This window comes from Streptomyces sp. NPDC048142 (genome assembly GCF_043202835.1).
Lineage (GTDB): Bacteria > Actinomycetota > Actinomycetes > Streptomycetales > Streptomycetaceae > Streptomyces.
In genome coordinates this window covers 271805-327607 of record NZ_JBIDBC010000004.1, presented here as the reverse complement: position 1 = coordinate 327607, position 55803 = coordinate 271805, and the positions used below count along the sequence as shown (strand labels likewise).

Sequence of the window (55803 nt, the reverse complement as noted above, 5' to 3'; positions counted from 1 at the left end):
AGACGTCGTCCTGGTCGACATCGGCGGGTACTTCGCGCCCAGCCTCGACACCCTCGTGAACAAGTTCTCCGGCCGCATCCTCGGCGTCGTTGAGGACACCGAGAACGGGTACCAGCGGTACGCGGCCCTCGGCTCGCTCCCGTGCCCGGTCGTGTCCGTGGCCCGCTCACCGCTCAAGGACTGCGAGGACCACCTCGTCGGCCGATCCATCGTGTTCTCTACCGACGCCCTCGTCCGCGCCCGCGGGGACATCCTCACGAGCCGCAGCGCCTGCGTAATCGGCTTCGGCAAGATCGGTCGCTCGATTGCGCAGACCTTGCGTGCCCAGGACCTGCGCGTCACCGTGTACGACAACGACGCGGTCAAGCGGGTACAGGCGCACGCCCTTGGCTTCCACACCAGCGCGTCCACCACCGAGGCCGTCCACAACGCGGATCTCGTCCTGTGCGCCACCGGCAATCTCGCCCTCCGGCACGACGATTTCGCCGCCCTGCGCAACGGCGCGTACCTCGGATCGGTGACCTCCTCCGAGGACGAACTCGAACTGGGCAGCCTCGACGACCTATACGAACGTCAGCCCGTCGGACCCCAGTTGACCCGGTACGAGGTCACCGGCCACTACTTCTACGTTCTCGCCGACGGCGGTGCCGTCAACTTCGTGCACGGCGCCGCCGTCGGCACCTACATCCACCTCGTCCAGGCCGAGATACTCGCCGCCACCGCCGCACTCAGCCACGCGCGGCTCCAGCCCGGACTGCACGAGATGCCGGCGGCCGACCGCGACAACATCGCCAGAACCTGGCTCCGCCACTTCGAAAGGTGACCTCGTTGCCACCCTCCACCGGACACGTCCGTGCCGTCACCGAGGCGTACCTCGCCCGCCACCCGGAAGAGCGCGCCTCCCTGGCGATGCTGTTCGACGTACTCGCTGGCGCGGACGATCCCACCAGCCGCAAGACCTTCCCCGCCCACGTGACCTGCAGCGCCATCGTCATCAACGGTGAACGGCACGTGCTCCACATCCTGCACAAGGCGTCCGGGAAACTCCTGGCGCCCGGCGGGCACAACGAACCGTCCGACCAGCGCCTGCGCGACGCCGCCCTGCGCGAACTGCACGAGGAGGCCGGCATCCCGCCGAGCGCCGTGGTTCCCCTCGTCGGCCACGAGGAGATTCCCCTCGACATCGACGTGCACGCGATCGACGCGAACCCGTCGAAGAACGAGCCGGCCCACCATCACGTGGACTTCCGCTGGGCCTTCCAACTCGCGACCGATCACGCGGTGACGCTGCAGGAGGAGGAGGTCGACGGCTACCAGTGGCGGTCGTTCGCGACCACTTCCTCACCCACCGTCCGCGCCAAGCTCACCCAGCTCACCTGAAGCCTGTCCGAACCCAACCACCAGGAGGACGCCGTGGCCGCCACCACAGCCCGCCAGACCGACGCCCAACGGCGCCGGCACATCGCCGTCATACCGTGCCGCTGGGGTGCCTCCCGCTTCCCCGGCAAACCACTCGCCCTCCTCGGCGACAAGCCGCTGCTCTGGCACGTCCACCAGCGCTGCCTGGAAGCCAAACGCCTTGACGGGGCCATCGTCGCCACGGACGACGAGCGCATCGAAGCGGCGTGCCGCGAACTCGGCATCGACTGCATCCGCACCGGGGAACACCTAACCGGCACCGACCGCGTCGCAGAGGTCGCCGAACGCCTCCCGGCCGACGGATACATCAACGTCCAGGGCGACGAGCCATTCATCTCGCCGACCGCCATCAACGACGTCTCCGAGGCCCTGGAATTCACTCCGCCCGGCACCTTCGCCGTGAACGCCTACACCGAGCTGGTCGACGTCGGCGCCGTCCTGGACCACAACGTCGTCAAGGTCGTCGTCACGGCCCGCAGTGAGGCCCTCATGTTCTCGCGCCAGCCCATCCCGTACCCCAGGGGCGACCGGCCGAAGTACCTGCGCCAACTGGGCCTCTACGGCTTCACCGGCGAGGCTCTCCAGCACTTCCGGCGGCTCCAGCAGGGGCCCCTGGAGCGTGCCGAGGGAGTGGAGATGCTGCGCTTCGTCGAACACGGCCACGCCGTGCGGATGGTGCCCGTCCTGGACGACGGAGTGGCAGTAGACACCCCCGAGGATCTAGCGCGAGCCGAGCGCCTCCTCGACCAGCACCACTGAGACATCCGCACGAACGCAACCCTTCCTGTTGGACGACTCGTTGCATTTCTCGGCCGTCAACTAGGTTATTTGGGCGACGGGTTAGCGAAGGTCCTCGGGTCTTCTGGAAAACGGCGCTCGGCGAGAAACAGAGTGCATCCCGAGAGTGCGCCCAAAGCCATTTCAAGATCAATAGGAAAGATCGCCGACCGTTTTTGATCTTGCTTTGCTTCAGCGATCCTCCACACCCGGGTGACCTTTGCAACACGTTCTTCTCTCATGATCGCTTAATCCCCCTTGTACGCTTAGGCGCGGACAGTGCGTGCCGGTCTAGCACCGTGCGCATCGAATACGGGCTCCAGCCTGCCAGCGCCTCGCGTACGCGCGTTGAGGTATGGGGTCTGCAGTGAGAATGGAGCGACTATGCGTTGGCGTAGGGATCCTTCACGTCGCGCTCTTGTGAGGGAATGCGAGAGGAAGCTCGCCGATCTCCCTATACCAACCCCCTTCAGCGTCGAGACGCTGGTGAGCAATATGGAAAGCGCGCTGGGGCGTCAGATCCAACTGGTCCCATTGGACGACCCAGACGGGGGCATCGGGACAGCGTGCGGTCTTCGGGTTAAAACTCCCGACGTAACCATCATTCTCTACCGTCGCCGCTCAAGCAGAAATCAAACAGAACACATCATCCTCCATGAGATCGCGCATGAGTGGATGGATCACGGCACCTCTCTGACGGCCGTTGAAATCGAGCGCTACGTCCCTGAGCGCATCCGGCAAGAAGTGCTTCGGCGCTACCCATCAGCCCTTATCCAAGCGCGCGTCGATTTCGACAGCCACGAGGAGAAGCAGGCTGAGCTTTCGGCGTCATTGATCAAGCGCCTGGCACGTCGCCAGTCTGCTACCGGAGACGATGTGATCAGCCTGTTGGAATATTCATTGGCGCATCCGGTTGCCCCGCCGCGGCGTCGGCGGTAGCTCCACACGATCCGTAATCTCGCACTGACCAAGTCTGCACTCTGCAGGGCCCGTGAGTGGCGACAGGTGTGGCACCTATAGATCGACTGATTCCGTGTTCGACTTCTTCAAATACTTCACTGCGGCGGTCATGACGCTGATCTCCATCTGGCGTTTCCCGGCTGTCAGGTATGGCGATGCGCATCGTAGGGCGCTCTGGGGTGGCTACGCCGGGTTTGCAGTGGCCCTGTGTCTGTACACCCCAGCAGCAATGGACGCGGTCGATCGTATTCCGGTGGTCGATCTCAGCGCCCTGCTCCGGCACTTCGCCAGCACGGCGGCGATCATGGCGGCTCTGACCTATGTCGCCACCAGCTACGGCAAGACCGCTGAGGCGGTCGTGCCCAGGCACGTGGAGTTCTCACGGTGGATCGCCCGAGCGTCGTACAAGGCGGGAGCCGTCGGCGTGGTGCTGCTCGCGATCCTCTTCTTTACCGTTGTCCAACGCGATCGGCCGAGCGAGGACTTCCTCGTTGACCACGCGGGAGAATGGGGCGTGGCGGTCTACATGACCGTGTTCTATTTCTTTCCGCTAGTCACCACCGCCGTATGCGGCTATCAGTGGACGAGGGCGGCACGCCGAGCTGAGAGCACAAGCATGCGCATCGGGCTCGGTTTGATGGGTTTCGCGATGTGGATGGGGCTCGTTCACACGATAGCTAGAATTGCCATCTTGTGGAGTGCCGTAATATTTCCTCTCAGTCAATCGACGGTACGATTCCTGGTCGATTCCACTGCGATCTGGATGAATCTCCTTTTCGTTATCGTCGCAGTCGGGGCGAGCATCCCAACGACCCGCGCGGCTGCTGCGCGATGGAAGACGTTCCGAACCCTGAACCTGATCTATCCTCTCTGGTTCGATCTAGTCGAGGCTTTTCCCGGAACAAGCCTGTACCCTCCCGGCCGACGGATCACGGAACTTTTGCAGTTTCGCGTCCCCATTGATGTTCGCTTGGACCGATGGACGCAGGATATCTCCGACGCCTGCGAGAAACTGCGCTACTACGTGCCGAGCGACTTGATTTTTGCTGCGGAGGACAAGGCGTCCCCACACTCCGATCCCGAGCCTGCTGCGGAGGCTTACTGGATAAAGGCTGGCCTGCTTGCCGCTAACGCGGAATCCGTCAGGCCGTCTTCGGCCACCCTGATGAGAGACAAGCCGTTCGTGGACACCGAAAGTGAAGCTGCGTGGTACGTGCGAGTCAGCACGGCCTACACGCAGATCACCGGCGACCAAGCGCGAGAAGTTCTTCATGACTCCGAGAAGTTGAAATCGGAATCTCGGCGGTAGTTCTGGAGCACGGTGTGTTCCGGGTTGCCGTATCCGTGTTTTCGGCGTGTGCGCCCTGTCACTCAGAGATGCGATCTTGTAAGGCTTGCGTGAGATTCGGCACCACCGAGCGTGCGGTCGCGACTGGTACCGTGGGCAAGGCGGACAAAGAGGTTCTGCGCCGCCCTGTAAGTGCACTTCCTGGCCTGCGATGCGCAGCTTCTGCGACCGCCATGTACGCCGGGTCCGTGACGCTGTCCGGTCTGGATAGGCGTCCGAAATTCAGCAATGGAGTTCCCCGCATGTCCAACCGCCGTACCGGCCTCATTCTTGATTTCGGAGGCGTTCTCACTACCCCCCTGCTGCCCGCTGTGTTGGCGTTCGAGCAGCGTGAAGGGCTTCCCCAGGGAGCCTGCCTCACTGCCCTGTACAAGGACCCGGAGGGCGTCCGGATCACCAGCGATCTGGAACGCGGAGTGGTGTCCCAGCGCGAGTGGAACGAGTTCGCCGGCAGGATGCTGAATGTACCTGCGGACGGGTTGATGGGGAGGATCTTCGGCGACCTCCGCCCTGAGCCGCTGCTGATCCACGCTGCCGCCGCAGCCCGCCGGGCCGGGATCAAGGTCGGCATCCTGTCGAATTCCGTGGGCCTGGAGCCGTGGGACCTGTATGCCGGCTACGAGCTGGAGAAGCTGTACGACGTCGTCGTCATCAGCGAGCACCACATGATGCGCAAGCCCGACGCCCAGCTCTTCGAGGCCACGCTGAAGCTGATGGGCCTGCCTGCCGAAGAGTGCGTCTTCGTCGATGACACCGAGGCGTACGTCCAGGCAGCGGAGCAGCTCGGCCTCGCGGGAGTGCACAACCAGGATCCGAAGCAGACGGTCGCAGCCCTGTCCGAGCTGTTCGACGTCGACCTGACCGCTTCGTAGATCGGCGTCGATTCCGTCCGTATGAAGGGACTACGGCTCGGCCTCCAGGGAGGCCGAGCCGTAGTCCCTTCGTGCATCCGGTCCGAGAAGTGGGCTGGCCCGGTCAGAGCCGAGGGGCGATAGGCGGTCAGGGGTCCTCGGTCGCGCCCGCAAGGCGGCGGTACCGCAACTGATTTCCACCCGCCCGCTACTAGCTAGCGGGGTTACTCTTTGTCCTGAACCTCGGACAGAGCGTGCCGTAGCTCTCCTACGAGCCTGTTGATGTCGGCCATCGATCTCCGGGAGAGGATCTCGCTGCCACGTGCGGCCAGGCCGAGGATGTGTCCCTGGTGAATCGAGCCGATGAAGCGAACAGCCTCTAGGAACTCCTGGACCATGGGGCTTAGTTCGGCGTCATCGCCGAACAGCCAGGCCGGGACCTGGAAGGCGTATGCCAGGCCGGCGCGCACTTCATCCGATGCCGCGGTCTCGGTTCCGTCGCGCAGCTCGCCGATGCCCTCGGCGGTGACGGCTGCGGTCGGCGCATGCTCGTTGACGAGTCGCGCGATCTCCGCGTCGGAAAGCGCCTCTTCGCCGGTGGAACCGTACTGCAGGAGAAAGTTGATCTTTTCTCCGATTGTGCGAGGCGCGGCCTCTTGATCGCCATGTGGGGCGGTGGTGCGAATGCCGAACGAGCGATCCTGCGCCGCGAGCAGCTCCTCCTCGGTCACCCTGTACGCCGCCGCCAGCGGCTTCACATAGCTGTCGTTGAGCCTGCGCCGCCCGGACTCGGCGTTACTCACCGGCCCCCGGCTTGCCCCGATGATTTCGGTGGCCTCCGCCACGCTGAGACCGGCGTCACAGCGTAGGAGCTGTAGGTCCGGCGGCCCGTCGTGGGGGAACAGTTCGTCGAGCGGTTCGTTGAGCGCCTTGGCGATCGCCGGCAGCTTCTCACCCTTGGGAAAATCCTTCCCGGATTCCCACCGTGCGACGGTGGCACCGCTGACGCCCACCAGTTCGCCCAGCTGCCTCTGGTGCATGTCCCTGCGTCGGCGGACAGCACGCACGCGGCTGCCGTCGAACTGACGAGGGGGCACGGGGACTCCTGGTGCGAGGTGGCGATGGGCTCGGTGTCGGGGTCAACTGTAAGCCAGGGTTGATGCATTTTCGAAACTGACGTACGTTTCCGTATCGTACCTGTTGATCAGGCCCGATTCTACGGTGCCGAGCCCTGGGGGACCTCTGTGCATATTCGTATGCCATAACCGCTCACGCGACAAGCGCTTGCAGTGCTTGCCGGGCGGCACGGATCCACGTCGGCATCGCCCTCCTGAGAGCGGCCGATACGGAGTAAGACGACCGCAAACGATCTTCCGGACAACGGGATGGACTTGTCCGCGGGGTCTACGTATGTTCGTCGTCCCACGCCGGGCAGCGCCCCGGAAAGGGGCCGATGACCAGCGAAAAGGAGGCGGGACGGATGCAGGCATACGACCCGTGATCTGACCCCGAAACTGAAACCGGCGCCGAGGAGCTACCAACTCCCAAGCGCCGGGCTGGCACCCCGAGGGCGCCAATTACACATCACGCGGGCGGCAGGGCTTCTTGCACGAGACCGCCGCACCGCGCTCCTTCGAACAACGGAGTATCGCATGCTCGCCACGCCGAGCGGAAGCCCGGCCTGCGCGGACGACGGCCGTCCGCGCCGCCTCGCCGCACAGCTCGCCGACATGATCCCGGGGGCGGCCACGATCCGGGTCAGCCTCACAGACCCGACACAGACGTGGCCTCACCTGCACGCCGTCGTCAAGGACGAGGCCGGAAGGACCCTGGAGCTGGGCCGCCCGACCGCTAGGGTCGCGGCACGCTGGATCCTGCGGGTCTGGCCGGAGGCGGACTGGATGCGCCCGCACACCTTCTGCCTCGCCGACGCCACCCTGACCCGCAGCGACCTGGTCGCCGCTGAGCGGGGCCGCTGAGATGGCCCGGATCCGAACCGTCAAGCCGGAGGCGTTCACGTCCGAGTCGCTCGCCGAAGTGACCGTGGCGGCCGAGCGGACCTTCTTCGGCCTGCTCACCCAGGCCGACGACCATGGCCGCCACCGGGACAACGCCGCGATCATCGCGGGGCTTCTCTGGCCCCTGCGCGCCGAGCACACCTCGGTCCACGTCGAAGACGACCTCCACCAGCTCGCGAATGCCGGACTGATCTGCCGATACACCGGATGCGACGGCCGCCTCTACCTCCACATCGTGACCTGGTCCGAGCATCAGAAGATCGACAAGCCGAGCCAGTCGCGCCTGCCCTCGTGCCCGCAGCACCAGGCTGCCGACCGGTGCGCCCCCTGCAAGGGCTCCTGCTCCCGGCGGGGGAACGGCTCGCCCACCACTTCGCGAGGACTCGCTGAGACCTCGGCGAGGGCACCCCGAGCCCTCGATCTGCCCGCCGCACCCTCCTCGACGGTGTCGGAACAGGCAGACGGGCCAAGCGCCGACCGGCAGGACGCCGCCGATGGAGCCAGCAGCGCACCCGGGCGGACCGGAGTTAAAAGTGCAGGTCAGAGGGTTGCATCTGGCGGCTCCCCGAACCTTCCCCGAAGCCTCCCCGAAGGCTCGGCGCCTGGATCTAGGATCTTGGATCCTGGATCTCTTGTCCCTACGGGGCGCACAGCGCCCGCAGCCGGCATCTCCGCCAAGGACCTCGTCGGGGAGTACGTCGCCGGGTGCGACCAGCGCCCCCCGAGCGACGTGATCGGGCACCTCGGCCGGATCATCAAGAAGCTCCTGGACGAGGGCATCGCACCGGCGCACATCCGAGCCGGGCTGGCGAACTTCACGGCCAACCCCAAGCACCCGAGCGTGCTGACCAGCATGGTCAACGAGGCGATGAACGCTCGCCCCGGCGGTTTGGCGCGGCCGGGAATCCGGCCTAACGTGCCCGCCCACCAGGCGTGGACCAACCCGGCCAACGCTTCTGCCGCCTACGCCGAGGAGCTGTGATGCACACCCGTCACCGCGAACCCCAGCTCCTCGGCAACGAAGCCACGCTGGAGCGCATGGCCCGGATCCTGGCCGCCCGCAACATTGACCCGGTGGACGCCGCGCTGCCGGACGACGCCGAGCCCTTCTCACCGCTGGACGCTCTGCTCGCCGGGATGCCCCCGCGCTATCAAGCGGCTGTCGCCGACCACCCCACGGTCCTGGAGTGGGTCCGGAAGGTCACCGACGCGGCCGTCGCCCCCAGCCGAGGAGCCCGACGACAGGTCACCACCGGCCCTAGCTTGCTGATGGCCGGGGTCGTCGGCGCGGGCAAGACGCACCAGGCGTACGGCGCGGTCCGCGCGTTGGTGCAGAGCGGGGTCGGCGCGCGCTGGCGGGCGACCACCGCCGCCGACCTCTACGCCGATCTCCGCCCCCGGCCCGGGGTGGACAGTGAGCGGGAGCTGGCGGCCGTCAGCCGGTGCCCGCTGCTGATCATCGACGACCTCGGCGCGGCCAAGGCCAGCGAGTGGGTCGAGGAGATCACGTACCGGCTGATCAACCGGCGGTACAACTACGAACTCCCCACGCTGATCACGACCAACCTGGCGATCAAGGACCTGCGTTCCTACCTCGGGGACCGAGTCGCCAGCAGGCTCGCTCAGATGACCACCCGAGTCGAGTTCGAGGCCGTCGACCGCAGACGCCACAGCGCCGCCGCCTGACCCTCCACAGGCCACCCCGCCGGACCGCGCCCTCGCACCGCCGTCCCCCCCGGGCACCTACCGCCAGCGCACCTCTTCGCCGACGCCCCTGCGCGCGGAGAGCGATCGGAGCACCCCGCATGACCAGCACGATGAACGGCCCCGCCCAGCACCGTCAGCTCGGCGACCAGACCTGGCAGGCCGACGCCGTCTGCCAGAGCACCGAGTACAACCCGGTGGACCCCGAAGTCTTCTTCCCCGAACCCGACGAGACCGCCAAGATCGCCACGGCCAAGGCCCTGTGCGGCCAGTGCCCGGTCCGGCGCACCTGCCTGGACGCCGCTCTCGAAGGGGGTGACACCGACGGGATCCGCGGCGGCCTGACGGAAGAGGAGCGCGGGCCGCTGCACGACAAGCTCGCCAGCCGCCTCGACTACAGCCGCGTCAATGCCACCATCGCCGGACGTGACGTGCACCTCACCCACACGGAGCGCCGCGCGGTCGAGTACGCGGCCTACCGCCACGGGGTGAGCGAGCAGCGCCTGGCCTGGCTTCTGAAGGTCACCGAGGAGCACGCCAAGAAGCGGTACCGCGAGATCCGCCGGGCCGAGCGCAACCGAACCCTGAACCAGCCCACCACGAACACCACACCCCCCGAGACCAGCGGCGAGCGCCTGATCCGCGACGACTTCGGGACGGCGGCATGAACATCGCAAGCGCGTCGAAGACGGCGCACATATCCGGGTGGGACCGCGCGGCTGTCGTGGCGCTCGGGGGCGCGGGGTGCGCGCTGTCGTACGACGCCCTGCAGCAAATGGCCGTGGCCATCCACATCCGAGGCTTCCTTACCTACCTGTTCCCCCTGGTGATCGACGGGTTCATCGCCTACGGCATCCGAGCCCTCCTGGTCCTGCGCAACGCACCCCTGCGCGCCCGGCTCTACGTCTGGACGCTCTTCGGCACGGCCACCGCCGCCAGCATCTGGGCCAACGCACTCCACGCGGTGCGCATCAACCAGGACACGGTCGCCGGCACCGGCCTCCAACTCGGTGACGCGGTGGTCGCGGTGCTCTCCACCATCGCCCCGCTCGCACTGGCCGGAGCGGTCCACCTCTACATCCTCATTGCCCGGGGCCCGGTCGAGGACTCTGGCCGGCAGAACCTCGGTCAGCCCGGTCACCTCGGTGAGACCGACCGCAGTGACGCTATCGAGGTCACCCGGACCGACCGAGCCGGTCAGCAGCGGTCAGCGGCCGGTCAGGTCAAGTCCGGTCAGTCGGTCACCGCTCTGACCGACCGGCTGCCGCTGTCCCCGACCGACGAGGGCACCGCCGCCCGGTCAGTGACCGGAGACTCGATCCCGGCGACCAGCGGCCAGTCGGTCACCGATCACCACAACCGCAGCCACGGTGCCCCTGACCTGCCGGGACAGGCGGACAAGGGCAGGACGGTCACTGACCGCCCCAGCAGTGCGGCCCCGGTCGGTGATGACCAGGACAGTCCGGCGGCGGTCAGTGCCGCGCCGGTCACCTCGCCGCCGGTCACTGACCGGGCCGCTCGGCCGACTGGTGACCGGCGTCCTGACCCGGACACCGAGGAGCTGCTGGCGATCGCCCGGTCGGCGGTCAGGGCCGAGGACAAACTGACCCGCAAGGTGGTCGCCCAGGCGATCCGAGGTCAGCAGATCCCGCTGTCGAGCGACACCCTGACCGCGCTGATGGCGCAGCTGCGTGAGCAGCACCGCCAGCCGGTCACTTCCTCCCGGCCCTGACCGAACCTCCACGGAGTGGGTGACCGAACCGGTCACCCCGGCCGGTCACCCACTCCGCATGTCACCGACACACCCCGCCACAGCAGAAGCGGAGAGCACCCGATGCGCACTCACCCGGCCACGCCCGCCGAAGTCGACTCCTGGCTGACCGTCCTGCACCAGCACGGACACCTCCACCGCGCCCAGTCCGGCCCCGACACCACCTGGATCGTGCAACGCGAGCAGCACGACCGGCCCTGGACCCTGCACCACCCCGTCCTGGCCATGGACTGGATCGAGGAACTCGTCCGCGAAATCCAGCAGCAGAACCCGGAGACGAGCCGGTGAACACCAACGACCCGGCGGCCACCTCCGCTGGACATCAGCGTGACCCCACCACGGCTCCTGGCGGAGCAAGCTATCGCGTACGACGGTCCTACGGCCCGACGTACGCACTTGCCCCCGCCCAGGAGGGCGGGGGAAGCCCGGCTGGTCCCCGAGCGAGGGCGCACGGGGACCAGCCGGGCAACCGGCACCAGGGGGCGCCGGTCACCGGGGGAGAAGCCGACCGCGACGACCACCGCGAGCAGCCGAGCCCGAGCACGCCCGCCTACCCCGACCGCAAACCGCGCCGCCGCACCCGCAACCCCAGCGAGCGCACCCGCAAGACGACCACCCGCCTCTCCGACACCGAGAAGACCGAGATCGCCGAGGCCGCCACCAAGCGCGGCGTCACCGTCGCCCGGTTCCTCGCCGCCTCCGGCCTGAGCGCCGCCCGCGGATGCGCCGCCGTGCACAGCAACGACCAGCTCGACACCGCCATCGACGAACTCGCCGCTCTGCGCACCGCGCTGGCCCGCATCGGCAACAACATCAACCAGATCGCCTTCGTCCTCAACAGCGGTGGCCAGCCGCGCGCCGGTGAACTCGAACACGCGCTGAGCGCACTGACCGGACTTCTCGCCCGCGTCGATGACGCGGCGAACGACCTGGTGACCCGGCGGCTGTGATGGTTCCCGACATCGGACGCGGCTCCCGCACCCACGGCCTGCTCGTCTACCTGTACGGCCCCGGGCGGCGCGAGGAGCACACCGACGCACACCTCGTCGGCTCCTGGGACGGCTTCGCCCCCGACCCCGGCCGCGACACCGGCCTCGACCCCGACCCGAAGGTCACCCTCGCCCGGCTCACCGCCGCCCTGGATTTGCGGGTCAAGCAGGCCGGCGACCGCGCACCCGCCAAGCACGTCTGGCACTGCTCGGTCCGCACCGCCCCCGGGGACCGGCGGCTGGACGACGAGGAGTGGAACGCCGTCGCCCAGCGCATCGTCCACGCCACCGGCATCGCCCCGGCTGGAGACCCCGACGGCTGCCGGTGGATCGCCGTCCGCCACGCGGAAGACCACATCCACATCGTCGCCACCCTCGTACGCGGTGACCTGCGCAACCCGCGCCTGAACTACGACTTCAACAAGGCCCAGGCCGAATGCCGTCGCATCGAGAAGGAGATGGGCCTGCGGCGCCTGAACGCGGGCGACGGAACCGCAGCGAAGAACCCCAGCAGCGCCGAGAAGTTCAAGGCCGAGCGCACCGGCCGCCCGGAGACCTCGCGCGAGACGCTCCGCGAGGCCGTTCGTCGAGCCGTGGCGGGAGCGGATTCGGAAGAGGAGTTCTTCACGCGGCTCCGAGAAGCGGGGGTACGGGTGAAGCTGCGATACGCACCGTCCGGTGACGCGCTCGGCTACAACGTGGCCCTGCCCGGCGACCGCAACCGCGACGGAGCCCCGGTCTGGTACCCCGGCTCCAAACTGGCCCCCGACCTCTCCCTTCCGAAGATCCGCCTTCGCCTCACCGACGGGGCCGTCGAGCCGAGCGCTCCCGCGGTCGGCGCTGACCGGACTAACTGGTCACCGCCCGCCCGTCAACGACGCAACGCCACCGTCATCGCAGAGCGCTCAGCCACGCTCCTGGAACGCGACGAGGACGGCGAGGCCGCCCCCAAGCTCGTCGGCGTCGGAGAACTCCTTGACGCAGTGGCCCAGACCTCACCGGCCACCACCCGCACCGAGCTGGCCGCCGCAGCTCGCGCCTTCGAACGGGCGACCCGCAGTCATGTCCGCGCCGAACGCGCCGACACCCGAGCCCTCCGCTCAGCCGCCCGAGGCATTGTCCAGGCCGGCGGAGCGCTTGGCCGAGGCGAGGACGGCGGCACCACCGCCATGCTCGTCTCCACCCTCGTCCTCGTCACCCTCGCCGCCGCCCGCTGGCACTCCGCCCGCGGACACGCCCAGCAGGCCCACGCCTCCCGACAAGCCGCCGCGCACCTACGCACCGCCTACCGCCAGGCCGCCGCCACCCCGATGCGCATGCTGCACGACCAAGGCCGCGCCCTTCCTGACGCCCAGCGCCTCATGCACGAGGCCACCCTTCGCGCCGTCCTGCCCGAGAAGGTCGTACGGGCAGGAGGCACGGAAGCGAAGACCGACGCCTTGGTCGCCACCCTCGCCCAGGCCGAGCGGGCAGGCCATGACTCCGAAGCCCTCCTGCGCCAGGCCATCGACATGCGCGAACTCGACAGCGCCGACGACGTGAACGACGTCCTGGTCTGGCGTCTGCGGCGCATCGCCCAGCTCCCGGCACACCCGGGTGACAGTGCCCGTCGTCCGCAGGCCGCCACCCGCCAGGCCACTACGCCGAGCAGCCGCACCAGTGAACGAAACGCGACGGCAGCCGTACCGCTCGGAACTGCTCAAGACCCCAACCGCCGCTCGCCACGTCGCTGACCACGTCGAACCGGACGGAGACGACCGGCCGAGCGGACGCCGCGAAATGTATGGACAGCCGGTTCCACCGGCTGTTACGGATGAAGACAGGACCGACAACCGGGAGATGACGCTCGTGCTCAGAACCACCACCCGCACCACGGAGCCGGCACCCGTCCTGCCCACTGGTACCGACCCCCTGCTGCAGCTCCAGGCCGAGACGCGGTCGGCCGACGGCCCCGGGGCAATTCGCTGCGTCGGCCACTCACGCGAACTCGCTCTCGGCGGCATGCCCGTGATGTGCTCCGCCTGCCGTGCCCGACGCGACTGGCTGCTCATCAACCACGGGCGCAACGTCTGGGTCCGCTGCCGGTGCGGCAACCAGTGGCTCGAGCCCGAGATCAGTCGCGCCGACTTCGATGCCCTGGTCGGCGGCCCGCACGGGACGACCTACCCGAGTGTCGAGGCGGGCTTGACTGCGCTCGGGTTCGACGGCGTATTCGCCGGCATCTACCTGGAGTAGGCGAGCATCAGACGGAACGCCGAAGGGCGCCACCGGCATGTCGGTGGCGCCCTTCGGCGTGCAGGTGAGGTTCAGCCGCGTGCGCTGTCCTTCGCCAGCCCTCCCCGGAAGTCGCACCCCGGGCATTCGTCTTCACCCTGGACGTGTCCCTCATACCAGCCGTGGACCGCCGCATGCAGGATGGCCTCCTCCACAGTGGCCTCGCCGCTACGGACTGACTCGATGGCTCCGCCGACGATCAACCCGAGTACGGCGTTGTCGGTCGAGGGGAACGGGGGCGAGGGCATCTGCGAGTCGGGCGTCATGCCCGCAGCCTACGGGTGAGCACCCGCTCGGTCAGTCGGTCGGGGTGGTCTCCTGTCGGGGGGAGCTGTGCAGGTCGCTGCGAAATCCCCGGCCGACCGGTCTCCAGTTCTGGAACGTGGACGGCTTCCAGCGGGGACGGTCCGGAACGCTGTCGTCGTCGGGCGAGGGCAGGCTGCCCCGGCTCTTGCGGCTGCGGGTCGCGCCGACGCTGATACCCAGGTGGGCGGCGACCTCCGGGTATCCCCAGAGCCTCTGGTCGTCGGCCATGGTGTTCTCCTTCGTCAGGTCGAGCGTACGCAACGAACGGGTAGACGCACGACGAGGCCGCCCCTGCCTGAGCGGCATGGGGCGGCCTTCGGCTGTCCTCGGTCAGACTCCGGAGAGCCGGTTGGAGAGGTCGAGTGCGTCGGTCGCGAATGAGAGGGCGGCGCACAGGCCGGTCACCTCGTACAGGGTCGGACGGATCAGGCGCGGCCAGTCATCCGGGGCGGCGGGCCAGGAACCGAGGAGCACCTCGGCCGTGGTCAGCCCCAGGTACGCCATGACGTCCCAGCCGCTGCGCGAGGCGGGCTCCCAGCGCAGCCGGATGCGCCCGAGGGGAAGTTGAGGGGTTTCGGCAGCGAGCCAGGTGATGTCGAGGGGGCCGTCGGGGCGGGCGGAGATGCGCTGGAGAAGCGCGCTGTGCACGCCGAACGGCATGGGGCGCACGGCGACATCGTGCAGCGCGAGACGAGGCGCGGGTCGCGAGAGGGACGAGATGGAAGCCTCCGTGGTGGTAGGGAAGCGATCAAGCCCAGGTGAGGGCATCGCGCGCCCCCACCGGGAGGTAGTCCTCCTGACCGTCATCGGCGATGTACGCCTTGCCGTCGCGGACGACGACCTCGGCCCCCACGAAGTGGGCGAAGGGGAAGTCCGGGTTGACGGCGAGACGGACCGGCAGGTTGGGGTCGAGTTCCAGGAGCTGGCGAAGCAGGTGGCCGACGGTCAGATACTGGGGCACGGAAACCTCCGAGAGCGGTATGGGCGGACGGGGCAGGACTGGCGGGGACATCGTCAGGGCGTCGAGGCGGAGCAGGTCGCGAAGGGCCTTCGGGCCCTTGGTGTGGTCTGCGAGATGCTGCCGACGGTGGAGCCACTAGGTCAGCCGGTAGCGACGTGGGAGGGGAACCGCGCCTTCCTCCGAGACGACCAGGCCGTCGGCGTGCAGGCGCTGCAGCGAGCTGGCGACCCGTTCCTGGCTCAGCCCCGTGGCGGCGCTGATCCTGGAGAGGGGCGCGTCGGGGTTGCCGGACAGGTAGGCGACGACACGGGTGTCGCGGCGGCGGAGGTGGTCCTGGAAGATCCCGGCGGTGTACAGCAGCAGCACCCCGCAGCAGACCTGGGGGATGCCGCGCGAGGCCATGCCGGAATCCGTGAAGGCGTCGTAGGCCGCGAACACGGCGGTGCCGGAGCCGACGACGTGGTTCGCGATTCTCACGAGGTCATCGGAGTAGACGGTCATTTCAATGCCTTTCGGTCAGGAAGAAGAGGAGCGGCCGGTCCGCCGGGACGGGCGCGGTGAACGGGGCGGGCCGTCGTCGGCCCGCCCCGTGGTTCGGCGGTCAGTGCGAGGAGTGAGTGACGAGGGCGGCGAGGAATCCGGCGACGGCCTCGGAGGGGGTGTGGATGCCGAACTCCTGGACCCACACCTCGCCGTCGGCGGGCAGCACCTGGACGCGCCAGACGATCTCGCGCGCCCAGGCGGAGGGGTCTTCGGGGAGCCAGCCGACGTAGACGCCGCCGTCCGGGCTGGTCGCGTGGACATTGGCCTCCGGGGTCTCGGCGATCGTCCAGCCGAGAGCGTCCAGGAGGTCGAGCACCGGAGCGGCGCAGTGGTCGGAGGAGAGCCAGTGGCGGTCTTCCACGGCGGGGTGGACGACGGCGGGCAGGAGGGTGGCAGAGGCGTTCACGGTTGGACGATCCCTTCGTTGACCTGCGGTTTTCCCGACACCCGTACGTTGGCATGCAGCATGCCGAAGTGCGTAGTCGTTTCCCGGGGATGCCGTCTGCCGTGGGCGAACTGGAAACCACCAGCGAGCGGTCGGCGGGACGGGAATGGATCGGCGACCGCGGTTGTCGTACCTGGGTTGCGGTGAGGGACCGCACGTCGGTGGAGGGGAGCAGGGGATGGCCGAGGCGAGCAGACACTGGGACGGCGCCGGACTGGAACGCAAGATCCGCGCCGCCGGACGGCCGTGGACCGTGGGCGACATCGCGATGGTCGCCGATGGCCAGTGGGGAGTCGGCGCACAGCCCGACCAGTGGCCGGACGAGGAGACGGTCGAGCGCCGGGTCGCCGAAGGGCGGCGCGTGGAGCTGACGGTGGAGGAGCTGGCCCGCGCGGTGGGCCCCCGGGCCGAAGAGGGCCCCCGCGACGAGAATCGGAGCTAAGCGTTCAACGTCGGGGCCCCGTTGTGGGCGCTGACGGCCCTACGACCGCCGCCGGAGAGGACGGTTCGGGCACGGCCCCCGGGGCGTGCCGCGTCTTCCCGGAGCGGGCGACAGCGGCCTGAGCCAGCCGAACCGCCGGAGCCTCAACCTCGGGTGCGGCGGCCTCCCGAGCCTCCACCACGCGCCGGATCGCCTGGAGGTACGCACGGCTCTCCGCGTGGGCGACGCGGAGCTTGACCGCCGTTTCGGTGATCCGGTCGAGTTCGTAGGAGTCAGGCACGTACCCATGCCGCGACAGGGCGTGAAGGCGGTCCTGGTGAACAGTTACCGCGCTATCCGTGATGGCCAGGGCCGCGCGGGTGTGCATGGCACAGCGCAGGAGCGGGTCCTCGCTGGGGCGGCGGACCCCTAGGACCTCAAGAGCTTCGATGGGCTGGCCCCAGGCGTTCTCGATCATGGCCGTGGCCTGGTCGAGCATGGTGGTGGTGGGCATGGTGGAACTCCTGTTGGGCGGGGACGGTCGCGAGTGGAGTGCGGCCTGGGGTGGGAGTCAGCGTCCGCGCCGGGGCGTCGGCGAGCTGGCCGGCAGCCGGGCAGAGGTCGCGGGCGGGGGGTGTCCCGTCCGTTTCTGCGCCGCCCCCGTGGAGCGGCTCTGCGCGGCCATCACCCGGAGGTCGGCTGCTGTGCGTGGTGCCCGCGCGGCACGGTGTACGGCCTGGGTGACCGCGGTGCGGCGTACGTCCAGCGGAGTCGGAGCGCGCGAAACCTGAGCCTCGGCGATCGGCGTGGCCGAAGCGACAGGGGTCATCGTGACAAGGTGTTGCATCCGCCGGTCGACTTGGTGGCGTTCACGGACCACCGGGGTCGACTTCGCCATCACAGCGGCGGTTGCGGCGATCAAGTGGGACGGGGTGCGGGCCGTGAACGTCGCTTCGGCACGAGTGCCCCAGCCCGGCGGGCCAGCCCACAGCTCGACGGTCGTGCGGTCGGAGCCGTAGCCGCGCCGATCGATGAGGATGCCCGCTTGGTCGTCAGGAGCGATGATCTCGACGGTGCCGAGTTCAGCAGCTCCGTCAAGGTTCCAGCCGGCATCGGTCAGCGGCCGGACGGTGTCCCTCCAGGGGACGGTTGGTCCTGTCAAGAAGCGGCCGGGGGTGTCGGAGGCGATGGCTTCGTCGTAGTCCTGGACCAGTGCGGCGGTGAGGCCGGCGGCCATCTCGGCCGGGGTGACGTGGTTGAACGTCGCCGTCCAGCGAGGCGCCGAGAAGGCGTCCTCAGCTGCGCTGATCTTCCACAGTTCGAAGTCGTCGCCGAACCAGCCGATCCGAATCCGTTGGTCGGGAGAGGTCACGAGGAGCTGGCAGGGGCCCTCATCGAGGTACTGATGGGGCCAGTGGGCGACGGGCGCGAAGCCAGCCTCGCCGGTCCCGTTGGAACCAGCCAGATACATGGGGCTGACCAGTACCTCTTGGTACCGGGTCGGGTCATCAGGGGCGTACATGGTCGAGTCTCCGGAAGCGAAGGAGGAGAACGGATCCGCGTATGCAGCGGCGGGAGCCGCCGGAGCGCACGCGGATGCCGTAGTGGCGGCGAGTGGCCTCTCGTTCTCACCCCCGTCACCGGCCCCGGCCCCGGCCCGGTGCCGACTGGGCGGTCACGGCCGACGGCACCCGCGGTTCCGGCTGAGGCGCGTGGCTGAACATGACGTTCGACGCGGCGGCGCTCCGTCGTAGGGCCGCCGCGGTCCGGGCGCTGTCGGCTCCCGCCCCCAGCGGAATGCCGACGTGGGTGCGCGTGGCTGCCGCTGTCGGACGCGGTGCCGCTGTTCCACCTCGCAGCGCGAAGGGCTGGCTCCAGTGCTCGACACTCGCGTAGACGGCCCCCAACGCCTGGCCGGCATCGGTGAGCACGTACGGGTCTCCGTGCCGGGAGCCCGTCCGCGTGACCAGGCCATCGGCCTGAAGCCGGACAAGTCGCTGCCGTGCGAGGCCGTTGTCCAGACCGGCCGCCTCGGCGATGTGAACGAACCGCATCTGGCCGTCAGCCGAATCGAGGGCCTGAATCACGGCAGTTGAGTGCCGAAGATGCAGGCGGCGCAGCGCGTCCTCGACACGCTCGGCTTCGGCCATCGGTTCTTGTGTCAGGTGGGTGCGGGACCAGTCCGAGACCGTGCGGAGGACGGGGGCCAGAGACGTGCCGAGCGCGCTGAGCCGGTACGGCGCACCCCGCCGGTCGTCCTCGCGGATCACCAATCCGTCAGCGTGCAGCGTGGCCAGCCGTTTGCCGACGAACTGCTCACTGACGAAGGGGAGCTGCGCAGCAACGTCGCGGACGCGCACGGGGCCGTTCACCTGGGCCAGAGTCATCGCGGTCCAGGTGGTCCACTTGGGCCCGATCCGGGCGAGAGCCTGCTCGACGCGCTGGGCGTCGATGGAAGCGATGGAGAAGGTGGGAGGCAGGCCGGGGGTAGCCATGGTGGGGTCCTTATCGGGATGAGGTCAGCGTGAGCGGGGGGTCGCGAGGGAGGTCCTGGCGACGGGCACGGCGGCCGGGTCGGAGAGCGCGCCTGACGTGGTCCGCGTGGTGGTGCGGCCGAGGGCGGCGGACACCCGGGAGGTCGTCGCGCGACCATCCCGCAGGGCGGCTTCCCCCTGCGCAGTGAGCGAGAGGAGCTGGCCGGGCCGGTACACGTTCTCGGTGATGTCCTGATGCAGTAGCCCGTCGGCGACCAGCCGCTGCACGGTCTGCGGGAAGATCGCCGGGTCCTGCCACTGGGCCTTCCCCCGCGAGATGTACGGGTCCTCGCCGATCGCGTTGCGACGAAAGCGAACACCTCCGGCCGCAACCGCTTCGAGGGCTACCAGCCCGCGCCCCCCGGCAACGGCCCAGTCGTCGTCCCGGTGGGGCCGCGTCTTCTGGCCCTGCCCGTGGCTCCTGTTGGTCGCGCGTTGAGCAGGCTCGGGCGAGGAAAGAAGCCGGCGGTAGGCGGACAGGGACTCGACGAGCTGGCTGTACGCCCGGTCTTGCTGCGCCAGAACGTCTCCGAGTTCGGGGAGTGCTGTCCGCAGCAGCGCGTACGACACCTGGGCTCGGCCGCCTTCACCCCGACCAGTGCCTTCGAGCAGCCGCTGAGCGCGCTGGACCGCGTTGAGCACGCTCTCGTGTCGCTCGTCCAACGCCGCTGCGGCTTCGATGACGCGTGTAGCGGCCTGGTGCAGCGGCTCCTCCGGACCATGTGCGAGGGCGTGCACGCTGACATCCCCGACACCGAGCACTTCGACGACGAGATAAGGCCCAGGGTGTGTGTCTGCGTCGTACGGGTTCACTCCGTTGCCTCCATCCGGGCGAGCAGGGAGCGGACCAGAGCGGGCAGGCTCCCGGGATCGTTGTCGAGCCGAGGGCGGTCGCTCACTTCGCTGAGGAGATCGGCGTCATCGAGCAAGCCGCTGGAGATCTCCATGCAGGCGTCGGTGATCCGGGCGGCGGCGAGCAGCGACTGGGAGAGAACCTCGACGTAGTCGTCCGGCGCGAGACCGGCCACCTCGGCTGCGTTGCGGACCGCCTCCAACTCAAGTGCGTTGAAGGCGAAGTCGAACTCGTCGTCCCGCTCAGTACCACCGGGCGCGGCGACGATCGGAGCGCAAGGCTCCGTAGGGATGCCCACGCGGGTACAGATCTCATCGACCGAGGAGGTCAGCTCGGCGAACGACTCGGTGAGCCACCCCAGCGCGGAGGCGTAGGAGGCCAGAGCGAACAGGCCCGCCGAACCAGCAGGGCGGGGCTCGGTGGCCACGAAGCCCTCGAACCGGTCGTTCAGCTCGGTGATCACGCGGGGCCCAGCGGCCAGCGGACCCAAGACGGGATGCAGGTAGGAGCGGGCGGCAGCCGTCGGGTACTCGGCGGCAGGGATGCCGCCGACGTTCTGAGCGGCCTCGGTGAGGAGGTCCGCCAGCTCTGAACGAGTCAGCGCAGTACGGTCGTTGGTCATCGCTGGGCGACCTTTCGAGAAGCAGCGGCCGAGGGCGGCGCTGGTGACGGGGCAGCCGCGCGGCCCGTTGTCGGCCGTTCGGTGGTGAGCGTCGAGCGAGACCGGGCGGCCTGCACACGGGCCTCCGTGGCGGAGTCCGGGCCGACCCCTTGCTGGGGGCCAGTCCGCAGGTGGGCCGCGCGGTAGACCGCGTAGTCCTTCCGGCTGCCAGCCGCCACGAGGTAGATCTCGCGCTTGTGGGTCGAGGTCGGTGGCGCTTGACGGAACTGGATGACCAGCCGGTAAGAGACCTCCGGGTCGACGTACACCTTGTGGAAGCCGGCGAGACGGCCCTTCAACGGCAAGCAGTCGTCGCTTCCGTGGACCAGGTTCTGCAGCTCCAACAAGGCCAAATCGCGCATCTCGGGCGGGAGTTCCCGCAGGTCGGCGATGGCGTCAGGGTGCGCGGCGAAGGCGAAGCGGGCGTGGCTCACAGCAGCCTCCCCTGAACCGCGCGCTGGACCGGTGCCTCCGCTGTCGCGCGGGGCGCGTCGAGCCCGGTCTGTGGTGTCGGAGAGGTTCCGGCGGACCGGGAAAGGGCGATGCGGGCGATGCGGGCCCGGACGACAGCACCGTTGTGGTCGCTGTACTCCGGAGGCTCGGGCAGCGGTTCGCTGCGCTCGTCCAGCCAGGTCTGGGCGACGCCGACGTCGGGGAAGGCGCCTTCGCGCATCGTGTACGTGCCGGCATCGTGGTTCCACTCCTCGTAGAAGAGGCGAACCGGTGCCTGGGTGGCCTGGGAGTCGTTGACGAGTGTCCACGCCTCGCTGGGGTTGTCGTCGGAGGTGTAGGTGTCGAGGACCTCGTAGCGGGTGCCCGACTTCTGGATCTGCTGTTTCACCTGGAGGGTGAGGTCGTCGGCGGGCTCGATGTAGTCGCCACCGCGCAGTGCGATCCGTTCGAGCGGGCAGCCGCGTTCTGCCAGCCAGTTCTGTGCGAAGGACGCCGTGGCGTGGTGACTCGTCTCGAACGTGAACGCGGACTGCCGCAGATCCCGAGCGACTGCGATCGCAACGAGCTGTGGCTCGCCGGGTATCCCCCAGGCGACCGATCGGTCGTGGGCGAGGACGAAGCTGTGCGAACCGTTGGGCGTGGTGTGGTGCTGGGACAGCACCGTCAAGTCGCCAGTCCAGAGGGCCTCCATCGCTTCCTCGGAGTCGTCGTCGACTGGCGAGAGAGCGTCGAGGCCGAAGTCGAGAATGTCGTTCATGCCGCCGCCCCCGCCTGCTCGGGCGCCGGGGTGGCCAGCACCCGGTGATTGGGGCGGGTTGCGTTGGTCGTGCAGGCCGCGAACGGTCCGTCGGGCGCACGCAGGTGCGCCAGGGTTTGGTCCAGGTGGTCGCGGTGCCAGGTCGAGGGGCCGGACAGGCCGGCCTCCGTGTCGGTGAACTGCTGCCAGGCGAGCCAGAGTGCGTGGAGCCGGGCGACGGCCTCGGGGTGTTCGTGCCAGTGCGCGCACCAGGGACGGCTCGTGCTGATCTCCCGGCCGTACACCGGCAGGAAGAGGTAGTTCACCCAGTCGCTGAGGGCAGCGAGTTCGACGGCATATTCCTTGCCGCCCAGGGCGAGGATGAACACCGAGGTGGGGCCGTCGCGCTTCTTCCCGTCAGCCGCCTCGGCTTCCGAAGCGCCGTCCGGCGGCTGGATGGCGCCGGATTCGGGCTCGGAGCCGAGGCGGTCGAGGATGACGCCGTGCTGCCTGACCTCGGCCATGGTCTTGGCGAGGGTGCTGGCGAGGTCGTCGAGGTCTGCGTCGGGGACGCGGTACGGCTCGGGGCCGGGGGAGGTCTGGCTGGTGTCGGCCATGGGGGTGTGCTCCATCTGTGAGACGGCGACATGCCCGAGAGGATCCGGAGAATCAGCGGTTTGGTCCGGCCGGAGAATCGCGGTAGTGGAGCGCTATCGGTCGGCGCAGCGGGGACAGCGGGGGAAGGGTGGTGCCAGCAACTGCAAGGCGCGCGAAGCCTGTTGTGGGACGACGCCGTTGCCGAGCGCGGTGAGCTGCGCTGGACGTCCGAGCCCCGGAGTCGCGGTGACCCAGCCGGCGTCGAGGCCCTGCATCCACTCCACGAAGTCCGCGCGGAGCCGACCGGCGCCGTCCGTGGGGGCCGGGGCCGGGCGGGTGAGGCTCTCCCATCGGGTGATGGCGGATCCGTACGCTCCCCATCGCCGGTCCGCGCCCCCGCCTCCGGCGTCTCCTCCGCCCAGAGGGGCAGGACCACCGCCGACAAGGGAGGCCGCCATCCCTTCCCGGGGCGGTGGCCCGGGGTGCCCGTGTTGCTGGCCCTCGGCGTCGGCAACAGAGACGCAGCCGCGCTGGGCAGGGTCATGTCGCCATTGCCGTGCCGCTGGTTCGGCGAACCCTTGATTCCGTCCGACGCCTTCGGGGTCGGCAGCAGCAGCCACTCGACCTCGTCGGCCAGGTTCGGACCGTGCCCCCCGCTCTTCCGCTTCGATGGATGCTGGCTGCCGCCGTTCTTCCCGATGTTGCTGGTCGGCGTCTTCAGCAGAGTGCCCGGCGGGCCATGCGGCGAGGAAGGTCCGCTCGCGGCGGTGCGGGGCCCCGACGTCGGAGGCGCGAAGCACGAGCCACTTCGCGTCGTACCCGAGGTCGGCCAGGGATCCGAGTACGGCACCGAGTGCCCGCAGAGCAGGCTGACCTGCGGTGTCTCCCAGACACCACGGGCAGGGTTCCACGTCGCCAGGGGAACCGGCGGGGGAGGTGAGGAGGCCGCGCACATTCTCGATCACAACCAGGCAGGGTCGGAGGGCTGCGACCGCACGGGCGACGTGCAGCCAGAGCCCGGAGCGGGTCTGGGCGTTGAGTCCGGCCCGGCGGCCGGCGACCGAGACGTCTTTGACAGGGGAAGCCGGCCGTCAGGACGCACACCCGGGGGACGGTGGACCAGTCGACGGCGGTGATATCGCCCAGGTTCGGGACGCCGGGCCAGTGGCGGGCCAGGATGCGTGAGGCGTTCGGGTCGACCTCGGCATGCCAGGCGAGCGTGCCGCCGAGCGCGGACTGCACACCCAGGTCGAGGCCGCCGTACCCCGAGCAGAGAGACCCGATCAACGGGGCGGCGAGCCACGGGGCCGTGGTGCGTAGGTCCGGCGCGGCTGCGGAGATGGGGTAGATCAAGGCGATTTCCAGGGGCAGAAGAGGCTGGTGGGGAGGGGGCCTCACGGGTGGCCGCGCGAGGGTGGTCGGGCTGCTGACAGCGTGGGGAGACGGCTGGCCGGGGCTGGGGGTGACGCGCCTGGGCGGGGTGTGCTGCGGGCGCGGGCGGCCTTCACTCGGTCGGACGGCGGCTCGGCCGCCGACGGAGCGGATGCCGTGGCCTTCGGAGCCGGACTGCTGTTCGCGGTGGACCAGCGGGCACGTACCTCGTCGAGCGGACCGAGTTCGTGCATGGCGTGGTTGATCAGCCGGCCGGGCCCCAGAACCTCGTCCTGGGCCAGGGTCCGGATGGCTCGCGCGGAGGCGGCGGCGGTGCGGGTGACGGAGGAGCGCATCACCCGCTGTCCGAACCAGTCAGCGCTTCCGGGGACCATGCCTTCGCAGACGGCGGTCAGCTGCTCGCTCGACACAGTGCCGTCGGCCAGCAGACCGCGTCGCTGGGCCTCCCAGAGCAGGGTGATCCGGTCGATGGGTTCGCCCCGGTGGTGCAGCGCGCCCAGGCACCGGTAGAGCTGCCCGTGGGTCGCGTCGGCAAAGTCTCCCGGCCGCAGCCAGGCCACCACCTCGCCCATGGCCCCCGGCTGTTCGGCGAGGACGGCCAGGAGGAAGCGCTCGTCCTCGGCGACCTGGCCGCTCTGCGCCGGAGGCGGGATGTCCGTGGCGGCAGAGGGCCCAGCGGTGGGTGGGACCGGTCGAGGATCGGTTCCCCAGCGTCGTGCAAGGTCGGTGAGTACGCCGGTCAGGACGTCCGCCGTGCGCAAGGCTCCCTCGACCTCGCCCTGGACGGCGTCGGCCCGAGCCGCCTGGTGGAGACGGATCGCGTGCTGGGCGACGGTGCGGTGAATCGCCCCCTCCAGCACCATGCGTCCGTACACCGGGGCGTGCTCGGTTCGGGGACACGCCTGGATCAGGGTGTGAGCGTACGCCGCGGTCAGCCCGCGCACGTGCTGTCCGGCCTCCTCGACCGCGTCGGTCACCCACGACAGCGGCAACGGACCAGCGGCCGAGAGCGCGGGATGCCCGTCGTTGCGCAGCTTGCGGAGCGCGGCGAACAGCGCCTGGTGGACGGGCCGATAGAAGTGGTCCGCAGCGAGCCACTCCAGGTGCGTGAGCTGCTCGGGGTCGAGTAGTGCGGCACCGAGGACCGCCTGCTCGGCGCTCATCAGCGGGTTCACCGCCGGCCTCCGGGATCAACGCAGGGCGCCTCGTCCTGCCGGATGAGGAGGTTGGCGACTGCCTGGTCGGCAGCGGCCATCGACAGCGCGAAGTCGTCCAGGACGGCGGTGAAGGCGGGATCGGAGGCGGGAACCGAGCCTGCCCCGCCGTCAAGCCACCACCGGCCACCGCGCAGGACGACCGGAGCGTGGGCCAACCGCCCTTGCTGTGGTGTGGGCGCGCTCATGCCGACAGTCCAAGATCGTCCTGGCCGATGCTCTTCGCGAGGGCACGCTCGGTGATGGCCTTCGTGGCGCGAGCGGAAGCCGGGCCGACCACCTTGGCGGAGGGCTCCTTGTACCAGGGCTTGAGGTTGAGCATGGCGACCCGGATGCCGGTGGCCAGCAGCAGCACCTTGCCCTTGGGCAGGGCGCGGATGGCGTCCGGCGGAAGGATCCGTTCCGTGCGCATGCTCACCGAGGTGGACTTGCCGCCCTCGCTGGTCGACACCGAGGTGGTCTGGACTTCGTGATCGCCGACCTGACGGCTGAGCCGGTCGGCGAAGTCCGCGTCGTCGATGCCAGATCCGATGATCTTGATGGTGGCGGCGGAGTACAGGGCGTCCATACCGGCCTCGCCCCAGCACCGCTGGCCCTGACGGTAGGACTGCAGGATCGTCATCGGGATGACGCCTCGGCTGCCCAGGTGGCTGTAGAGATCAGGGAGGTCCGAGATGCGGCAGACATTCGCCGCCTCGTCGAGGACGCAAAGGGCGGGCGGGTCGAGTCGCCCGCCGGAGCGCTCGGCCACGATCACGGCCGCGCGCATCACGGCGTCGGCCGCCGCCGCGATGATCGCGGACGCACTGCCGCCGCCGTCCTTGCTCAGCAGGTACAAGGTGTCGCGGGACGTGGCGAAGGCGAACGGCTGGAACTCGGGAAGGTCGTCGTTGGGGGTGACCCAGGCGGCGACGTCCGGGTCGAGCAGGCAGCTCGCGTACTGCCTCGCCGTCTCATAGATGCCGTCGCGCGTTTCGGTCGCGCCGGAGACGGTGCCCTGGAGCTGGGCGGCGACCGCATGGTGGCCGGCGTCGGTGAGCAGGTCCACCGGGGTGCGGTCGGCCGGCATCGCGAGCCAGGCCAGGACGTCGGTGATCGGCCGCCGGTGGGACGCGGCGGCGAGGAAGAGGGCACCGAGGGTGTTGCTCGCGGCGGTGGACCAGAAGTCGGAACCGCTGGACTCGTCCACGCTCGCGGTCACGAAGTGCCCCGCCAACCTCTTCGCCCCGGCGAGATCGCGGGCGTCAGCGAGGATGTCCCACCACATCTCGCGCGGGTGGTGGGCGATCTGCTGCGGATCGAGGGTCCAGATCGTGCCGACCTCGGCACGGGCGTCCACCGTGGTGGTGAAGGCGTCGTTCGCGGCTTTGTTACTGGTGAGCAGGACCGGGCCCGGTGCCGAGAGGATCGCGGGGATCGCCAGCCCGGACGTCTTGCCGGAACGCGGGGCCATGATCGCGACGATCACGTCCTCCCAGGACGCGCGGACCTCCGCACGACCGGGATCGAGGGTGCCGAGCAGGATGCCGCGGTCAGCGGGCAGGACCTCTTTTACTCTCCCGGCCGCCCAGGCTCGGGCGCAGGCTCTTCGCCTTGGCGACGATCTCCTTGTCCAGCAGCGGCGCCAGGTCCGCCTTCCGGGCGAGGCCGGACTTGGACCCGGCACGCCACCGCATCCACAGCACGGCAGCGGTGACGACCAGGGCAACGGTGAACAGGGCGGGGACGACGCGGGCGCCGACCATCAGCATGCTGGTGCTCAGGGCCGGCCACAGCACCTCCGGGTGCAGCAGCGCGTCCGTTATGCGGAAGGGGGCCCATGTCCCGCTCCCGACGAAGGTGTTGGTGAGATTTCCGGTCAGCCAGGCCAGGGAGCCGAAGGCCATGGCGGCGCCGAGGATGCCGAACAGGAGGTAGAGGAGCGCGTCCGACCCAGTGGTGGTCGAGGGCGCGCTGGTGCGCGGGGAAGGCACGGCGGTTCCTTGGGTGTGCGAGCGGGCAGGGGCGGGGCGCGCTCGGCTCTCGTGCAGAACATGGGGGTACTCCTGGACGTCTGAGGCGGAACGTTTCAGCGGGGTCGGCCGGCAGAACGAGGCGCGGGCGGAGGTGCTGCGGTGGCCGGCGGACTGCCGGTCGACGGCGATGTTCCGGCGCGCGGCGAGGAGGCGCGGGCCGCCCGCTGCCGGTCTGAATCGACGTTCTGGGCAGCGGACGGCACAGGAGCAGCCTCGGCACCGAGGACGTCGTCGAGCAACTCCCGGCTGCGCAAGACGTTGACCATCTGGTGGTGCCGGGGGTCCGTGCGCTCTGCGGGATAGGCAGCGAGACCGTCCTCGGCGACTTCCAACTGCTCACGGACGTCCTGGAGCATCCCGTACGCGGCTGCCAGTCGTGTCCACGTCTCGAAAGTCGGATGGTGATGCGGGTCGTCGAAGTCGAGACGGGCGCGAGTCCAGTCGGCGGCAGAGGCGACGAGGTCGGTCAGCTCGGGCAGAGCCCCGACCAGTGCGCCGTTGACCTCCTCGATGATGCCCGCCACCTCATCGGGCGAGGCGTCCTCGTGGAGGCGAGAGATCATTCCGCGGACCGAGTACGGATCGGCGGAAGCGCTGGGCAGGTCCCTGACCTGCAGCGGCTTGTTGGAGCCCGGTGCCGCGCTGCGGTGGGCGAGCCGGATGTTGTGCTGCATGGCCGCACCGACGGCCTCGCCGATGCTGGAGTAGTACTCGGGCACGTTTGCCTCTTCGGGTGAGTGGTCTTTGACAGGTGGGTCAAGCGGGGACGCGCGACGTTCTGGTGGCCGACGGCGAAGAGAGCCGCCGGGGTCACCGTCGGGGCGTTGCGGCGCGCGGCGGGTGACCCGTTGTAGTGAGCGGCGCCGTCTGGGAACTGGACGCCGAGGAGACCTTGGCCTGGTTCGCAGCAGGAGAAGTGGCCAGAGCGGCATCACGGTGATCACGGACGGTCCGTGCTGCCGAGTTACTCGTCGAAGCGGCGCCGACGCGGCGTAGCTCGGCCTCGGAGTCGCCGAGTTCGGACTGGGCCGAGCTGACGAACTCCGAGGCGAAGCCGAACCGGTCGGCGAGCGCATACGCGTCGTCGTCCAGGTCGTTGACCTGTTCTCCCGCTGCTTCCAGCGCCTCCCGGACACGCTCCAGCGCACCGTGCTCGGGGTGAAGCAGGTGGTCGACTGCCCGCTGAAGGCTGGCTCCGTCTTCGGCCGCACGGATCTGGTCCGTGATGCTGAGGAGTTCGGCTCCGGCGGCGTAGGGCCCCAGCGCATGCACCGGAGGGCTCATCCGGGCCGTGTCGAGGGACGGCGGAAGGGTGACGTCATAGCGAGCGGCTCGAAGCATCTCGGCCGCATGGCTGGCGATGGCGACCTGGTCGGCGAGCGGAGTGGTGGTGGGCAGGCGATGGCGTCGGCCGTGCCAGTCGTCGATCTGCTTGAAACCGGCGTGACGGAGGAGCTGCGCGGAGAGGTCATCAGTAGCGCCCTTGGCAACGACGCTGCCGCTGAACTCGGACGTGATGGTGATCGAGGTAGGCACGGAAGTCTCCGGGGCAGAGGGAGCGAAGGACCCGTTGGAGGTGGGCCAGTGGGCAGAGCGTCCGGCAAATCCGGGGTTTGGTCCGGCCGAGAAGCGCTGGTAGAGGCCGCACGGCGGCGGTCAGCCGGGCGCCCCGCCGCAGCAGGGCACCCGGTCGTTCAGACGAAGGGATTCTCTGTCGGCCGGTCGGCCCCGGTGGCGGCCATGAGCAGTTCGGCGAGGTCCTCGGGCTCGGACGACCTCTGGTCTATCCACCACCCGGCGCGGGTCACCGTACGAGCGTTCTCCTCGATCTCCGCCCACTCCGCTTCGCTGGTCGTGCCTTCGGTGACCAGTGCGGTGTAGGCGTTGGTCAGGATCTGGTGACGACAGCGCACGCCCCAGGGAACGGCCCGCTCGGTCCCCTCCAGGGGAGGCATCCGGTACTGCTCGGACCAAGCTTCGGACGCCGTCTGCTCCTCGGCGCGCTTCGCCTTGAGCCAGGCGGCCTTGTCCTGCTCGTTGCCCTCGTTCGATGCGCGCCAGCAGTCCGTGCACTCCTGCCTGGCGAGCCACTCGGCGAATCCGGCGCGGCGGTCGGCCGGTCGGTCGGACAAGTCGCGGTCGGCATGGTGACCGCAGGTGTGGTCGATGGGCCAGATCGTCTTCACGGCCATGGAAGGGCCTCCTTGAGGAGTTGGATCAGCGGTCGCGGGAGTACGCGACGCGGGGGTCAACCGGCCGGACCGCCGGTGTGGTGACGGCGGCGGCGGGGACCGGCGCCCTGCCCGGGATACCGGCACGGGCCGGGCTGGCGGCGAGCGCGGCGGCGCTCAACGGAGACGCGCGAGCGGGACCACGGCCGCGCTCACGGCCAGCGGTCGGCGCGGCAGCAGGGCGGTGCCGAGCCGTCACCTCTTGAGCGAGGCGTGGCTGCACTGCGACCTGGAGCCCCGAACGGTGCAGGGCCACCGTGGCGTCGGCGACTTTCCCCAGCGCCTCGACGCGATCGGTGGTCGCGGGGAGCGTGTAGATGTCCAGGCTCGAGTTGTGCCGCCAGCCGTCCTCCACCAGCGCGAGCCCGCTGAGGCCGGAGACACGGTCGTCGAGGGCTGCGACGATGCCGAGCTGCGGGTGATCGGCGAAGGCGACGTCTGGTTCACCGAGCGGACCGTGGTCGCGTACCTGTGCCGTTTCGGGCGCCAGCGCAGGGTCAAGGGCGACGTCCACATCGACCTGGTAGCCGGCCTTGCGCAGCAGCTCGATGGCCCGGCTCGTACGGCCGTGTCCGTCACGGTTCTGGTCGGCTAGCGCGTACAACGTCGGCTGGTCGGGGACGGGATGGAAGTCGAATCCCCTGAGCATCCAGGTGCTGGCCGCGAGGTTCTTCGGGTTCGCGGCGACGATGCCGTGGACGGGGTGGTGGCCGAAGGCCAGGTCGGGCAGCACGTCGTAGTGGCTGGGCATGGCAGATCCATCCGAGGCGGGTGCGGTTACAGGTGCGGGCGACGGGCGGATCAGTTCTGAGGGTGCGGTGCACGGAGGACTCCTGGATCGCGGTCGGTCAGAGCCGGGGAGCGGATGAGGAACTGGCCGGCGGCGGCGCGGCCCGCGCGGAAGACTCCGGCGGCGGACCGGTCGGGAGCACGCGCTGGCCGACCGACGGCGAAGAGGCGAGAGCGACCCTCGCCCGGGATGGAGCGGAGTCGGGCGGGAGCACGGTGGCGGCGCGCGCCTCGCCGGAACGTTCCTGCTCCTGGCGTGTCGGTACGCCAAGCTGGTCCAGGCGGGCGTCGACAGCGGAGAGGAGATCCGGCACGCTGCCGCCGTGACGCGCATGCGGACCGTCCGGCTCGGAGTCGTAGATCACCTCGTAGACGGCGGGCTCGGCGGACCGGTGGCGGGTGACCATCCAGCTTTCCGGGGTCTCGGGGTGCTCGGAGGGTGGCTCCTGCGGGGGCGAGATGATCAGCGAACTGCCGTCGGGAAGCTCGGCGTGGACGATGTAGTCGCTGAGGCCATACTCGACGGTGCCCTCCAGGCCGCGCTGCCCGAGTGCGGAGCAGAGGGCGGCTTGAAGGCGACGCGGATCGGACACGGCGGTCGGGGGCGGGGTTTCGTGGTGCGTGGAGTTCTCCGTTGCGAACGTCCCGCCGCACGGCGGGAGCCGACGGGGCGTGGAGCTTGAAGGAGTGCGGTGGTCCATGAGGATCTGGTGATCGGGCAGTTTGGCGCTGCCGTGACTGCGTGCTAGGGATCACCGCGAGCGACCGAGAGCTGGCGGTTGCGATGCCGGTGGGAGCTGGGGCGAAGCAGGTGATCCGGCAGGGGCGTTGTGCGTCGAGCGGGTCAGGGCGACGCGAGCCCGCTCGGTCTGCGCCGGCCGTTCGGTGTCCGCTCGGTGAGCGAGGTATTCGCCGACGCGCACCAACGCCGGTCCCTTGGAGCCGAGTTCGTGTGAGTAGTGCCAGCCTTCGGTGTTGCGGTGCTCCTCGGCACGCTCCTTGTAGAGGTGGAGCACGCTCGGCTGCGAACCGTCCATAAGCGCCATGACGTCGGCCCATTCGTGCCGCAGTTCCTCCGCCCGGAGCAGGATGGTGTCGATCCCGCGTATCCGACGGAGGTCGTCACTGATCGGCCCCTCGACGTAGTCGGGGCCGGCGGCGGCGCGGACCCCGGCCAGCACCTCGGGTCCGTGGTCGAGGAACACTTCGGCGTGCTTCCACGCTTCGGCGTCCCGCTTGACCTTCCCGTCCCCGTAGACCTTGTCGTCCAGCGGCCAGCCGTCCGCGTCGCAGAGGGAGTCCGAAACCGCGTCCCAGGCGTCGCACGCCTCGTTGATCCCGGCGGCGGCCGAGGCCAGTGCCGGGAGGTGCCGTCGCCACGCCAAAGGGTCGGTGGCCTGCGACGGCTGGTTGTCACCGGAGGAAGGAGTGGAAGAAGCAGACATGATCGATTCCCGTTGCTGTGCTGGTCGTTGGGCTAGGCGGCCATGCGGGCGTCTGTGTCGAACAGCTCCCGCTCGGCCGGGTGGAGGATGTGCTGGGTGATGAACGAGCGGCCTGCGACCTTCCACAGACCTCGGCCCTTGGTCAGGGCGGACACCGCCTGGGTCTCGACGCCGGTCAGGCCGAGCAGAGAGGCAGCGGCGGCGAGCTGGTCGGGCTCCTGGCGGTAGATGATGCGCGTGCTGCAGTCCGCGAGGAGCCCCTCGGCCAGGACTCGGCCGCGTGAACCGGCGTCGCCCGCCGAGAGCAAGTCGCTGAGCCGGTGGATCACCATGAGGTTCGCGATGCCCAGCCCTCGGGAGAGCTTCCACTGGCTCTGCATCCGCTCCAGCAGCCCGACGTGCCGCATCAGTCGCCACGCCTCGTCGTAGATCACCCAGCGCCGACCACCATCGGGATCACTGAGGGCTGACTCCATCCACGCGCTCGCGCACGTCATCGCGAGCACCAGTGCCGTGTCGTCACCGGAGCCGCCGAGACGGGAGAGATCGATGGACAGCATCGGTGTGGTCGGGTCGAACGACACGGTGCTCGGCGCGTCGAACATGCCGCTCAAGTCGCCGTGCACGAGCCGTCGCAAGGCATGGGCGAGGTCCTGGGCGGCTGAACCTAGGTGCCCCGCCTGGTGGCCGAGGGCCTGGTCGAGGCGTTCGGGGGAGCCGAGTACGTGCGCGATCTCGCCGAGCAGCGGCACCGTGCCCCGGGCGGCGGCGTCGGCGACGACCAGATCCAGGGCCAGGTCGAGGGCGGTGTGCTCCATCGGCAGCAGGTCGCGCTTCAGCACGGTGCGGGCGAGGCTGGCCAGCAGCAGCAGACGGCGCTTGCGAACCTCCGTGAACCAGTCCTCCTCGCTCACGGAGGCGGGACGGGCCGGGGCGTCCAGCGGGTTCAACCGGCCGGGGAGCCCCGGGCCCAGGGCGATGCTGTAGCCGCCGAGGGCCTGCGAGACGCCGGTCCACTCCCCCTTGGGATCGCAGGGGATGTAGATCCGGTAGCCGTGGGCGATCGACCGGGTGGCGATCGACTTCGCCAGCGCCGACTTGCCCATGCCGATGATCCCGGCCAGGACCGCGTTGGGGTTGGTGAAGCCCTCCACCCTGCCGCTGTTGTAGAGCGAGAACGGGTCGAAGCAGAAGGCCGCCTCCGCGTGCACATCGCGGCCGATGAACACCCCTTCGGCGCCCAGGCCGCCCTCGGCCACGAACGGGTACGCGCCACTGGCTGTGGCGGTGGTCATCCGGTGGGCGGGCAGGGCGAGCTTGCCGCCGCGGGCGGAGGCCGGACCGGGGCGACCGGCGGGCGGGTAGGTGGGCCGCAGATCCGGGTCGAGGGTCTGCTCGGCGCGGTGCTTGGGCGGGTTTCCGGCGAGGCGTGCCTGGCGGCGGGCTTCGGTGAAACCGGCTCGGGCGGCTCGCTGTTCGGCGCGTGTCGTCTTACGGGGCACGAACAGGGGGGAGGCGCTGGCGCGGGTACGGGGCATGAGCGTTTCTCCAGATGAGGGGTGGGTCAGCGGCGGACGAGGCCGGTGAACGGTGCGTGCAGGTCGGCCGGGGTGGTGCGCCGCCGGACGAGATGAGCGGTGCGCTGGTGGCGCTGGCAGATGGTCAGTTCCGGTGCTCCCTCCGGAAGGCCGGCCTGGCACGCCTCCGGTGCGGGGATCTCGCTGGAGTCCGGCCGGGGCGCCGCGTGGTAGGCGGCGTGGAGGTGCTCGGCGGCCTGCCAGATGCGGGTGCGGGCGGTACGGAGCTGGTCGCCCTCGACCGCGACGAGCTGCCCGGTGCGACCGGTGTGGGCGTCGAGCAGCCCGTACAGCGAAACGAGGTGCGCGTGCAGGGCGTCCAGCTCGGCCCGGGTGGTGACCAGCGGGCCGCCCGGGATGTTGAGCGCCCGGTGGAAGTCGAGCGCGGCGGTGGCGAAGGGCACGAAGTCCTGCGCGGTCGGGCTGGCGGTGCGGGACATGAGGGTGCTCTTTCGAAGGGAAGGGTCAGGCAGCGAGCGCGAGCGGCAGGGCGGCGGCGGTGAACGCCTCGGCCTGCTGCCAGGTCAGCGGCCGGAGATCGAGCTGGGCGCCGACAGCGGCGGTCTCCACGACGGCGCAGGCGGTGCGCAGCTCGTCCTCGGTGTCGGCCGAGACGGTCAGCAGACCGGTCAGGGCGACGTCGGCGTGCCCGGCGATGAGCTGGCGTTCGCGGGACTTGATGTCCTGGTACTCGATCGAGTCCGCCTCGGAGTCGACCTGGCCGCGCCGGGCCCGTTCGGCGGCGTCGGCGATCACGCTGGACTTCTTGCGCTGCACGTCGCGCAGGGCGGCGTCGAGGTTCTTCGGCTCGTAGGAGAGCGACAGCGTGCGCCGCACCCCGCCGGTGAACAGGAGCTGGTGCAGGAAGCCGGCGCTGGTCTCGGTGCGCGGCCAGTTCTCCACCCAGTAGGTGGCGTGCACGGCGGAGTCGGTGGCGATGTGGTCCGCCTTCTCGACGACCACGACGGGTCCGGCGGCGGCGGGCTCGGCCTCAGGGCGACCGGCCGTGGACCAGCGGTCGAGTGTCGCCAGCGCCTTCGGGTCATAGGAAGTGCGCACCACGGCGGCGATCTCGCGGGCGGTGAGCCAGCCCGTCGGGGTGAGACCGGCGGTCCGCGCCGCCTGGTCGAACATGGAGGTGAGCTGGGCGAGGACGCTGAAGGCACCGGTGAGACCGCCGCCAGCCTGGTTGATCAGCCGACGGGCCGCCTTGGTGTCCAGGGACACCGCGACGTACGCCTCGTGCGGGGCGGCTGCGGGACCGGCGCTTTGGATCAGCTCGTTGTAGATCGCGCCGGCCATCGGGGTGTTGGGGCGGCCGTGCTCTTCCCAGTAGCGGCGCAGCGCGTCGCCGGAGTCGGGGATGGTGCGCTCGATCACCTGGATGCGGGCGATCTGCCCGGTACGGGCGAGAGCTGCCAGCGCGCGTCCCCAGCCGCCGACGTTGGCCTGCTGGGTGCCGGGGTCGAGCAGGGCGTAGGCGCGGGAGGAGACCTTGACCACCGCGGTCAGCGTCCCGGTGTGCGGGTTGTGGACGGCGCCGTACTTGCCGTCGGGAGCAGTGGTCACGCGCAGGCTGGCAGCGGTGCCGGGAAGGTGGAGCAGTCCCTCGCGGGTCGGCCGGCGAGAGGGCCGGGTGAGCCAGACGAGCTGGCCTCGCATCCGGCGCAGCGCGTACCGGACGACGATCGGGGCCCAGTCCGCCAGAGCACGGCCTCGGTGGCGGACGAAGACGAGCAGAGCGATCACGGCCCACAGCGGGATGAGCTGGAGGGCGCCGACCACACCGCGGGCGAGGATCACGGCGAGAAGGAGAAGGCCGGTGAGCCCGGCGACGACCAACTGCGGGACGGACAGGCCGAGCAGGACGCCGCGCCTGCTGCGGTGTGGGAACTTCACGGTGGGCGTGGAGGACTGGTGCTTGCCGGACATGGTGGTTCCAGACGGTGAGAGCGGGCGGAGGACGGGGCGCGCGGCGCTCTTCTGGACGTCATGGCGAAACCTTCCTGCTGGTGGGAGGCGGGGGCGGGCCGTGGAGTGCGGCCCGCCCCCGGGGATGTGGGTCAGGAACCCGACGGCGGCTGGGTGGGATACACCCAGTTCGTCGGCGTCGCGGAGCCGGTGGCCGACGGTCCGGACCCGGACGCCGGAGTGCCCGAGGCCGAAGGTCCGGGGTCGGCCGGCGGCATGGAGGTCATGTCGCCGCCCGGAGCCGATGCGGCTGCGAGGTGACCGGAGCCGCCCGCAACGCCTTGGGCAGCCGATGCGGACCCTTCCGGTTCGTCCTCACCAGGACGTGTGATCAGCGTCGGGATCCCGGGGCGCTGGATCAGAGCCCGGCCCTTGTCGCCGCTCGCGTCCGGGTCTTCGCCGTACCGGAAGCGGGTCTGCTGCTTGGGCGGCCCGGCGTCGATGCCCTCCTTGCTGAGGTTGCCGCCGGAGGGGTTGATGCCGGAGGCGACGCCATCGGTGCCCGCGCCGGGGACCTGGTTCGGACCCTGCGGAGCGGGGGCGCCGGTACCGGCCCGCAGCGCGAGGCTGCCTGCGGTCTTCGCGGCTCCTGCGGCGACCGCCATGCCGGCGACACCGGTGCGGTGCATGTCGTCGTGGCCGCCGCCGTCGCTGGCCCAGTGGACGAACTTGTACGTCGCGTAGGGGCAGAGCAACACCAGGACCATCACGACGATGCCGGCCATCGCGTCGGACAGAGCCGCCATTCCGTCGCTGGCGTCGGTCTTGCCCATGGCGGAGACGCCGATCAGGAAGACCACGGTCATCAACAGCTTGGAGACGATCAGGGTGCCGGTGGCCTCGATCCAGCCGCGCCGCCACCGTTTGGCGACTTCCCAGCCGCCGCCCGCCCCGGCGAACACCGCGAGCGCGACCATGATCAGGACGCCGACCTTGCGGGCCACCATCACGCCCCAGTAGAGGAAGGCGCCGATCGCGCACCCGAAGGCCACCAGCGCGGGCACACCCCAGCCGAGGCCGTACATGGCCCCCATCTGATCAACCTTGATCACACGACGGATCGCGTCGTCGATCGAGGTGTTGGCGGCTTTGAAGAGGCCGTCGGACAGCGCGTCCACCACGGTGATGGCGACGGTCGTGAAAGCGATGGCGGAGAAGCTGAACAGGACTCCGGTCATGGTGCCGAACGCCGCCTTGGCGAGGGCACGTTCGTCTCGACGCCAGGCAGCGGTCATGAGCTGGATGCAGAAGATGCCGACGGTCAGGGCGAGGCCGATGGGCAGCAGCAGCTCGTAGTTGTCGCGGAACCACCCGGCGTTGAGGTCGATGGCCGTCGTCTTGTTGACGGCCTTGGCGGCCAGGTCGGCCGCGCTGGACGCCAGCTCGCCCGCCGACTTCGCGATCCACGCGCCGAGACCGTCGGTGACTGTGCCGGCGGGGTTGGTGGCGAAGTCGACAGCGCCGCACACCTTGTCCATCAGCGGGAAGTCGCAGACTCCCATGGGTCGTACCTCCGTTATGGGGCGAGGGTCAGGGCGCGACGGACGGCATGACGCCGACCAGGGCGCAGGGGTGGTTGGGTCGGCACTGGACCGCGAGGGTGGTGGACCGGCTCTCCGCGCCGCCGGCGGCCGAGCCCTTCCAGCGAATCGACTGCTTGCCGGAGACCGTGACGGCGTAGACGTACGCCTGGGTGATCGCCCCGGGGTCGTCCTGGAGGGCCTGGGTGAAGGCGTGCGGGAAGTGCCCCTCGTTGATCTTGGCGGTGGCGACCTGCTTGTTGGCCGCCATCTCCTTCCACAGCACGGCCGAGGGGACCGCCTGGTCGACGGAGGCCGGGTCGGCGTACTTCGACTCCGTGGTCAGCCAGCCGTGCAGCGCCTTGCGCAGCTCGGGCTGCGAGTATGCGCGGGTGTCGTACGACCACAGCGCTGCGGCGGCGGCCTTCCCGTACGTGATCGGGTCGTGGGTTTTCGGCGGAACGGGCAGAGCGCGGGGCCTGATGTGTGGCCCGGACGGTGCCGCGGGTGACGAGGATGCCGTGGGCGAACTCGGTGGTGGGGAAGCGGTATCGGAGGGGCTTCGGCCCTCGCGGGTGAGGTAGGCGGCCAGGCCGGCGAGGGCGACGAGCACCGCCAGGACGGCAGTGCCGAGCAGCGCCCGGCGGCGCACGCGAGATGCGCCGCCGGGGTGGGTGGAGTGCTGAGCCATCAGTGGACCTGCGTCCCGAGCGTCGAGAAGAACGCCACTACACCGTTGGCCGCACCGAGAAGAAGGGCCGCGCCCGCGCTGACCAGCACGCCCTTCTTCCCGTTCGCCTCGGCCTGGTGACCACCGGAGTGGTGACCCCAGGCCCACACGCCGGCACTGACGGCGAGGGCTCCGACCACGGCGATGAGTCCGAACAAGTTGATCGAGCCCATCACCTGCTTGAGGACGTTGAGGCCAGGGAGCCCGCCCTCGTTGGGCTTGATTCCGGGGTCGTAGGCGAGCTGTATGACCTGTTCAGCGAGATACATGGGAACTCCAGTTCGAATGGACGCACGCCAACGCCCGGAGGGGCGAACCAGCGGTGCGAGGGGAGGTGAGGAGGGGGAGGAGCGCCGGTCAGACGACTCGGCGGGCCGCGAGAATCCGCGATTTCCAGGACGCGACGGTGGTGATCCGTACGACGTCACCGGTGTGCGGGGCGTGGACGATCAGGCCCTGCCCGATCGCCATCCCGACGTGTTCCGGTACGGCGGCCGTCCCCTCGCTGAAGAGGAGGTCGCCCGGCTTGAGGGCATCGACCGAGACGGCCTTGCCGTCCTTGACCTGCGTGTACGTGGTCCGCGTCAGGGCGACCCCGGCGGCCTTGTACGCGCCCTGCATCAGGGAGGAGCAGTCGCAGCGGCCCATCGGGTTCTTGCCGTGGGAGTCGGTGCACGTGCCGCCCCACTGATACGGGGTACCGAGCTGGCCGAGCGCCCACCGGATCGCCGTCTGTACCTTCGGCGGCGCGGAGGCGGGAATCTTGTACTCGTCCGGCAGGGCGCCCGCCGGGATGGTGCCGAAGTCCGTCCCGTCGCCGTCCGCTGAACAACCCCCCGCGGAATCGGGAGAGGGGCTGCCGGTGTCGGCAGAGCCGGACGGCGATGGGCTAGGCGATGCGCCGCCAGCCTTCTGCAGCAGGGGCTCGATGGCCTTCTGCAGGGCGGTGGCCAGTGGCTCCCACTTGGCATACGCCTCGGGGAAGCCCGACTTCTGCACCGCCTGGGCGGCCTGGGTGACAGATAGGGACTGCCAGCCAGAGACCTTCTTGAGCCCCTCGTAGAACTTCGTCGAGGCGTGCACCGGGTCAAGGATCTGGCTGGCCGTGCCCCAGCCCATCGACGGCCGCTGCTGGAAGAGACCCAGCGAATCGCGGTCGCCGTAGGTCAGGTTCCGCAGGCCGCTCTCCTGCAGAGCGGTCGCCAGGGCGACGACCTGCCCTCGGGCGGGGATGTTCATCGCGACGCCCGTGGCCTGGATCGTCTTGGCATTGGGCACCTGGTCGGCAGGCGCGTCTAGGCCCGGCACGGAGACCGAGCCCTTGTCGCCGCCGTCCAGGATGGCCTTCACCTGCGTGGCGACGGCGGAGGCGTCCACACCCTGTGCACCGTCGGTCGAGCATGAAGCCGAGGCGGTCCCGGCACCGATGCCAAGGATCGGCAGTGCCAGAAGGAGTGGTCCGGTGGCGCACAGACCGACGAGGGCTCCCGTCGTCTTCTTCACGGCCGCCGCCGTTCAGCGCGACGGCGGTGCGGACCAGTCGACGGAGGTGGGTCGGGGCGCGGGTGTGTCAGGGCATGCTGCATCGCAGCGGCTCCTCGGTGTTCGAAGGAGACGCGGTGCCGACTTCTCGTGCAAAGCCGTCGGCACCGAGCCGATGTGCATCCGCCTCTCGGCGGGCCCGGGTCAGAGGAGTTGGTAGCTCCAGGACGCCGGTTTCAGGTCACGCGCGGCAGCCAGCCGCGCTCGTAATCTCAGGCAATGCACAGGGGGCTCCTCACGGCGCTCGCGGGCAGATGGGCAACATGCCTCCGACGCTGCTCGATTGGACGAGACGGCACGGATAAGCACAGCTCCACGGGGGTGGAGCAGCGCTCCTTCCCGGTGGCACGGCGAGACAGTAGACCGGGATTCCGGCCGCACCAAACGACTGCCATCCAGAGGCCCGAAGCAGGGAGACGCCTCGTTAGGCGCGGCCGGAATTCGCCGCTAACCTCCGCTGCAACCTCGCACCGGATACACGCCGTTGAGCGCTGCCCGGAGCAGGTCCAGACTCCGCCGCGCCCGAGAAGAGGCCCTCCCCATGAGCTACACGCTGCACCGAGGCGACGCCCTGACCGTCCTGAAGTTCCTCCCGGACGAGAGCGTCCAGGCGGTGATCACCGATCCGCCGTACAACTCCGGAGGCCGCACCAGCTCCGATCGAACCGGCCGTACCGCCCGCGCCAAGTACGTCACGAGCAACTCGGCACACGACCTCGCCAACTTCCCCGGCGAGAACCGCGACCAGCGCTCCTACCGCTCCTGGCTCACCGAACTACTCACCGAGGCGTACCGGGCCTCGACCGAGCACGCGGTCGCGATGGTCTTCACCGACTGGCGACAGGAGCCGACCACCTCCGACGCCCTTCAGATGGCGGGATGGACCTGGAGCGGCACGATTCCGTGGATCAAGCCGTCCAGCCGGCCCCGCAAGGGCGGGCCGAAGCAGGACTCGGAGTTCATCACCTGGGGCGTCAAGGGCTCCCTCGACAACACCCGCGACCTCTACCTGCCGGGCCACTACATCGCCTCCCAGCCCCGCAAGGGCCGAGTTCACATCACCCAGAAGCCAGTCGAGGTCATGCAGCAGCTCGTCCAGGTCTGCCCCGAGGGCGGCACCGTCCTCGACCCGTTCACCGGCAGCGGCTCCACCGGGGTCGCGGCCCTGCGCGAGGGGCGCCGCTTCGTGGGCGTCGAGCTGTCCGAGCACTACGCCGACGTCGCCGAGGAACGGCTGCGGGCCGAACTGACGAAGGACGACTTCGAGCTGGCCGGACCGGAGGCATCAGCATGAGAGCGGACAACTCCGGGCCAGCGGGCCGCAGGGCGCCGAAGGGCGGCTGGTGCATCGAGTATCCGATGCACCAGCCGCCCTTCTCATTTCGTCGGGCCGCACTACTTTCTTGATCGGGCTTATCGAGCCATTCGTAGGGTTGGGTCACGCAGGGGCGCTCGGGCGTGGCTTTCAGGCCGCTGCCGTCTCGTTGCCATGGAGGCTCTGCCGCTCAGCGGCCCCACGACGACTCGGCCGCCCTTGACGGCAGGAACTTGCTAAAAGGTCCTAACATGCCTGTCCCTCTGGTGAATTGGGGCGTCCAATGGCTACCGCAGCGAGGACAAGTCCGCCACCCGCGATGCGTACGTGATTGCCGACGAGGCCAGAAGACGCCGAGACCTGCTGCCCATCCGCCCGGCAACGAGGCAGCGGGGGACCCTCGCGCTCCTCGCACTGGATCGCCATGTGTCGACTGATGGATAGACAGGGCCATCAGTCGAACAACGTCAGCTGATCGGCTGTCTCGACGGCGTCAGTCTCCTCCTCCAGACCGGCTGCCACGCTGTTGACGGGGTCGGAATCCGCGACCGGGTCCATGACCTCCGGTACGTCCGAAAGTGTTTCAGCTGCGGCCCGGTGCGGCAGTACGTAGTCCTGGCCGAGACCTGCAAGGTGCAGCGGGAGCGGCAGTGAGAGTGCTTCCGGATAGTCCGGCGGCTGGCGCAGCAGGTGGACCGCGGAGGCGAGGGCCTGTGGATCGTCGCCAGCTTCGGGGTGGCAGCCGAGAACCGAGATCTCCAAAAGATCGGGAGTCCAACCGACCATGCCGGTGTCGATGGTGAGTTCGCCTTTACGTTTGCCCATCCGGATAGGGCGGGGCGCAAGTTTGTCGGCTTCAACGGCGGAGGATTTGAACTGCACGGGCTTGGAGTTGGCCGAGTGGAAGACCCTGCCATCGGGTTCGTTTCCTGCGGGGCGCCACAGACCTGCCGCGATGCCATTCGCTCCGTCGCCCGGATTGACGCCCCACCACTGCGGGGTTTCGCGTCCTCGCCCGGTACGGACTCGGACCAGGCGCAGATCGGGATCGAGGCGCCGGGAATCCGCCTCACCGTCCCGCATGCGATCGGATTCGGTACGGCCGTCCTGGAGCCACGTCCAGTGAGAGCGGGCGTTCTGGGCTTCGACCAGGAGGAGTGTGGGTTCCTGCCGGAGCGAGGCACGGATCCGTTGCAGCCATTCCTCTGCGCGCCGACGTTGCTCCGCACGGTCGGAGTGCCAGCTCCGGCGCCGAGGAATCTTTTCCCCCGTACGCGGCGCGGGCAGCGGAGGTCGCACCTCGGCGAGCCGGGTGAGCCTGATCAGCATGGTCGGGTACGGGACCCAGGCGCCCACACCGTCGTCCGCGTCCGGATCCCACCCCTGAATCCGGGACATACCGTCACCCTCGGGAGTGACCAGGACCCCTACCGGAACGTCCGTGGCCCACCGGTTCCGACTGGTGCGGTTCCTGCGGACCATCCACACGGCCGCATGGCGCAGTCGGTCAGGTAGGCCGCTGTCGATCCCGAGCTTGGGGTACACCCGCGCGCCGAGCTGGCGCAGTCCGTCGTCCCAGGCCATGCGGGCACGGTGATGCTGATTGCCGACGGTGTTGTAGCCCTTGACCTTCTTGGGGACGGCGAGGAACTGGGAGACGAGGCCCGCGTCGGCGAATCCGAGCCGGAGAGCGAACTTCGAGTCGTGGTCGGGACTTGCGAAGTCCCCAGGCCGGTCGATCTCCACCAGTGCGAGAGCCGGCGGGGTGCTCCGCTCAGATTCACGGCCCTCGATGGCCCGGAGCCAGTTGGCTGTCTCCCTACGGCGGGAATGCAGGGACGCCGACACGACGGCTTCCGTTCGGCGGCCCCCCGCGGGGAGCTCCAGGCCGTCGGTGAGCGCCACCGTGCTGCCGTCGGCACGACGGTGGACAGGGCGGAAACAGTTCAGCCGAACAACGAGTTCGGGTGTGCTCCACTTCAGGACGACGGGCCGGTCGGCACGGGCGTCGCGATGGGCCGTCTCGTCGGTTCCGGCTGCGATGGCGGCCGCGTCCGCATCCACGGGCCCGGGCAGACCGAGCAGTTCCACGAGTGCGATGATCGCGGTCTGCCGCATACTGGCGTTCTGCCACACCAGCTGGAGCTCGAGGACGGGCCGGCCACCGTCGACGGGACCGCCGTACGCGGAGACCGCGAGCGCGGTGGCATGCCTCCGCTCGGACGTTCTGCGTGCCTCCTCCGTCTCCTTCTCGTCCGGCTTCACGTTCGTCGGCGGGGCGTTGAGGGGGCGTTTGCCCGTCAGGCCGACCCGCTGGTGGGGCGGCGCGATGCGCAGCTCTCCGGGCACTGCCTGCCCGGCCCATTCGGTGAGCCGGGAGACTTGGTCCGGCATCAGGCCGGCGCCGACCTCATGGCGCCCCATCGCGGTGCGGAAGACGATGCCGGCGCGCGCCCCGTCGGCGAGCCATTTCTCGGGGTCTGTGAGCAGGTCGTCGGCTCCGGGTAGCTGTTCGCCAAGGACGACTCCGCCGAGAAGTCTGGCTGGTCCGCCGTGGGCCCAGCGGTCGCTGAAGGTTCCCGTGTCGCGGTCGCGGTACCGCTCCAGCTGGGCGACGGCGAATCTTTCGCTGAGCGGTACGCCGGGCAGAACCGGGACCCTGGGGCGCAGCAGGACGGAAGTGCGGCTGCCGTAGGGGAGCCGCAGGCGACCGCCCGCAGGGCTCACCCGTGTCGCCCACCGGCGGATGCTCCAGTGCAAGTGGTAGCGGGGAAGCGGGTCGAAGGGCGCGGTGTGCAAGGTGATGTTGAGGACGATCGAGAACCACCAGACGCCCTTGGAGCCGCCCGCATCGTGCGGAAGTGGCTGCGAGACGAGTTCGGCGCCCTTGTCACGGGGGCCGCGTGGCATGGCCCGGAAATGGAGGGAGCCTCCTTCGAATGGGTAAGGGCCGAGGTCGAGGATGCGTCGGGCCAGCCAGTCCGGAGTGAGCGTGAACTGGTGTCCGCCGGGGGCGGCGGTGCCCCCGTCGGTACGGTCGCATGCGACGAGTTCACGCTCGACCGCTTCCCACTGCGGAGTGTGTGCGGTGAGCTCGGCACGTGTCTGCCGGAGCAGGCCGCGGTGCTCCGGCTCAGGACGGAGGTCGCGCAACCAGTGTGCGATGAGGGTCGCGAGGACCTCGGGCGGCAGCGGGTCCGGAATGTCGGCGTCTGCGTACAGCCAGCGGGCGGGATCGCCCTCGGTGCGTGCTCCGAATGGGCGAGGCATGACCAGGACATCGGGTGCGTAAGCCTGGATCGCCTGCTCCAGGGCTCGGGTGGGTGCGGTGCGCCAGGGCTCCGCGTCCTCGTCACGGCCAGCGTTGCAGAGTTCGAGGACGCAGTCACGCCACTGTTCGGGAAAGGGCAAAGCCCGGTAGCGGCCGATGACGGAGGCGTCCCGGCCGCCCGGGAGCCAAGATGCGGTACAGACGGTCTGGTAGTTCACGGGCATGTCGTGGGTCTTCCCTCGGCGTCTGAGCGGTACTGGATGGCATCGGAGAGATGCCGGAGCGGAATGTCGGGCCGGGTGCCGCGCCTCTGCGCCGCGCAAGCCGTCGTAGGGCCAGCGCGTGCACCCTCAGGGAGCAGGGTTGAGGTGGTCGATCCGTCCGAGTGCGCTGTACAGGGGGCCGTAGAGGAGACGGGCCACCGCCGGGTCGGCAGGATCTGCGAAGCCCGGGCCGGAGTTCAGAAGATGCGCAGGAGCGAAGTAGGGGTCGAGTACGGCCCGCAGGGCGTGCAGGAGCCCGGCGTCAAGCCGCCGGCTCCCGGTCGGCCGGGCAGCGGGAGCGGAGGCCCAGGCGGCTGCCGGTGCGAAGGCAGCGTCGACGAAGAGCACCCGGGCAGGCACTCCGCCACGTACGAGACGGCCGACGACCTGCCACATCGTTACCAGCTGGTCCCAGGCAAAGGCGCGCTTCTCCCAGGGCCGGAGTGCCGAGTAGGCGTAGCGGCGGGAGAGCAGTCGGCGCCATTCCTTTCGAGCCTCCTGACGCAGTGCATGGCCCGCTCTGTCTAGGCTCTCGGCCTTGCGCACAAGGTCGGTGAAGGTGGCGGGACCGTCTCGGTCGTCGTCCCGTGACTGGTCGCGGACGAACCGTGTGATCCAGTCGTTGAGGGCGTGGACGGAGAGGGAGAGATCGTCGGGGCGGGGGTGCGGGCGGGCGAGGAAAACGGCGGTACCGAAGGCCGCCCTGCCCTGTGAGTTGAGGATGTTGTGACCGCGTTCCACGGCCATCAGCGGGGCGACGAGGATCTCAGCCTCGGGATCCTCGGCGAAGGTGGCGAGGTCGCCCCGGCGGAGGCTGGCCAAGAGGTCCGGGCCATCCACACCGGGCAGGTGCCCCAGGTCAGCGTCGTCCGGTACGAGGACACGAACCCGGCGCTTCCACCGCTCCGAGCGCTGACCCTCGACGGTCGCGGCCACGGCGTACGCCTCACGGTAACTGCCCACGAGGAGTAGGACACGCCGACGGTGGTCGTCGGGAATGCGGGCGAGTTCCTGATCGAGGACGCTACCCGCACCGCCGGCTCCGGGCCTGGCCAACCGCTCGGCCATGGCTCTGGCCTGAGGGATGCGTGCTTCGAGGTCGGTGCCGGAGAGCCGCATAGGTTCTCCGGAAGCGTCATAGAGGAAGTGCGTGGCGAACCGGGTCTGGCCGACACCCTCCAGGGATGCCTCCGACGGCATGAGGACCGCTCCGACGGGGGCCAGGATGTGGGCTCGTGTGGATTCCCCTGCCCAGCTGGTCCCCGACATGAGGACGACGTTGGGGCCAGGTCGCCCGGTCTCGCAGTCCTCGCCGAGGCTGGTCAGAGAGAGCAGGAGCTCGCGGCCGACGCCCGCGCAGCGGAAAAAGCGCAGCGTACCGGTGGTACGGCCCACTTCGTCGTACGTGTCCTCGTGTGGTTGGTACTGGTAGCCGAGGACGTTGCCCATGGGGGCCTCGGGGATGAGCGGTGCATAGTCGAGAGGCGCGCGGCGGGCCAGCTCCTTCCCCTGCCGGTCGAGGCGGAGGACCGCCTCCACCATGGGCCAGAGAAAGGTGAGCCGGTCCAGTCGTTGGTGGAGCACGGAGAGGAGGAGAACGAACTCCAGTCGCTCGCAGGTGGTGTTCCGCCATTCCTCACGCCGGTCCGGGGTCATCTCCGTCAAGATGGGCGTGCTCTGAAGAAGCCCGTCGAGCAGGGTGTCGATCCGGTCCCGGGCCGCCGCCGGAGACAGGGTGTGCATCAGGTCATTCGCGGCATCGGACAAGCGTGCGGCGAGAAGATTCTCGAAACCTCCGTCGCCCAGCGGATCGTCCCGGAATTCGTCCAGTACCGCGGTGATCGCGGCTCGCCGAGGGTCGACAGCGGTCGTCGGCGCCGCAATGTCCTCCACTGCGTCGGGATCGTCCTCGTACCCCTCATAGAGATTGTGCTCGTCCTCGGTAGACGGCTCGGCCGACTCAGGACGACCTGATTCACGAGTGAGCACGAACCATTCCGCGATCAGCTTCTCCTGAAGGGCCCAGGGGCTGAAGTACTCCTGGTCCACCCACTCGCGCAGTTCCGTGTCGGAGATGAGGCGCTGGAAGATCCGGTCGGCGGCGGTGGCGACGACGGAAAGGGCCGCGTTCCACTGCTCCACGTCCCGATCGGCGAGCAGGAGCCTGCCGCGCCTGCTCAGTTCCTCGATCTTGTGGGTGTGCAGCTGGTCGAGCCACGATTCGGTGCCCGGTTTCACCAGAGTGGCGGAGGGGGCGAAGAGTTCGTCGAAGCGCATCTGTACGGAGTCGGCCTCGTCGACGAAGACCAGGTTGCTGCGCCGACAGGCGAGTTCCAGTTGGCGGAGCCGCTCGTCGTTGAGGTGGGAGGCGACCGGGCTCTGCACCAGGCTTGAGGGGTTGGCGACCCAGATCAGGGCATCGACCTGATGGCGGGCGGCCCGGTGCCGGGGGCACCGTGACCACAGGGGGCAGCCGTGTGGGGTGGCAGTGGCGTCGCCGGCCCGGTCCGGCCCAGCCGGTCGGCGTCGCCGGACCGGCTGTGTCCGTAAGGGGCGCCATGGCTCCGGCAGGGTGGTTTCCCGCTCTTCTCCCGCATCGGGGTCTTGCTTCTCCTTCTCCGGGTGGAGGCGGGTACAGGGAGCGTCGGCATAGGCGAGCGGCTCGATCGCCTCGGTGCCGCGTAGGGCGTCGGCGACGCAAACGGTGCTGAGGTTGTCGAAGGCGGGAGCGTGGTGGTCGAGAAGGTTGTCGTGGCCACGGGAAGCGAGCCGACGGTGGAGGCGCTGCACATGGGTTTCGCGGGTGGAGACGCCGAGTACAGGAACGGCCGGCAGCCCGAGCGTGTCGAACAATTCGCACAGGCGGAGCTGTTCGGCTGCGTCGCCGACTACGAGGGTGGTACGCATTCCGTGGCGGGCCGCTGTGGCGGCGGCCAGAACCATGAAGGTGCTCTTGCCCGCTCCAACCATGCCTGCTAGGTGCAGCGTGCCATCCAGGAGGATTCGGTCGCTCTCTGCGAACCCTCTGCCGTCGGCGTCGCGCGGGGCGATGCGTAGCTCAGCGAGCCGCTCCTCCCAGTGGCCAGGCCGCTCGACGTCCTCGTCCCGCTCCACCGCGTCCATCCACCGAGCCGTGGAGAGCAGTTGTTGGCGGGTCATCTCGATCGGACCCGAGCGAACGGGGGGCCCCGCGGCAAGGTCGTGGCCCTCTGGCCCGTCCTCGATCAGTTCGGCCGGGAAGCGTACGGACGCAGCCCGGTTGCCCTCTTGGAACTCACTGCGTCCGGCCGGCGCGAGGGGCAGGGGACGTCGCACGAAGTCGGGAATCCTGGCAAGCGCTTCGTCATAGACGACGACACGACCGGCGGCCACGGTGGGGACGATTGGACGGGGCGGAGTCCGTACCCCGGCCTCCGGCAAGTGGTAGGCGCGCAACCGGTCCGGCACGCGCCGGTACCGCGACAGAGCGTGCCGCCAGGCGTGGCTGCGGCGAAGAGTCCACAGCAGGTGCCGAGCGGCGGCGAGCGCGGTCCGGTCGTTCTCACCAGCGACGAGCCCTTTAGCTTCCGCGTAGGGGTAACCGCCGAGGAGGACGTACGCGCTCTCGGCGGGCTCGTCCGGGGCGATCCGTTCGAGGAGGCGCAGGGCCAGTTCGACCTGGCAGAGGTGGGCAGGATGGAGGCCTTCGAGGCCAGGCTCCCCTGACCACACTCTCTTCAAGTCGCGGACGACGTCGTGGTTCCAGCTGTTGCGGTCACGCATGGGGAACTCCGTCGGGGGATGTGCGGTTCGGTCCTGCCGCCGTGCGGGGGCGGGTGCCCGGCGTCTTCAGGTCACGGAGCCGGGCGGCGGCCCTCGAGACCAGAGCACGGTCGGTAAGCAGGGGAAGGTCGCGGGCGCGGGCGGGCCGGGCACGGGCGAAGGCCGCCAGATAGCCGGGCCGGGCGGCGATTCTGTGCTGGGGCACCACCCAGAACCCGTCGTCGTACGGCGGGGCCGCGGGTACCGGACGGGCGGATCGGCCGAGAAAGACGGGGTGGGCCCAGTCCTTGACGTCGATGGCCCAGCGATGTCCGTCGGGGAAGGTGACCAGCAGATCGTAGGCGTCGTATCCGGGCCACATCCGCACGTCGAGTCCGAGGGTGAGCAGGCTCTGTTCCAGATCGGCCTCGGCCCGTCCGGGTCCGGTGACGAACTGCCGCAGTGGTCTCTCGAGTTGGACCGGCCGCCCGACCACCGCCCGCTCCAGTCGTCGTCCTACCGGCGCCGGCCCGATCCGGCGGCAGCGGTCCCGCTCGCACCACCAAGAACCGTCGCGGACTGGGGTCAGCAGGGTGAGGCAGCGCCCGCAGGTCGAGTAGTGACCGTCGCGGAGATAGCTGTCCGGGACCTCCTGATAGATCCTCGTGACCAGCTCATAGACAGGCTCGAGGACCAGGTCCCCGCCGAGGACGGACAGTTCGGCAACGGTCAGCAACGGGCGTCGCACGAGCAACCTCCTGAACTCCGTGTACGCCTCCTCCTCGCCGTACTCCCGACACAGCCGCAGCGCGGTGTGCACGATCATGCGGTCACGGAACCGGGCGGCGGTGTCGGGGCAGCGTTCGGCCCACTCGTGACACAGGTCGCCGGGCCTTCCTGAGTCCGGGGCGAGCAGCATGTCCTGCGGGCCCACTGCATCGGGGGGCAGGTCAAGAGGCCATTCGGCGAGCGGCAGCGTTCGACAGCGTTCGATCAACTCGGCAAGCGAAGCGGGCGGTTCCTCACCGTGTAGCAGACAGGCCAGGACGGTGCGGTCCAGCGCACGCTGAGACTCGGCTGGGTAGGGCAGGGTGAAGGCGTCCAGGCCGGTGGTGTCCTCCAGGACAAGTAGCGCCCGAGCGAGAGTCTTCAGCAGCGGCACACCGTCGTGGGCGACCCATTCCTCAGCGGGCAGCGGCAGGGTGTCCTCGTTCAGACTGTCGTGGCGGTGGGTCACGCCGCACCCCCCTGGGTGCCGGATCGCTCGCGGTTCGTGCCGCACCAGCGGGACACCTCGCAGGTACCGCAGTCGGTTCGGGGGGCCGGCGCGGCGCGGTAGACGCGGTCGGCGGCCCAGTCGGCGGCGAGTTCGCGCAGTTCGGCACGGGCCCGGGCGGCGGTGCGCGGGTCGTGAGGATCGAGCATTTCGAGGCGGACGCCGTCGGGGCGCAGCACCTCCAGTTCGACACGAGAGCGGAGGGTGTCGCCGCCGAGCACTCCGTGTTCCATAAGGAGAACGGCGAGCGCCAGCTGCGGGTACTGCCGCATCAGACCTCCGGGGTCGGTGTAATCGCTCGTGGTCGTCTTGGTCTCGCGGACCACGACGCCACCTCGGTCGGTGTGGACCAGATCGCAGTCCGCGATTAGGACCACGTCGGCCTGCGGGTCGTAGGCGACGATGCGCCGTTGGGGCTGGACGGTCTCGTGGTCCGCGAGCCCGTCGAGCGGGCAGTGCGCTCGGTGCCGTCGGAGCATGGCGAGGGCTTCGGGCTGTTCGCTGTCCGCGAGTCCGGGCAGCTCTTCGGGGAGGGGGACAGCTCGACAAGAGGTGCGGGAGGGTTCGGCGTGCCTGTCGTTGAGCCAGGCGTCCACCGCCCGCCCCCGGCGGATGGCGGCGTTCTCGGTACGACCGTCGCGGAGCTTGAGGACGCGGAGGGCGTGGTAGCGCTCGGCGCAGTCCTTGTACGCACGCAGGTCGCTGACGGAGAGGCTGCGCCGTTTGCGGGGTGTGGAGTCCACGCCGAGCAGCCCCGGCACCCGGGGGACGGCCGTACAGTCGGGCAGCGCCACACATCGCACGCAGTCACCACCGGGGCGGGCCTCGGTGGCATCGGCAAGTTCAGCCATGACGGCCGTGACCTTCGTGACGCGGTAGCGCCGCTCGGTCTCGTCCGCCGTCCAGTCGGCGAGTGTCTCCGTGCTGCCGTCAGAGAGGCCGATACCGATCACCCTGACCTGCTGCGGCCGGATGTGCGGGCCGGGCAAGGGGGAGGAAGGGGCGCCGAACGGGGTCAGGGAAGGAAGTCCGCTCAACAGGACATGGGCGACCGCCGCGATCTCCACCGGCGGGCGGTCACGCTTGACGGGACCTAGGGATGGAATCCAGATCTCGCGCACGAGTCCGTCTTCCGAGACGTACTCTCGTCCCCACACGGTGCGTTCGTACTGTGTTGCCCCGCGCGCGTCCGGCTGCGGCAGCTTCTTGCTTCCGGCCACCCATGCGGAATCGACGGCTTGGAGTGAGGCGTGCCCTTCGGCACCCCGGGCGGCCTCCAGGTCTGCCCGGACGGCCAGGTAGCGGCGAGCGGCCTCGCGGGCCCAAGCGGCATGGACGGGGGTGCATTTACGGAAGTTCGCCGGATCCGCTGCGGCCTCGTCCAAGCTTCGGCTTTTGTGCTCGACGGAGTCGAGAACGGCGAAGAAAGGCTTGAAGGAGAAGTCCTCGACCGGCTTGGCCGGAGGGCGTCCGGGTGCCTTCACCAGGGGACGGGCCCGCAATGCGCGGCCCAAAGGGCAGCCGGCAGGGTCGGGGCGCACCAGCGCGGATCCAATTCTCAGCAGGCTGCTGTCCCCGATGGCGTGCGGCGGCGTGCGGAACGTGGCCATACAACCCTCCTCGCGGCGTGGGGTGCCGGGCTTCCTCTTGGGTGACTCTGAGGGAAACCATGACGTGGTGGTGTGAACAAAGTCAAGCGACTTTCTGAAAGTGTCTCAGCTTCCGCTACTCTGTGCTTTGGCTGATCACTGAAGAGCTGGGAGGCGTCCGTATGGAGCGAGGCGAGGCCATCGAAGGGCGTTTTCGAATCGCCGGCGACCGGATAGGGGGTGGAATGGGCGCGGTGTATCGCGCAGTGGACCTGACCGACAACTCTGTTGTCGCCATCAAGTTCCTCGTACCTGCCGCCGTGCGGGCTGCACTGGATAGCTGGCAGGTCTCACCGACCCCCGCTGAGCGGGGACGCTTCGAACAGGAGATCCGGCTGCACGAGCGCCTGGGCGGCAGCGGTATTCCCGCCCTGATCCACCACGGCCTCTTCCGGCGGCGTCCTTACTTCGCGATGCGGTACATCGACGGAGTGAACCTGCGGACGTTCCTGAACACGAACCGGCCGAGCATCGCGGCAGCGGTCTCGCTCGCCGTTCAGCTCCTGGATACCTTGGCCCTGGTGCACGACGACGGCATCGTGCACCGGGACATCAAACCTCACAACGTCCTGCTCGAAAGCGCCACGGGGCTGGCCTACACGAGTGACTTCGGCATCGCCTTACTCTCCGATCCCGAGGCGACCAGATACACGGAGGGGCAAACCCCGGGCACCATGGGATACAAGGCTCCCGAGGTCCTCGACGGCGAGGAGAACCCCACGAGCTCGGCAGACATCTACGCCGTCGGCTGCCTCTTCTTCGAGCTGATGACCGGCCGCCCCGTTTTCGACTGCCAGGGCGGCGAACTCAAGACGGGCCATGCCCATCTGTACGATCGTCCGCCCCGTCTCGATGAGATTCTGCCTGGCTTTCCGTCCCCACTCACGGATCTGACCGACCGCATGCTTGCCAAGCAGCCCGGACTGCGCCCTTCCGCACGTGGGGCCGCAGGGATCCTCCGGCCATTCCTGCCGGGCGTTGAGGATCCTGCACCGCACCCCGCCATCGACCCCGATCTGACCCTGCCCTTCCGGCGCCCGGTAGATCGGACTTCTCCCGGGCCGACGCCCGCCTCACCGCGCGGCCCCCGCTCCCGGGGCCGACGCCAAGGGGTCACTGTCGATCAGGAGGACTTCGGTCGCACCCTCGTCGCGGCGTTCGAGGAGATCCACTGCACTGGCGTGGGGCTGGGCAGCGCGTCCGACCGTCTCGCGGTACTGCTTCCCGCTGCCCTGGCGCGCTGGGGCGCGTTCAACGGCGACGTGCTCACAGCGCGTGTTCTGGTCGCCGACCGGGAAAGACTCCACAAGCATGGGGTCGGCGCGCGCAAGCGGTACCGGGACATCGTTAGGGATCTGACCGGCATTGCCCGCCCTGGCGAACCAACGTTCGCCCCGTTTCTAGCGGCCCGTATCGGGCTGGCGGAGTGCCGCCTGTCCGAGACAGACGGAGGAGAGCACGTCGACGACGTGCTCTCCGACTGGGCCGAGTGCGCCGCGGAGGTACGTCATGTTCCCGTAGACGCGCTGATGGGACAGCGCCACCTGGCGACCCTGGTCCGCGAGGTGGGCGAGTACATCGCCGAATGCGGCCACTCCGACTGCGACCATCAGGCTACGGTCACCGCCGTGCTGGCGGATCTGCCGGGCGCCGGTGACGACTGACCCGCCGGTCAGCACTGCTCCAGCCGCCCCGCCGCAAGGAGCGCGGTGAGCCCTTCGCTCAGTTCCCCCCCGACAGCCGCCAGCTCGGCCAGCGCACTCTCGAGGTCCACCAGTTTGCGGTGGACCTCGCCGTACGTCTGCTGCTCGTCCAAAGGCAGACGCAGTACGTGGAGTCGGCGCACGTCCACCCGTGAGGTGCTCGAGGAGTGCCCCCCCGCGCGCCTGGCGTTGGACCTCTCCCTAAGGCAAGCGGCAAGGAACCACGGGTCGAGACGGGCTGGATCCACCCGAAGTCTGTGCAGACGGTGGCCGAGCGCACGGGGTGCTGCTGTCTCGACCCAGGCGTCGAAGCCGTGCGCCGTGGCGACGACGACCACATCGCCGAAGGAGGTCAGCGGGGACAGACCGTTCCGGTCCGCCTGTTCGGCATCGGCCCGGTCGAGCCACTGCCGTTCTGCCGGGCTGAAAGCGGCGAGGCCGGTGAGCAGTTCGACGCCGGCTTCGGGTACCTCTCCTCGCCTGACCTTCTCCTCCGGAACTGCGGTGCCGGAAGAGATGGCAAGAGCTTTGGCCTGTTCGAGTTCGGCGATGCTCACGGTTCCATGACCGGTTGAGTCCCGCGCCACCGAGAGGTCTCGCAGTACGCCGCCTGCGTCCCGGGCCGTCAGCAACCCCTTGTCGTAGCGGGCCCACAGGCGCCGCAGGTCCACCGGCCGCACCGGCTGAGCGGCCGCGACGTGCCGGGCCGGGGTGAGGTCAGTCTCCTCGCCGAGCAGGTCCGTCACCGGAACGGCAACACCACCGGGCACTTCGACGCCTTCGAGTGCGAGGAGCACCCGGTCCTGTACGCCGTCCCAGTCGACGGCGGGAAGTCGGGAGGCTGAGACGGAGGTGGGAGGGGTGTGGCGGCAGTCGCTCGTGTCCACGAGAAGCACCGCGTTCTGCGGGCGCGGGGCGGGCGGGGCGAGGACCCACAGGTGAAGGCCGACTCCGTAAGGAGGGGCCGCGCCGGCGGGCAGCGCGACCACCGCGCGGATGACACCGGCCCGGAGGAGCCCTGCCCTGATGCGACGGCCGGCCCGTCGGGCGGCGACGCCCGGCGGCAGGAGGACGACAGCGACACCGCCGCCGGGTACGCCGTTCTCACCTGGGGCGCCACCGCCTTCGCCCAGCATGGACACGATGTGCTGGACCCAGGCCAGTTCCGATTCCGTACGCGGCGGCTGTCCGTAGGCCCAGCGCTGGTCGGTGGCCAGCTCCTCATGGCCCCAGTCGCGCGCGTTGGCGGGCGGATTGGAGAGCACGACGTCGACCGGTTCGGGCAGCTGGCCGGTGGCGTTCCGGAGTGTGTCGTGGGCGGTGACCTCGATGTCCGCCCGGTCCGTCTCCAGGGCCAGCCTCGCGTCGGCGACCATAGCGAGGACCGGATCGACGTCATTCCCTAGGAGGCGGAGCGCACGGCCGTCCGTGTCCGCCCCGGACCATCGTCGTGCCGCCGTGAGCAGGAGGGTACCGGTTCCGCAAGCGGGATCGGCCACCGTTCGTACGGGCAGGTCGCCGCGCACCCCTGCGGCGATTCGGGTCATCAGGGTGGCGAGTGGAGGCGGCGTGGTGGCGATCTGCCGAACGTGCGTGCCCAGCCACCGGTCGAGCAGGAACCGGAAGGTCTCGGCCTCGCCCTCGGTACCGGCCATGCGTACGGCGTCGTCCACAAGCGCCTGCTCCGCCGGGTCCAAGGGCTCACCCCGGCCGCGTTGGTCCGCCACCGGGTCGCTCAACCGCGCCCCGAGACCGGCGACGACACGGCCCATCCGGTCCCGGTCGCCGAGATCCTCCACCCGCGGCCACAGTCGTTCCAGCGGGCCCACTGTCGCTGCGATCTTGTCGTTACGTTTCAGCCACGCCTCGACCGCGTCAAGCGCGAACTGCGGGCTGGCGTCCGTGCCTCCGACCGGTAGGGGGAAATCGGGATACCTGCGCTTCCAGTTGCTCACCGCCGCGCGGCCGACACCCGCCAACCGGGCGATCGCCGCCAGGGTCACCGACACCTGATCCGTACGCTGGGCCATATCGCTCCTCCCGGAACGCCAGGTGCCGGTAACCCTCCTTTTCAGAAGGAACCCGGCACTCCATTCGTGTCTTGACTAAGTTTTCAGTCTATCGAACCTGCCCCTTGAGCACAGCTACCGCCCTTCGGAATTTCCTGCTCATCCACCCCTGTGTCACCTCAGAAACTCACTGGGCCGCCCCCCGTAGGACACGTACAGCGCCTCCCGTGCCCGGGTGCATGCCACGAACAGCAGGCAGCGCTCAGCCGCCATATCGGTCGCGTACTGGAGCCGGTCGACGGCGACCGGGGTGACGGCGGGTGCGAAGGGGAAGGTGGAGGCGGTGACGCCCGTCACGGCCACGCAGCGGAATTCGAGACCCTTCAGACTGTGCAGCGTCGAAACCCGCACCCCGACGGCGTCGGCGGCCTCACCGTCCTTCACCTGTACGACGGGCAGTCCGGCGGCAGACAGCTTGTCGGCGAGGGCGGTGAGTCGGGTCCTGAAGCGGGCGCATACCGCGATCTCGGAGGGGTCGACGCCGGCCTCCACCCAGTCCTGGACGCATCGCACGACGGCCTCGGCCTCCGCCAGTTCCGTGGGATGTCCCTCACTCACGGGCTTCGCACCATGCAGCAGGGAGCGGTAGCCGGCCAGGTTGTCCTCATCGTCGCCGCTGAGGTCGACGACTGGCTCGCCGTCCAGGAGCGCCCGCGACCAGCGCAGGATCTCCTCCGTGGAGCGGTAGTTGATCCGCAGGCGGGAGCTGCGCGAGGACACCTCAATGCCGAGTGAGCGCAGCGAGAACCGGGCATCGTAGATCCGCTGGTGCGGGTCGCCGGTCAGGAACAGGTCGTCGGGGCCCTCGGGCACGAGCGCGCGCAGCAGCCGCCACTGGGCGGGGTGCAGGTCCTGCGCCTCGTCCACGACGACATGGTCGTACGAGAATCCTTGGCCAGGCTTGTCGCGCAGGAGCCGGGCGGCCTGCGCGCAGAGCTGGAGCCAGGTGCAGGCGTGGTCGCGGTTCAACTCGTCCTCGAAACGAGTGATCGCCGTCCAGACGCGGTTTCGCCGCTCGCGCGGCAGGGAGCTGCCACGCCCGCGACGGAGACAGTCCTTGTACTCCTTGGGGGTGCGCAGGTCCTGGGCGAGGATGACGTGGCGGTATTCCTGGGCCAGAAAGGCCTCGGACCAGGGGAGTTCGAGCGCACGGGCCAGTTTCTGCCAGCGGGCGCGCTCGTCCTTGTCGCCGAGGGCGGTGCCTGGACTGCCGTGCAGATCGCGTACGGCGCGCTGCGCCAGCGCGTCGACCGTGGTGACGGTGACCCGGCCGAGGAGGGCCTGGTCGTGGTCGAGGAGGAGGGCGAGGGAATCACGCAGGGAGCGTGCGAGGGCGCTGGTGTAAGTGGTGAGCAGGATGCGGCTGTCGGGCGAGCGGCTCAGGAGGTGTTTGACGCGGTGCAGGGCGACGACGGTCTTGCCGGTGCCGGGGCCACCAGTGATCTGGGCAGGTCCGGCATAGCTGGGCC

The 55803-nt window shown here is 69.5% G+C and carries 56 protein-coding genes and 2 pseudogenes (2 of these 58 only partly in view); 18 read left to right on the top strand and 40 right to left on the bottom strand.

Going from position 1 to position 55803, the window contains the following annotated elements; translation table 11 throughout:
• The 6 genes from ACGF2Y_RS08360 to ACGF2Y_RS08335 all read left to right on the top strand — a co-directional run.
• Positions 1-823, top strand: the 3' portion of a protein-coding gene (locus tag ACGF2Y_RS08360) for an adenosylhomocysteinase (protein ID WP_392944150.1). 299 nt of this gene lie to the left of the window's left edge; only the last 823 of its 1122 coding nucleotides appear in the window; the start codon falls outside the window, past its left edge; the stop codon is at positions 821-823.
• Entirely contained in the window at positions 820-1380 is a 561-nt protein-coding gene (locus ACGF2Y_RS08355) for an NUDIX hydrolase (protein ID WP_392944148.1), read from the top strand. Before ACGF2Y_RS08360 ends, ACGF2Y_RS08355 begins: the two co-directional genes overlap by 4 nt.
• Before the next feature lie 33 nt (positions 1381-1413).
• Positions 1414-2178 (top strand): 3-deoxy-manno-octulosonate cytidylyltransferase, encoded by a 765-nt coding sequence (locus tag ACGF2Y_RS08350; RefSeq protein WP_392944146.1) that lies wholly within the window; start codon positions 1414-1416, stop codon positions 2176-2178.
• A gap of 513 nt (positions 2179-2691) precedes the next feature.
• The gene (locus ACGF2Y_RS08345) at positions 2692-3135 is read left to right on the top strand and encodes a hypothetical protein (protein WP_392944144.1); all 444 of its coding nucleotides are present in this window, start codon (positions 2692-2694) and stop codon (positions 3133-3135) included.
• Between the two features lie 94 nt (positions 3136-3229).
• Entirely contained in the window at positions 3230-4465 is a 1236-nt protein-coding gene (locus ACGF2Y_RS08340; protein WP_392944142.1) for an MAB_1171c family putative transporter, read from the top strand.
• A 281-nt stretch (positions 4466-4746) separates the two neighbouring features.
• Positions 4747-5376, top strand: a complete 630-nt coding sequence (locus ACGF2Y_RS08335; protein ID WP_392944140.1) for an HAD-IA family hydrolase — start codon at positions 4747-4749, stop codon at positions 5374-5376.
• Positions 5377-5579: 203 nt separating this feature from the next.
• Here ACGF2Y_RS08335 and ACGF2Y_RS08330 read toward each other — a convergent pair whose 3' ends face one another.
• Positions 5580-6452: a helix-turn-helix domain-containing protein gene (locus ACGF2Y_RS08330; RefSeq protein WP_392944138.1), complete on the bottom strand. Its 873-nt coding sequence runs from the start codon at positions 6450-6452 to the stop codon at positions 5580-5582.
• Between the two features lie 555 nt (positions 6453-7007).
• On the opposite strand from ACGF2Y_RS08330, the gene ACGF2Y_RS08325 reads away from it, so the two are divergent.
• The 9 genes from ACGF2Y_RS08325 to ACGF2Y_RS08285 all read left to right on the top strand — a co-directional run bounded on the left by ACGF2Y_RS08325 (position 7008) and on the right by ACGF2Y_RS08285 (position 14072).
• Positions 7008-7334 (top strand): transcriptional regulator, encoded by a 327-nt coding sequence (locus ACGF2Y_RS08325; protein ID WP_392944136.1) that lies wholly within the window; start codon positions 7008-7010, stop codon positions 7332-7334.
• Position 7335: 1 nt separating this feature from the next.
• Entirely contained in the window at positions 7336-8355 is a 1020-nt protein-coding gene (locus ACGF2Y_RS08320; protein ID WP_392944134.1) for a hypothetical protein, read from the top strand.
• Positions 8355-9059, top strand: a complete 705-nt coding sequence (locus ACGF2Y_RS08315; RefSeq protein ID WP_392944132.1) for an ATP-binding protein — start codon at positions 8355-8357, stop codon at positions 9057-9059. Before ACGF2Y_RS08320 ends, ACGF2Y_RS08315 begins: the two co-directional genes overlap by 1 nt.
• Before the next feature lie 119 nt (positions 9060-9178).
• A complete protein-coding gene (locus tag ACGF2Y_RS08310) occupies positions 9179-9745 on the top strand; it encodes a WhiB family transcriptional regulator (protein WP_109180474.1) in 567 nt (188 codons plus the stop codon).
• Positions 9742-10809, top strand: coding sequence for a DUF2637 domain-containing protein (locus tag ACGF2Y_RS08305; protein ID WP_392944130.1), 1068 nt, complete (start codon positions 9742-9744; stop codon positions 10807-10809). Before ACGF2Y_RS08310 ends, ACGF2Y_RS08305 begins: the two co-directional genes overlap by 4 nt.
• A gap of 102 nt (positions 10810-10911) precedes the next feature.
• Positions 10912-11136, top strand: a complete 225-nt coding sequence (locus tag ACGF2Y_RS08300; RefSeq protein ID WP_382472258.1) for a hypothetical protein — start codon at positions 10912-10914, stop codon at positions 11134-11136.
• Positions 11133-11798 (top strand): plasmid mobilization protein, encoded by a 666-nt coding sequence (locus tag ACGF2Y_RS08295; RefSeq protein ID WP_392944127.1) that lies wholly within the window; start codon positions 11133-11135, stop codon positions 11796-11798. Before ACGF2Y_RS08300 ends, ACGF2Y_RS08295 begins: the two co-directional genes overlap by 4 nt.
• A complete protein-coding gene (locus tag ACGF2Y_RS08290; RefSeq protein ID WP_392944125.1) occupies positions 11798-13570 on the top strand; it encodes a relaxase/mobilization nuclease domain-containing protein in 1773 nt (590 codons plus the stop codon). Before ACGF2Y_RS08295 ends, ACGF2Y_RS08290 begins: the two co-directional genes overlap by 1 nt.
• A 106-nt stretch (positions 13571-13676) precedes the next feature.
• Positions 13677-14072, top strand: a complete 396-nt coding sequence (locus tag ACGF2Y_RS08285) for a hypothetical protein (protein ID WP_392944124.1) — start codon at positions 13677-13679, stop codon at positions 14070-14072.
• Between the two features lie 71 nt (positions 14073-14143).
• Here ACGF2Y_RS08285 and ACGF2Y_RS08280 read toward each other — a convergent pair whose 3' ends face one another.
• The 6 genes from ACGF2Y_RS08280 to ACGF2Y_RS08255 form a co-directional block, all read right to left on the bottom strand.
• On the bottom strand, positions 14144-14377 hold the full coding sequence (locus ACGF2Y_RS08280; protein ID WP_056704973.1) for a hypothetical protein: 234 nt from the start codon (positions 14375-14377) through the stop codon (positions 14144-14146).
• Between the two features lie 31 nt (positions 14378-14408).
• Positions 14409-14645, bottom strand: a complete 237-nt coding sequence (locus ACGF2Y_RS08275) for a MarR family transcriptional regulator (protein WP_093760979.1) — start codon at positions 14643-14645, stop codon at positions 14409-14411.
• Between the two features lie 102 nt (positions 14646-14747).
• Positions 14748-15077, bottom strand: a complete 330-nt coding sequence (locus ACGF2Y_RS08270) for an esterase (RefSeq protein ID WP_392944298.1) — start codon at positions 15075-15077, stop codon at positions 14748-14750.
• An 88-nt stretch (positions 15078-15165) separates the two neighbouring features.
• Positions 15166-15378, bottom strand: a complete 213-nt coding sequence (locus tag ACGF2Y_RS08265) for a hypothetical protein (protein WP_093761009.1) — start codon at positions 15376-15378, stop codon at positions 15166-15168.
• A gap of 135 nt (positions 15379-15513) precedes the next feature.
• Entirely contained in the window at positions 15514-15855 is a 342-nt protein-coding gene (locus tag ACGF2Y_RS08260; protein WP_392944121.1) for a winged helix-turn-helix transcriptional regulator, read from the bottom strand.
• A 124-nt stretch (positions 15856-15979) separates the two neighbouring features.
• Positions 15980-16327, bottom strand: coding sequence for a DUF317 domain-containing protein (locus tag ACGF2Y_RS08255; RefSeq protein ID WP_392944119.1), 348 nt, complete (start codon positions 16325-16327; stop codon positions 15980-15982).
• Positions 16328-16544: 217 nt separating this feature from the next.
• On the opposite strand from ACGF2Y_RS08255, the gene ACGF2Y_RS08250 reads away from it, so the two are divergent.
• Positions 16545-16808, top strand: coding sequence for a hypothetical protein (locus ACGF2Y_RS08250; RefSeq protein WP_392944117.1), 264 nt, complete (start codon positions 16545-16547; stop codon positions 16806-16808).
• A gap of 4 nt (positions 16809-16812) precedes the next feature.
• Here ACGF2Y_RS08250 and ACGF2Y_RS08245 read toward each other — a convergent pair whose 3' ends face one another.
• The 27 genes and pseudogenes from ACGF2Y_RS08245 to ACGF2Y_RS08115 form a co-directional block, all read right to left on the bottom strand.
• A complete protein-coding gene (locus tag ACGF2Y_RS08245; RefSeq protein WP_392944115.1) occupies positions 16813-17301 on the bottom strand; it encodes a hypothetical protein in 489 nt (162 codons plus the stop codon).
• A 57-nt stretch (positions 17302-17358) separates the two neighbouring features.
• The gene (locus tag ACGF2Y_RS08240) at positions 17359-18309 is read right to left on the bottom strand and encodes a DUF317 domain-containing protein (protein WP_211042639.1); all 951 of its coding nucleotides are present in this window, start codon (positions 18307-18309) and stop codon (positions 17359-17361) included.
• A gap of 115 nt (positions 18310-18424) precedes the next feature.
• Positions 18425-19282 carry a winged helix-turn-helix transcriptional regulator gene (locus ACGF2Y_RS08235; protein WP_211042640.1) on the bottom strand — a complete coding sequence of 286 codons (858 nt, stop codon included), beginning with the start codon at positions 19280-19282 and terminating at the stop codon, positions 18425-18427.
• A gap of 24 nt (positions 19283-19306) precedes the next feature.
• Positions 19307-20134: a large ATP-binding protein gene (locus ACGF2Y_RS08230; RefSeq protein WP_211042641.1), complete on the bottom strand. Its 828-nt coding sequence runs from the start codon at positions 20132-20134 to the stop codon at positions 19307-19309.
• The gene (locus ACGF2Y_RS08225; protein ID WP_211042642.1) at positions 20131-20796 is read right to left on the bottom strand and encodes a hypothetical protein; all 666 of its coding nucleotides are present in this window, start codon (positions 20794-20796) and stop codon (positions 20131-20133) included. The genes ACGF2Y_RS08230 and ACGF2Y_RS08225 overlap by 4 nt, the downstream gene beginning before the upstream one ends.
• Positions 20793-21269 (bottom strand): type II toxin-antitoxin system RelE/ParE family toxin, encoded by a 477-nt coding sequence (locus tag ACGF2Y_RS08220; protein WP_211042643.1) that lies wholly within the window; start codon positions 21267-21269, stop codon positions 20793-20795. Before ACGF2Y_RS08220 ends, ACGF2Y_RS08225 begins: the two co-directional genes overlap by 4 nt.
• Complete coding sequence (locus tag ACGF2Y_RS08215) at positions 21266-22045, bottom strand: glycosyl hydrolase (protein ID WP_211042644.1); 780 nt, start codon at positions 22043-22045, stop codon at positions 21266-21268. The genes ACGF2Y_RS08220 and ACGF2Y_RS08215 overlap by 4 nt, the downstream gene beginning before the upstream one ends.
• On the bottom strand, positions 22042-22641 hold the full coding sequence (locus ACGF2Y_RS08210; protein ID WP_211042645.1) for a DUF4913 domain-containing protein: 600 nt from the start codon (positions 22639-22641) through the stop codon (positions 22042-22044). Before ACGF2Y_RS08210 ends, ACGF2Y_RS08215 begins: the two co-directional genes overlap by 4 nt.
• Before the next feature lie 93 nt (positions 22642-22734).
• A pseudogene (locus tag ACGF2Y_RS08205) lies at positions 22735-23640 on the bottom strand (DNA cytosine methyltransferase); the annotation flags it as partial.
• Positions 23641-23761: 121 nt separating this feature from the next.
• Positions 23762-23863 (bottom strand): annotated as a pseudogene (locus tag ACGF2Y_RS08200) (DNA methyltransferase); the annotation flags it as partial.
• 152 nt (positions 23864-24015) lie between these two features.
• The gene (locus tag ACGF2Y_RS08195) at positions 24016-25188 is read right to left on the bottom strand and encodes a DnaB-like helicase N-terminal domain-containing protein (protein ID WP_216814862.1); all 1173 of its coding nucleotides are present in this window, start codon (positions 25186-25188) and stop codon (positions 24016-24018) included.
• Positions 25185-25415 carry a hypothetical protein gene (locus ACGF2Y_RS08190; RefSeq protein ID WP_165684135.1) on the bottom strand — a complete coding sequence of 77 codons (231 nt, stop codon included), beginning with the start codon at positions 25413-25415 and terminating at the stop codon, positions 25185-25187. The genes ACGF2Y_RS08195 and ACGF2Y_RS08190 overlap by 4 nt, the downstream gene beginning before the upstream one ends.
• Positions 25412-26680 (bottom strand): type IV secretory system conjugative DNA transfer family protein, encoded by a 1269-nt coding sequence (locus tag ACGF2Y_RS08185; protein ID WP_236073046.1) that lies wholly within the window; start codon positions 26678-26680, stop codon positions 25412-25414. Before ACGF2Y_RS08185 ends, ACGF2Y_RS08190 begins: the two co-directional genes overlap by 4 nt.
• A gap of 79 nt (positions 26681-26759) precedes the next feature.
• A complete protein-coding gene (locus tag ACGF2Y_RS08180; protein ID WP_096624751.1) occupies positions 26760-27200 on the bottom strand; it encodes a hypothetical protein in 441 nt (146 codons plus the stop codon).
• 95 nt (positions 27201-27295) lie between these two features.
• Positions 27296-27961, bottom strand: a complete 666-nt coding sequence (locus ACGF2Y_RS08175; protein ID WP_211040217.1) for a hypothetical protein — start codon at positions 27959-27961, stop codon at positions 27296-27298.
• 91 nt (positions 27962-28052) lie between these two features.
• On the bottom strand, positions 28053-28778 hold the full coding sequence (locus ACGF2Y_RS08170; protein WP_211040216.1) for a hypothetical protein: 726 nt from the start codon (positions 28776-28778) through the stop codon (positions 28053-28055).
• A 158-nt stretch (positions 28779-28936) separates the two neighbouring features.
• The gene (locus ACGF2Y_RS08165) at positions 28937-29434 is read right to left on the bottom strand and encodes a hypothetical protein (protein ID WP_211040215.1); all 498 of its coding nucleotides are present in this window, start codon (positions 29432-29434) and stop codon (positions 28937-28939) included.
• Positions 29435-29459: 25 nt separating this feature from the next.
• A complete protein-coding gene (locus tag ACGF2Y_RS08160; RefSeq protein ID WP_211040214.1) occupies positions 29460-30224 on the bottom strand; it encodes a hypothetical protein in 765 nt (254 codons plus the stop codon).
• Positions 30225-30321: 97 nt separating this feature from the next.
• Complete coding sequence (locus tag ACGF2Y_RS08155) at positions 30322-30855, bottom strand: hypothetical protein (RefSeq protein WP_211040213.1); 534 nt, start codon at positions 30853-30855, stop codon at positions 30322-30324.
• 159 nt (positions 30856-31014) lie between these two features.
• On the bottom strand, positions 31015-31707 hold the full coding sequence (locus tag ACGF2Y_RS08150) for a hypothetical protein (protein WP_236073045.1): 693 nt from the start codon (positions 31705-31707) through the stop codon (positions 31015-31017).
• A 32-nt stretch (positions 31708-31739) separates the two neighbouring features.
• Entirely contained in the window at positions 31740-33245 is a 1506-nt protein-coding gene (locus tag ACGF2Y_RS08145) for an ATP-binding protein (protein ID WP_242735763.1), read from the bottom strand.
• 26 nt (positions 33246-33271) lie between these two features.
• Positions 33272-33724: a DUF6238 family protein gene (locus tag ACGF2Y_RS08140; RefSeq protein WP_211040211.1), complete on the bottom strand. Its 453-nt coding sequence runs from the start codon at positions 33722-33724 to the stop codon at positions 33272-33274.
• Between the two features lie 25 nt (positions 33725-33749).
• Positions 33750-35216, bottom strand: coding sequence for an SCO6880 family protein (locus tag ACGF2Y_RS08135; protein ID WP_392944107.1), 1467 nt, complete (start codon positions 35214-35216; stop codon positions 33750-33752).
• A gap of 131 nt (positions 35217-35347) precedes the next feature.
• The gene (locus ACGF2Y_RS08130) at positions 35348-36757 is read right to left on the bottom strand and encodes an ATP-binding protein (RefSeq protein ID WP_211040209.1); all 1410 of its coding nucleotides are present in this window, start codon (positions 36755-36757) and stop codon (positions 35348-35350) included.
• A 28-nt stretch (positions 36758-36785) separates the two neighbouring features.
• Complete coding sequence (locus ACGF2Y_RS08125) at positions 36786-37466, bottom strand: hypothetical protein (protein ID WP_211040208.1); 681 nt, start codon at positions 37464-37466, stop codon at positions 36786-36788.
• Positions 37466-37774, bottom strand: coding sequence for a DUF6112 family protein (locus ACGF2Y_RS08120; RefSeq protein ID WP_011029048.1), 309 nt, complete (start codon positions 37772-37774; stop codon positions 37466-37468). The genes ACGF2Y_RS08125 and ACGF2Y_RS08120 overlap by 1 nt, the downstream gene beginning before the upstream one ends.
• Positions 37775-37862: 88 nt before the next feature.
• Positions 37863-39008 carry a C40 family peptidase gene (locus ACGF2Y_RS08115; protein ID WP_392944103.1) on the bottom strand — a complete coding sequence of 382 codons (1146 nt, stop codon included), beginning with the start codon at positions 39006-39008 and terminating at the stop codon, positions 37863-37865.
• A 580-nt stretch (positions 39009-39588) separates the two neighbouring features.
• On the opposite strand from ACGF2Y_RS08115, the gene ACGF2Y_RS08110 reads away from it, so the two are divergent.
• Positions 39589-40341: a DNA-methyltransferase gene (locus ACGF2Y_RS08110; RefSeq protein WP_392944101.1), complete on the top strand. Its 753-nt coding sequence runs from the start codon at positions 39589-39591 to the stop codon at positions 40339-40341.
• Positions 40342-40815: 474 nt separating this feature from the next.
• Here ACGF2Y_RS08110 and ACGF2Y_RS08105 read toward each other — a convergent pair whose 3' ends face one another.
• The 4 genes from ACGF2Y_RS08105 to ACGF2Y_RS08090 form a co-directional block, all read right to left on the bottom strand.
• Positions 40816-43857: a pPIWI_RE module domain-containing protein gene (locus tag ACGF2Y_RS08105; protein WP_392944099.1), complete on the bottom strand. Its 3042-nt coding sequence runs from the start codon at positions 43855-43857 to the stop codon at positions 40816-40818.
• 126 nt (positions 43858-43983) lie between these two features.
• Complete coding sequence (locus ACGF2Y_RS08100) at positions 43984-47658, bottom strand: hypothetical protein (protein WP_392944097.1); 3675 nt, start codon at positions 47656-47658, stop codon at positions 43984-43986.
• Complete coding sequence (locus tag ACGF2Y_RS08095) at positions 47651-48874, bottom strand: hypothetical protein (protein ID WP_392944095.1); 1224 nt, start codon at positions 48872-48874, stop codon at positions 47651-47653. The genes ACGF2Y_RS08100 and ACGF2Y_RS08095 overlap by 8 nt, the downstream gene beginning before the upstream one ends.
• The gene (locus ACGF2Y_RS08090) at positions 48871-50523 is read right to left on the bottom strand and encodes a PD-(D/E)XK nuclease family protein (RefSeq protein WP_392944093.1); all 1653 of its coding nucleotides are present in this window, start codon (positions 50521-50523) and stop codon (positions 48871-48873) included. Before ACGF2Y_RS08090 ends, ACGF2Y_RS08095 begins: the two co-directional genes overlap by 4 nt.
• Before the next feature lie 161 nt (positions 50524-50684).
• On the opposite strand from ACGF2Y_RS08090, the gene ACGF2Y_RS08085 reads away from it, so the two are divergent.
• On the top strand, positions 50685-52226 hold the full coding sequence (locus tag ACGF2Y_RS08085; RefSeq protein ID WP_392944091.1) for a serine/threonine-protein kinase: 1542 nt from the start codon (positions 50685-50687) through the stop codon (positions 52224-52226).
• A gap of 8 nt (positions 52227-52234) precedes the next feature.
• Here the strand turns inward: ACGF2Y_RS08085 and ACGF2Y_RS08080 are convergent, their stop codons facing one another.
• Positions 52235-54295: an N-6 DNA methylase gene (locus tag ACGF2Y_RS08080; protein WP_392944089.1), complete on the bottom strand. Its 2061-nt coding sequence runs from the start codon at positions 54293-54295 to the stop codon at positions 52235-52237.
• Positions 54296-54448: 153 nt separating this feature from the next.
• On the bottom strand, positions 54449-55803 hold the 3' portion of the coding sequence (locus ACGF2Y_RS08075; RefSeq protein ID WP_392944087.1) for a UvrD-helicase domain-containing protein. Its footprint extends 784 nt past the window's final position; only the last 1355 of its 2139 coding nucleotides appear in the window; its start codon lies beyond the right edge, outside the window; its stop codon occupies positions 54449-54451.

Bases quoted from the DNA above. Each gene is read 5' to 3' on its own strand.
- ACGF2Y_RS08160 (WP_211040214.1), bottom strand. From the start codon at position 30,224: ATGCCCAGCCACTACGACGTGCTGCCCGACCTGGCCTTCGGCCACCAC.
- ACGF2Y_RS08325 (WP_392944136.1), top strand. From the start codon at position 7,008: ATGCTCGCCACGCCGAGCGGAAGCCCGGCCTGCGCGGACGACGGCCGT.
- ACGF2Y_RS08130 (WP_211040209.1), bottom strand. From the start codon at position 36,757: ATGGGAGTCTGCGACTTCCCGCTGATGGACAAGGTGTGCGGCGCTGTC.
- ACGF2Y_RS08105 (WP_392944099.1), bottom strand. From the start codon at position 43,857: ATGCCCGTGAACTACCAGACCGTCTGTACCGCATCTTGGCTCCCGGGC.
- ACGF2Y_RS08110 (WP_392944101.1), top strand. From the start codon at position 39,589: ATGAGCTACACGCTGCACCGAGGCGACGCCCTGACCGTCCTGAAGTTC.
- ACGF2Y_RS08185 (WP_236073046.1), bottom strand. From the start codon at position 26,680: ATGGCCCCGCGTTCCGGCAAGACGTCCGGGCTGGCGATCCCCGCGATC.
- ACGF2Y_RS08270 (WP_392944298.1), bottom strand. From the start codon at position 15,077: ATGCCGTTCGGCGTGCACAGCGCGCTTCTCCAGCGCATCTCCGCCCGC.
- ACGF2Y_RS08280 (WP_056704973.1), bottom strand. From the start codon at position 14,377: ATGACGCCCGACTCGCAGATGCCCTCGCCCCCGTTCCCCTCGACCGAC.
- ACGF2Y_RS08315 (WP_392944132.1), top strand. From the start codon at position 8,355: ATGCACACCCGTCACCGCGAACCCCAGCTCCTCGGCAACGAAGCCACG.
- ACGF2Y_RS08210 (WP_211042645.1), bottom strand. From the start codon at position 22,641: ATGGCCGACACCAGCCAGACCTCCCCCGGCCCCGAGCCGTACCGCGTC.
- ACGF2Y_RS08320 (WP_392944134.1), top strand. From the start codon at position 7,336: ATGGCCCGGATCCGAACCGTCAAGCCGGAGGCGTTCACGTCCGAGTCG.
- ACGF2Y_RS08335 (WP_392944140.1), top strand. From the start codon at position 4,747: ATGTCCAACCGCCGTACCGGCCTCATTCTTGATTTCGGAGGCGTTCTC.
- ACGF2Y_RS08215 (WP_211042644.1), bottom strand. From the start codon at position 22,045: ATGAACGACATTCTCGACTTCGGCCTCGACGCTCTCTCGCCAGTCGAC.
- ACGF2Y_RS08245 (WP_392944115.1), bottom strand. From the start codon at position 17,301: ATGCCCACCACCACCATGCTCGACCAGGCCACGGCCATGATCGAGAAC.
- ACGF2Y_RS08290 (WP_392944125.1), top strand. From the start codon at position 11,798: ATGGTTCCCGACATCGGACGCGGCTCCCGCACCCACGGCCTGCTCGTC.
- ACGF2Y_RS08165 (WP_211040215.1), bottom strand. From the start codon at position 29,434: ATGGCCGTGAAGACGATCTGGCCCATCGACCACACCTGCGGTCACCAT.
- ACGF2Y_RS08285 (WP_392944124.1), top strand. From the start codon at position 13,677: ATGACGCTCGTGCTCAGAACCACCACCCGCACCACGGAGCCGGCACCC.
- ACGF2Y_RS08300 (WP_382472258.1), top strand. From the start codon at position 10,912: ATGCGCACTCACCCGGCCACGCCCGCCGAAGTCGACTCCTGGCTGACC.
- ACGF2Y_RS08135 (WP_392944107.1), bottom strand. From the start codon at position 35,216: ATGTCCGGCAAGCACCAGTCCTCCACGCCCACCGTGAAGTTCCCACAC.
- ACGF2Y_RS08090 (WP_392944093.1), bottom strand. From the start codon at position 50,523: ATGGCCACGTTCCGCACGCCGCCGCACGCCATCGGGGACAGCAGCCTG.
- ACGF2Y_RS08250 (WP_392944117.1), top strand. From the start codon at position 16,545: ATGGCCGAGGCGAGCAGACACTGGGACGGCGCCGGACTGGAACGCAAG.
- ACGF2Y_RS08275 (WP_093760979.1), bottom strand. From the start codon at position 14,645: ATGGCCGACGACCAGAGGCTCTGGGGATACCCGGAGGTCGCCGCCCAC.
- ACGF2Y_RS08140 (WP_211040211.1), bottom strand. From the start codon at position 33,724: ATGTCCCGCACCGCCAGCCCGACCGCGCAGGACTTCGTGCCCTTCGCC.
- ACGF2Y_RS08305 (WP_392944130.1), top strand. From the start codon at position 9,742: ATGAACATCGCAAGCGCGTCGAAGACGGCGCACATATCCGGGTGGGAC.
- ACGF2Y_RS08145 (WP_242735763.1), bottom strand. From the start codon at position 33,245: ATGCCCCGTACCCGCGCCAGCGCCTCCCCCCTGTTCGTGCCCCGTAAG.
- ACGF2Y_RS08100 (WP_392944097.1), bottom strand. From the start codon at position 47,658: ATGCGTGACCGCAACAGCTGGAACCACGACGTCGTCCGCGACTTGAAG.
- ACGF2Y_RS08080 (WP_392944089.1), bottom strand. From the start codon at position 54,295: ATGGCCCAGCGTACGGATCAGGTGTCGGTGACCCTGGCGGCGATCGCC.
- ACGF2Y_RS08120 (WP_011029048.1), bottom strand. From the start codon at position 37,774: ATGTATCTCGCTGAACAGGTCATACAGCTCGCCTACGACCCCGGAATC.
- ACGF2Y_RS08085 (WP_392944091.1), top strand. From the start codon at position 50,685: ATGGAGCGAGGCGAGGCCATCGAAGGGCGTTTTCGAATCGCCGGCGAC.
- ACGF2Y_RS08225 (WP_211042642.1), bottom strand. From the start codon at position 20,796: ATGACCAACGACCGTACTGCGCTGACTCGTTCAGAGCTGGCGGACCTC.
- ACGF2Y_RS08240 (WP_211042639.1), bottom strand. From the start codon at position 18,309: ATGTACGCCCCTGATGACCCGACCCGGTACCAAGAGGTACTGGTCAGC.
- ACGF2Y_RS08310 (WP_109180474.1), top strand. From the start codon at position 9,179: ATGACCAGCACGATGAACGGCCCCGCCCAGCACCGTCAGCTCGGCGAC.
- ACGF2Y_RS08125 (WP_211040208.1), bottom strand. From the start codon at position 37,466: ATGGCTCAGCACTCCACCCACCCCGGCGGCGCATCTCGCGTGCGCCGC.
- ACGF2Y_RS08150 (WP_236073045.1), bottom strand. From the start codon at position 31,707: ATGTCTGCTTCTTCCACTCCTTCCTCCGGTGACAACCAGCCGTCGCAG.
- ACGF2Y_RS08235 (WP_211042640.1), bottom strand. From the start codon at position 19,282: ATGGCTACCCCCGGCCTGCCTCCCACCTTCTCCATCGCTTCCATCGAC.
- ACGF2Y_RS08345 (WP_392944144.1), top strand. From the start codon at position 2,692: ATGGAAAGCGCGCTGGGGCGTCAGATCCAACTGGTCCCATTGGACGAC.
- ACGF2Y_RS08190 (WP_165684135.1), bottom strand. From the start codon at position 25,415: ATGAGCGCGCCCACACCACAGCAAGGGCGGTTGGCCCACGCTCCGGTC.